The following is a 57,671-nucleotide window of genomic DNA, read 5'->3' on the forward strand; positions in this document are numbered from 1 at the left end:
AAATTTGGTGATGAAGGTTCTAATACTTTGGGCCATATTGAATCGGTGGCAGGCCAGATTCATTGTCCTAATTTAAAATCTCTTGGCTTAGGTCGCATTGCTGATATTTCTGATACTGGTGAAAGCATTAAAGGTGCCTTTGGCCGCATGGCTGAGCTCAGTACTGGTAAAGATACGACTAGTGGTCATTGGGAGATGATGGGGCATCCCGTTACCGTTCCATTCCCAACCTTTTACGAAGGTTTTCCTAAAGAATTAATGGACACTTTCACAAAGGAAACTGGCTATGGATATTTAGGTAATGAAGTTGCATCCGGTACAGAAATTATTGAACGTTTAGGGGCTGAACATATTAAAACCGGAAAGCCTATTATCTATACTTCGGCAGATTCTGTATTCCAAATTGCCGCCCATGAAGATGTGATTCCTCTAGAGGAACTATATCGAATATGTCAAGTTACCCGTGATAAGGTTTGTATTGGCGATTATTATGTGGGCCGTATCATCGCACGTCCATTCGTAGGTGAATTTGGCAGTTTTGTACGTACCTCAAATCGCCATGATTATAGTCGTATGCCAGAGAAAAAGATGGTACAACAAGAGTTACAAGATGCTGGTGTGCCAACAGTAGCAGTTGGTAAAATTGGCGATATTTATGCCCATGTAGGATGGGATGAAAGCTATCCAACAAAGACTAATTCCCATGGCATGAATATGGTTCCATATTTACTTGGTTCCTCTTTTGAGCGTGGTCTAATGATGGTTAATCTTGTTGAATTTGATAGCTTATATGGTCATCGCAGGAATGTAGATGGATACAAACGGGCTATTGAGGACTTTGATTACCAGCTAGGCGGCTTATTGCAATTACTGAATGATGACGATTTACTACTCATCACTGCAGACCATGGTAACGATCCAACTTGGAAGGGAACAGATCATACTCGTGAATTAGTACCTATTCTTGGTTATAGTCCACGTATTGATGGCCCCATAGACCTTGGTGATAGAAAAAGCTTTGCTGATATTGGGGAAACTATATTAGAAAACTTTGGTCTGAAACAATGGGACATTGGAACATCATTCTTAGAGAAACTTAGTAAATAATTTTCTAATATGTTTTTCGTACTTTTAGGTTCAGAATCTATATTACTACCTATGTATGACATTGATATAATTTCAAAATAACAAAATAATATGCTATATATGAGATACTACCAGTTAAAAATAAATAGTTTTAACTGGTAGTATCTTTAAAATAGACAGTTACATCATAATGAAGGACCAATTTATGTATATCATAAGTTGGTCTTTTTATTTGTACTAACATTTTAATCTATACATACAATCTATATTCTATTTTATGTCTAATATTTAGTACATTAACAGGAGATTTATACATTTATGTGGAAATATATTAGTAAGGAGAGATTATTCACATAAGTATGAGAGGAGGATTTTTTATGTCAGCACAAGTGCAACGTAGTACATTAGACAAGTTATTTAAAATTACTGAACGTGAATCATCTGTATCGAGAGAATTATTTGCTGGGGCTACTACATTTTTATGTGTATCCTATGTATTAGCCGTTAATCCAGCCATTTTAGGGGCTGCTGGAATGGACGTAGGTGCTGTATTTACGGCAACTGCTGTGAGCGCCATTATCATGACATTATTATTAGCGCTCTATAGTAATATGCCTTTTGCTGGTTTATCTGGGATGGGGATTAATGCATTTTTTGCGTACACCATTGTAGTTCAAATGGGGCATAGTTTTGCTTTTGCTTTGACGGCGCAGCTTGTAGCGGGATTAGTATTTCTGCTCATTGCAGTGACTCCACTAAAAGAATATTTATTTAATGCTATACCGCATACCATTAAACTAGCCGTAACAGCAGGTATTGGTCTATTTATTGCTCTTATTGGCTTAAGTAGTGCAGGTCTAGTGGTAAGTAATCCTGCAACGCTTATAAGTATAGGGGATTTACAATCACCATCTAGCTTAGTAGCTATTTTAGGAGTGATTTTAATAGCTGTATTTACAGGTCGAAATGTTAAAGGTGGTATCTTCCTCGCCGTTATTATAGCTGCTATAGTAGGCTTCTTCTGTGGTATCACTAAATTACCAGCTACAGTATTTTCCATGCCACCATCTTTAGAGCCAATTTGGTTCCACTATGATATGAGTGAAATACTATCGGTGGACATGTTGTTCGTTGTATTTACATTCTTATTTGTAAATCTATTTAATGTAGTAGGTGTATTGATTGGATTAACAAATCAAGCGGAGGTACCACAAGATCAACAAATGGCTGTTCAAAGTTCTTGTATGAAAGTGGCTGCTATAGGTACGATTGTAGGCAGTGCGGTAGGCACATCTCCACACATTGTGGCCGTAGAGTCTGCAGCAGGCATCGCAGAAGGTGGTCGTACAGGTTTAACGGCCCTAACTATTGCCGGTTTATTTATTGCATCTTTATTCTTGGCACCATTGCTTATGGTAATTCCTGTGGCGGCTACCGCTCCTGTATTGATTGTAGTGGGATTATTTATGATGTCCTCAGTGAAGGATATTAACTTTGGGGATATTTCGGAAGGACTGCCAGCATTCTTGACAATCATTATGATGCCATTTGCTTACTCTATTGGTATTGGTATTGAATGGGGACTTGTTAGTTACGTATTAATTAAAGTCCTTATTGGTAAATATCGTGATATTTCTGTTGTTATGTATTTCCTAGCACTTATTTTTATTTTGAAAGAGATCTTTATGTAGGAGGTTCCTTATATGATAACGTTTAATACAAAAGTATCTAGAGAGGCTCAAGGCCTTGAGAAAGCTCTTGTTGTGCTAAAAGGGGCCTCTGTTTTAAATGTCTTTACCGAAGAGTGGGATGTGGCCGATATTGCCATTCACGATGATACGATTATCGGTGTAGGTACCTATAGCGGTGAAACTGAATATGACTATAGTGGTAAATATATTGTGCCCGGCTTTATCGACAGCCATCTCCATTTAGAGTCTACTTTGGTGAATCCAAAAGAGTTGGTGTTTGAAGCATCTCAAGTAGGCACATTAGGCTTTGTGGTCGACCCTCATGAAGCCGGTAATGTAGCAGGTATTGCGGGCATTGAATACATGATTAATGAAACGGCTTCTGCTCAAGGTGATGTGTATGTTATGGCTCCATCCTGTGTGCCTGCTGTACCTGGTGAGGACAATGGCGCTATTTTAGATGGTGATATGTTACATAAACTGCAAAGTAATCCACACATTTTAGGCTTAGGGGAGGTTATGGACTCTTTTAGTGTTATTGATAGAGATCCATACATGGTAAAAAAATTAGATTACTTTAAAGATATGATTATGGATGGTCATATTATTGGGCTTTCACCAAAGCAATTGGCAAGCTATCGTCTAGCCGGTATTACTACAAACCACGAATGTATTTCCTACGAAGAGGCTAAAGAGCAAGTTAGAAATGGTATCTACGTATGGATTCGCGAAGGTAGTGCGGCTCATAATTTAGAGGCTATTGTACAAGGTATTGTTCATAACAAAGCTAATACAGAATACTATGGTTTCTGTACAGATGATAAACACATTGAGGATATCCGTTCTGAAGGTCATATCAGTTATAATATTCGCAGATCTATTGAACTTGGTTTAGACCCTGTGAAAGCTTATAAAATGGCTTCTACTAATACGGCGCTTTGCTACCATTTGAAAGACTTAGGTGCTATTGCCCCAAGCTATAAGGCAAATCTTGTAGTTCTCGATGATGCTAAGAACGTATCAATACATGAAGTGTTCTATAAGGGAAAACCTATTGAACGAGTTCTTGTTAGGAGAGAGAAAGAAGTTCCTAGGGAATTATTACACACTATTAATATAGGGGCTTTTACAAAAGAGAAACTGGACATTAATGTAGACGGACCTCAAGCTATTATTAATATTGTGCCAGGCCAAATCGTTACTCAAAAAACGGTTGAAGACGTTCCTGTAGAAAACGGGCTATTTAAACCAAATGCAGAGTATAATAAAATTACTTGCATTGAGCGTTATAAAGCATCAGGCAGAAATGGTGTAGGTATTCTGAAAGGTTTTAATCTTAAAAATGGTGCCATTGCAACATCCTTTGCACATGATTCCCATAACTTAATCGTTGTAGGCGATAATGATGCAGATATGATAGTGGCCATTGAACGTATTCGTGAAATTGGTGGGGGCTATGTCATTACAAGTGAAGGTAAAGTAGTAGAAGAATTAGCCCTTGAAGTAATGGGGTTAATTACAAATCGACCACATGAGGAAGTAGATGCTAAAGTAGCTAAAATGAAAGACATTGCCTACGGCATGGGTGTACCTAAGGGACTAGATCCATTTATCAATCTGAGCTTTCTTGCATTAACAGTAATTCCAGAAATTAGAATTACAACTACTGGTGTAATGGAGTTTTAGTATTTAGTGTAAAATAAATATAATAGAAAAAGAGGTTGTAACTAGAATGCGATTAAATCACATTCTGTTGCAACCTCTTTTGGCTTTATTACAGGATATTTCTAGAAAAGATATGATTATTTTATTATAGTAAACCCTTATTTGCCATCATTTCTTTTATATTTAATAAGGTGGATTTACAAACTACATCATATTCTAGTGTACTCAAGAAATCTGCAAATTTTCTATCATCTTCGTTTTTACAGTTTTCATAAGGAATTTTACCATTTTGTTGATATGGTTCTAGAATCCGATTTCGACGGTTCTTCCAAGTATTGTAATAAGGTCCTTTAAATTTTGTCATAAAGCCATTGCTATCGACTAATACAAAGCCTTCAGACTCATGATGTGAATTGAGTTCTTTATTTATGATGTTTGTCAGTTCGTCCATAGTATTAACTTGTTGAGTTGTTTTTACAATAGATATCAACTGTGTATCATATTTCTTAAGGATGGAGTCTAGTTCTGCTAACCTCTCCCTAGAGAACGATACATCAATATGCTTGCCATTTACATCTAACGTATTTTGAATCATATCAAGTACATAAAGATGATCTTGGTCATATTTTATAATATGTGTATCTTCTTGGCTGATGACTTCGAACATCATGGAACAGCTATTATGTTTTAATAACTCTTTGATTTCTTCTTGTAAGCTTGTAGGTAATTTTTTGAATAAATTTTTAAACAAATCTACGTGCATACCTTCTGTAGTAGATTTAGAAGCAAAGACTAATTCATCATTAATGACACCAAGAATAGCGAGGTATCCATTTTCTTTAGTTCGAATTTCTACAGGAAAGGAGAGAGTGTCAGCTAAATTATTTAGCTCGGTTTCAGGTCGTTCGTTGAGATTAAAGAATTTATTATAACTACGTAGTTTCACATCTCCTGTTATGCGATCCACAAATAATCCTCGAGCTTGTACTGTGCTTTCATTCCATAAACGTTTGTGGAATACACGTGAGGTAAAGTTCAAGGAATATAGGTTAGGGGAGCATTTTTTTACTTTTACTAATTTAGAATTACCTATGATATTTATATCTTCATTTTGTGTAAATATGACATGCTGCGTCATATTTTGATATTCATGACGCATATAATCTTTATCGTAGATATCATTTTTTATACCATTTTTAGTAAAAGTATCTGCAGTAATATCAATGTATTTAAGCTCTCCACCAAATTCTACTTCTCCTTCTAAGCAGAAGGAATATTTACCATCCGGAACACCGCGATGACCATGAATTTGAATAAAGTCCTGACACATTCCTTTTTCATAATTTGTATCATATATTTTAGCAATATCTGTTTCGTAAGCCCCGAATCCATTAATAAAGGTAGAGGTTGCTATAAAGGTCATGTTAGGTACATAGGAGAGACCACCATGGGAGACTAAATATTTCTTGCCATGAAAGTTAAATGGATAGCATTGACGAAGTGATTTATAGAAGAGACGTAACTCTCGCTGAAGAGAATCAATTTCTTTTTTTGTCATATCTTTTATGATAGGTGCTACTACTTCTTTCATAAAGCGTTTAGAACGATCTAAATTTGTATTGAATGCAAAGTTTGCGATATGTCGTTCGTGATTACCTTCTAACATAATCGTATTAGGCAATGTACTAAGACGCATCATTTCGTACATCATTTCTTTATTTTCAATACCGCGTTCTAAATAGTCACCACAAAAGATATAAAGTGTTTTTTCATCCCATGGAGTGATAGCTTGTTGTAATGCTGTGTAACAACCGTGAATATCACCGATGATACGTACTCGTTCATATCGATTCGTTAAATTTACAGTAAAGTAATTGTTGATTTCATCGATAGAATTTATTTTTCTACAAAACTTTGGTAATGTAGTTGTTTTAATCATCTTGTGCATGCGGTGTATAACTTGCTCCGGTACGCGTTTGTAATCCGTTCGTGTAGCATTACGAGCTAAACATTCTTCTAATGATGTATCTGGTTCGTAGTAATATACAGTATATTTATATTTGTTAAGCAATTCTTTATATGTATTAACAGCTTTAGATGTAGTGTGAGTAGCATCTAAAACGACAAAGTCGCCATTACCCATTCGTTTCTCTAAGCAATCTAGTAGGAGCTCCCAAGCCGGACCATTATCCTCTTGTGAAATATACCAGCCATTTTCACCAAGGGAAGGGCTGCGTAATAGCATACGGAAATGATCGGCTTCTAAGGTGTAAGCCTCAAGATTGTTGTCACGAATCCACTGAGACTTACCACTAGCAGGAGCACCACGCATTAATAATAGTGTTCTCATAGTAATAGTCCTCTAATCTGCCCATAGGGCATAATAAAATATAACTGTATAAAAAACGAAAAGATCATTATTGAAAAATAGGAAAAAGGGCATAAAAAAACAGTCTCAACGGATATCCGAGAGACTGTCTTACTTGCTTTTAAAATTATAAAGCGTTTACTTTAGCTGCAAGGTTGGATTTTTTGCGAGCTGCAGTGTTTTTATGAAGTACACCTTTGGAGGCTGCTTTATCAATTACGCTAGTAGCATGAACAAGTGCTTGTTTTGCTTCTTCTACTGCGCCTGCTTGAACAGCTTCTACGGTTTTACGACTTGCTGTACGGATTTGAGATTTTACAGCGGCGTTTTTCGCACGACGTTCAGCATCCGTTTTTACGCTTCTAATACTGGATTTAATGTTTGGCAATTGAGTCACCTCCTTAAAAATCGTTTCTTATACCTGAATGATTATATCATACCACATATTGATACGCAAGGACTTTTCAGCCCAATATTTTCCTTATTGGTATGAAGTATATAACATTTTTTACTATTCTTTAACTATACCATATAAGCGTATTTTATGAAATCAATATTATTAATATATTTGCTAGTGTTGTAATAAGTTAATTATTTTGATTTTAAAAGTAAGTTAGTGCCCTTATGTTATAATAAAGAATAGAATTAAGTGAGGTGTCTTATGAAAAAATTAATGATTATAGATGGTAGTAGTTTGTTATTCCGTGCATTTTTTGCATTACCACCGTTGAAGTCTGCTTTAGGAACTCCAACGAATGCGGTGTATGGTTTTTTAACAATGCTCATCAAATTGTATGAAGAAATTAATCCTGATTATATTGCAGTAGCTTTTGATAAAGGTCGTCAGACTTTCCGTACTGAAATGTACAGCGAATATAAAGGCAATCGTCCAGATGCACCAGAGGATTTACGTCCACAGTTTAGTCTTATTCAAGATGTATTAAAAGCCTTAGGTATTTGTGTTATTGAAGAAGAAGGCTTTGAAGGGGACGATATTCTAGGATCTTTAAGTAAGAAATTTGGTACACCAGAGATGGCTGTTCAAATTATTACTGGTGACCGCGATAATCTCCAACTCGTTACAGAGCATAGTCACGTGTTCTTAACTAAAAAAGGTATTTCTGATATGTTAGAGGTTACTCTTGATAACATGGAAGAACTCTATGGCTATGGTCCTGATAAGGTTATCGAAATGAAAGCCCTTATGGGGGACTCTTCCGATAATATTCCAGGTGTACCAGGTGTAGGTGAAAAAACGGCTCTTAAATTGATTACAGAATACGGTAATCTTGAGTCTGTATATGATCATATTGAAGATATTTCTGGTAAGAAATTAAAAGAGCGACTCGTTGAAAACAAAGATTTAGCTTTCTTATCTCGTGAGTTAGCTACCATCAAAACGGATATGGACTTATCTTACAAGGTAGAAGACTTTGTGCAAAATTTCCATGCCTCTGAGGTACAGCCTTTATTTGAAACTTTAGGCTTTACTAAATTAACACCTCGTATCGTTCAAGTAATGGGCGGAGAGGAAGCAGCTTTTGGTGAACCAGGCTCTCTTTTTGCACCACAAGAGGAAATTTCTTTAGATGATTTAGCAGATGCTAAGGCTCTAACCACTGACTTCTATGTAGATAAAACTGTAGCAGTACATGTTGTACTCGATGGTAAAACTCCGTTCAGAACAGTAACGAATACGTATTTATCCAATGGTGATACTATTGTAAAAACAGATGATACTAAAGCTGTATTAGCTGTTTTACAAGGGGCAAAGGCGATTGTTACGACTCAAACAAAAGAATTAATAGAAGCATTAGGTGAAGAGTCGCCAGGCGAGATTTCTTTATTTAATGAAGATAAGTCAGCGCGTATCCATGATATGTCACTTATAGCGTACTTGTTAGATCCAACGCGTACTAACTATGGTTATCTATATTTAACGGAACGTTTCTCTGTGCCAAGCATTGCTAGTGGCAGTGTAGATGTAGAATGCGTATCTATGGTAAAAGCATTACTCGCTATGAACGATGTAGCTTGTGAATCTGCTCGCCGTGAAGAGTTATGGTCTTTATATGAAATGATTGAGTTACCATTGATTCATACCTTAGTTGTAATGGAGAAAAATGGTATATACATTGATACAAATAAGCTGGCTGAAACGACAGCTCGATTTAAAGATGAATTAGCTCAAGTACAACAAGAGATTTATGATTTAGCAGGTGAAACTTTCAATATTAACTCTCCTAAACAGCTAGGTGTTATTTTATTCGAAAAGATGAACTTGCCAGTTATTAAGAAAACTAAGACTGGATACTCTACAGATGCTGAAGTACTCGATATGCTACGCAATGAGAGTCCAATCGTGGAAAAAATCTTGGCATACCGTTCTGTAGCAAAATTAGTATCTACCTATTGTGAAGGCTTGGCAGTTCTTATTAATGATAAGACTAAACGTATTCATACAACGTTTAATCAAATGGTTACGGCTACAGGACGCCTCAGTTCTTCTGACCCTAACTTACAAAATATTCCGGTTCGTACTGAAAAAGGCCGTGAAATTCGTGCCTTATTCTATCCAGGTGCAGGGTACGACACATTAGTTAGTGCCGATTACTCTCAAATTGAGTTGCGCATTTTAGCGCATCTATCTGGTGACGAAGCGTTAATTAAAGCTTTCGTTGATGGTAAGGATATTCACCGATTTACTGCGGCAGAGGTACTAGGTAAAGCCCAAGAGGACGTAACAAGCGAAGAGCGTTCTCATGCGAAGGCTATTAACTTCGGTATTATTTATGGTATTTCTGACTTTGGCTTATCTCGCGACCTTGGTATCACACGAGGTGAAGCTAAAAACTATATTGATTTATACTTTAGCCGTTATCCGAAGGTTAAAGAGTATATGGATCGCATGGTTCAAGAAGCTCATGAAACTGGTAAGGTTCGCACTATGTTCGGTCGTCAACGTGAATTGCCTGATATTAACAGTCGTAATTTTAACCGTCGCTCCTTTGCAGAACGTACGGCAATGAATACACCAATTCAAGGCACAGCTGCTGATATTATCAAGTTGGCTATGAACCAAGTCGAGCAAAAGCTAGAAGATGGAAACTTTACATCTCGTCTTTTATTACAGGTACATGACGAACTTGTATTAGAAGTGGTGAATTCTGAATTAGAAGCAGTAGAAGAATTATTACGTACTACTATGCAATCCGTTGTGGAGTTACAAGTACCTCTTATTGTAGATGTACATCATGCGGAAAATTGGGCGTTAGTTAAATAATAGTTTCTTAATATTAGTTTATTAAAAATAGAAGGCATATATGTTTAAAATAGGATTAACTGGTGGTATTGCATCTGGCAAGAGTACAGTCCTTACCTATTTTAAGGACAAAGGAATACCTTATATCGATGCAGATATTGTCGCTCGTGAGGTAGTAGAGCCTGGTACTGAAGGTTTAGAAGCAATTGTGGATGCCTTTGGTTCTAATGTATTGCATGATGACGGTACATTAAATCGTGAAGCATTGGGCGCTATTGTCTTTCACAATGAAGAAAAACGACAATTGTTAAATGGATGTCTAAAAACACATATACGCAATCGTATTTTGGAACAAACATCTCAATATGAATCGGTTAATACACCGATTTTAATCTATGATATTCCATTACTCATAGAGGGGGAGTGGTTTACCATGATGGATGAGGTGTGGCTCGTATATGTGAATGAAACGACTCAAATTGAACGTTTAATGAGTCGCAATGGATATACCAGAGAGGATGCTCTTGCTCGTGTTAATAGTCAAATGCGGCTTGATGATAAACGTGTCTATGCAGATGTAATCATTGATAACAATGGTACGCCTCAGGCTTTGACCACACAATTAGATACAATTTGGAGTGAGCGTCTAGAGCTGCTTTTACAAAAACCTCAATAATAACAATAGATGTGTCAAAATTAGTATATAAAAAATAGTATTAAATGGTATAATAAGCCCATGAAATTTAGTATTATAGTATCCTAGCATTTGGTTACAGCTAGATTATGGTAAATGTTATAGTAGTTATATGTAGAAAGGGGGATTTATGAAACGTGCAACGGCAACGGCGTTATCGTGCGTCGTACTTGGGTGGTTTTATTTTACTCATTTAGATGATCCTTTAGCGCGTCAAGTGGCGTACCCCTTTAACTATAGAGATGTAGTGATGGCTGCAGCTGAGAAGGAACAGGTTCCACCATCCTTGGTGGCTAGTGTTATCTTAGCTGAAAGTAAATATAAGAATACTGCTGAGTCTGAAACAGGTGCTCTTGGATTGATGCAACTCATGCCAGATACAGCGCGATGGGTTGCTCAACAAGTTGGACATGGTAATTATACAGATCGTCAGCTAAAAGAGCCTGAAACAAATATTGAGTTAGGCACATGGTATCTAGGCCATTTGTTAAAAGAATTTAATGGCGATGAGGTGCAGGCGTTAGCTGCGTATAATGCGGGACGCGGCCATGTTGAATCCTGGCTTAATGAGAATAAATGGAATGGCATGGTTGATACTATACCATTTCCAGAAACACGTAGCTATGTAAAAGCTGTTTTACAGTATCAACAGAAATATGAGGCATTATATGGAAACGATTATTGAAGCTTGTAAAGCATTAGATTATTCATGGTTGCCTCAGCAGATTGGGGGATTTACCTTAGTAGCCTCCAATGAATCTGATTACACTGCGCTACTTGAACGCCTTACAACAGGTGAAGAGGTATTAAAGGTACCTATTTTCCATTATCAAAATAATCTAGGGTGGCGATGGTCTGCCTTATATGATAAAGAGGTAGAGGACTATACGGTTCATATTGAAATGCCACTCTTTTCCTTTGTGGATATTTCGTTTGTACGGGCTGATTTAGAGTCGTTCTGGAAGGGGCTACAAGATCGATGTGTCAAAGGTTTAACTAATATGTTAATCGAGCCAGCGAATAACTTTACCTTTACGTATCGTCGCCGAGGAATACCTGAATGGGATTTTTCCGAGGTCATGCCTAAAGAACTGGAAGGTTTTATATGTGATGTTGATCCAGCTCACGGAATTCGGATGATTAATGGTTCTTTTATTATCGGTGAATATCGTAAGATGGATGAATGTACTGGATTATTGCTATATTATAACGAATTACGTGATGAGTATTTTGCAGAGCTTCGTTATAAAAACTATCCTGAAATAGACCATCATTTAGATGCTAAAAATTTAGTTGATTTAACCGCTGTTCTTCGTGAGCATCTAGGTCCTATATTAAAAGGGTTAAATGAGCGGGTTGACTAATAATTGTAAAGTGTGACTATGCTATTTTTTGAGTTATTTTATATTATATGAAATAATCTAAGTGGGAATGTTTGGTTAAAGCCCATAAGAAAGCGTAGAATTTGTATATACACAGTAAATGTGATATACTATATATGACTTTTATATAAATCTTTTAAAAGAGTGGGCTTATGTCCACTCTTTCATTTATGATTAGCCTAATTTTAAGGTGTTTGAAATCAAGAGATATATACAAGATGTAGTAATGAAGGAGGCGATGGCTATGAAGAGAGAAGCAGTAGAGGAATTTGTATCCTCTGTAGTTGAAGGTATTATAGCCGGCACCGAAATGGAACTAGTTGATGTAGATTACGTTCGTGAACGCGATTGGTATTTACGTGTCTATCTCGACAAGCCAGGTGGTGTAGATTTGGATGACTGTCAGTTGGTTAGCGAAAAACTAAGTGCTGTGCTCGACGAAAAAGATCCAATTACGGAAAACTATTTATTGGAAGTATCTTCTCCAGGCCTAGATCGAGTTCTTAAGAAGGATAAGGATTTGGTTCGCTATAATGGTCGTGATGTTGATATCCAACTATTTAAACCGATTAATGGCAGTAAACAATTTACTGGTGCATTAGAAGGTTTTACAGACACAACTATCGATTTTACTATCAATGGTGAAAGCATGACATTCGAACGGTCTGCCATTGCACAAATTCGATTACATCTTGATTTTTAATATATGGAGGCATACGAGTGAGTCAAGAATTAATTCAAGCGGTAATGGTGCTTACAAAGCAAAAAGGTTTTGCTCCTGAGGTTATTTTTGAATCCTTAGAGGCTGCATTGTTGCAAGCATATCGCAAAGAACCAACATCTAATCCAGATGCGTACGTTGTGATTGACCGTGAAACAGGCGTTTACAAAGTAATGGCTAAAAAACAAGTAGTAGAAACTGTGGAATTGCCAGAAACAGAAATTAGCTTGTTAGAAGCGCGCAAAATTGACAAACGTTTTGAAGTTGGCGACGTAGTAGAAGTCGATGTTACTCCAGCTAACTTTGGCCGTAGTGCTGCCCATACTGCAAAACAAATGCTTATTCAACGTTTGAAAGAGGCTGAACGCAGCGTAGTATATGAAGAATACTATAGCCGTGAAGGCGATATCATTACTGGCGTTATTACACGTGTTGAAGGTAAAAATGTATTTATCAATTTAGGTAAAACAGAAGCAATCTTGCCTCCTACTGAGCAAATTGCTACAGAAACATATCGCGAAGGAGATCGTATTAAATGCTATATCGTAGAGGTTAAGAAAACTACGAAAGGGCCTCAAATCATGATTTCCCGCACACATCCTGGTTTATTAAAACGCCTCTTTGAGTTAGAGGTACCAGAAATTTATGAAGGTGTGGTAGAGCTTAAATCCGTAGCTCGTGAGCCAGGTATGCGTTCTAAGATTGCTGTTTATAGCCGTGATGAAAATGTTGACCCAGTAGGTGCTTGCGTAGGTCCTAAAGGTCAACGTGTACAACATATCGTTGATGAGTTACATGATGAAAAGATTGATATCGTTAAATGGGATGAAGATCCAGCAATTTATATCGCAAACTCTTTGAGTCCAGCAAAGGTTGTATCTGTTGATGTAAGTGAAGAAGAAAAATCCTCTTACGTTGTAGTTCCTGATTATCAATTATCCTTAGCAATTGGTAAAGCTGGTCAAAATGCTCGATTAGCAGCCAAATTAACTAACTGGAAAATCGATATTAAGAGTGAAACTCAAGCAGCTGAAGAACCTTTTGCAGGTTTTGGCAATGCTGAGGATGGAGAATAGTCATGAAACCGAAATCCCAACCTATGCGCACCTGTGTAGGATGTGGTGAGCCAAAGGTAAAACGTGAATTGATTCGTGTAGCCTTGAGCCCAGACGGTAATATTAGTATTGATCGCACTGGTAAAGCACCAGGACGTGGAGCCTATCTATGTGAATCCATGTCGTGCTTTGAACAAGCCTATAAGGCAAAACGATTAGAACGGTCATTAAAGCATAGTGTATCGAAAGAGATATACGAAGCGTTACAACGTGATTTACAAGAGCATGAGTAATCACTGATATACATGAATGAAGATAAAATTTTGAATCTCTTAGGTTTAGCACAACGAGCAGGCAAAGTTATTTCTGGTGATTTTATCGTAGAAAAGGCTATAAAGAGAAAGGAACCAAAATTGGTACTTCTCGCTGGTGACTGTGCAACCAACAATGAAAAGAAATATACTCAATTAGCAGAGACACATCAGATTCCACTTCATAGTATTGCCAATAAAGAGGCGTTAGGAACGGCCATTGGTAAAGAAGTTAGGGTAGTAGTCGCCGTACTAGATGATGGATTTGCAAAGGCAATAGTAAAAGAGATTGATCGATAATAAGGGGGTATGTAGATGTCCAAAAAGCGCGTCCATGAAATCGCCAAAGAGTTCGGCGTAGAAAGTAAGCAGGTCATTTCTATTTTGCAACAACATAATGTAAATGTTACGAAAGCAGTTAATTCTGTAGATGATTCCGGTTATGAAATTGTAAAAAAACAATTGAGTAAGAAATCTGAAGCACCTAAAGTAGCACAAAAAACAGAACAAAAAGTAGAACAAAAATCTGCTCCAACTGCAGCTCATAAACAAGAAGCTGCACCACATAAACAACAACATCCAAATCGTTCTAACGAACAGAAAAAGGATAATCGTAAACAAGGTGGTCAAAAACAAGACGATCAATCTAAACAAAATGACTATAAAAAGGGCAATGTACGTCATGTACAAATCTCTGAACCTACACGTAAATCCGAAGGTAACCAACAATCTGGTGACCGCGCTAATAACCGCCCTAATAACAATAATAACCGCAATAATGACAACCGCAATAATAACGGTCGTCCTAATGATGCGCGTAATAATGATAATCGCAATAACGACAATCGAAACAATGATAACCGCAATTCTAATAACAATGATCGTCGTAACAAGAAAAATAAAAAAGGCGGTAATAACCGTCCTCAATCCTTGTTATCTACATCTATGCAAAAGAAAAAGAATCGCGTAAAACATCGTAATGAACAGTACTTACAACAAAAAGCTGAGGCTGAACGTAAGGCTGAAGCAGCGATTGCTACGGAAATCGAATTATCCGGTCCTTTAACAGTTAAAGAATTAGCTGAAAAAATGGGCCGCGAAGTATCTGAAATCATCAAAAAGTTGATGCTTCTAGGTGTTATGGCTAGCATTAACCAAGAGGTTGACGTTGATACTGCTACAATCGTAGCTGAAGAATTTGGTGTAACTGTAACAGAAGTAGAACCTGAAGAAGATCCTACTGATATCATCGAAATCGAAGATGCACCAGAAACATTAAAACCTCGTCCTCCAGTTGTTACTATCATGGGTCACGTTGACCATGGTAAAACATCCTTGTTGGACGTAATTCGTCAAACTAATGTAACAGCTGGCGAAGCAGGTGGTATTACTCAACATATCGGTGCTTACCAAGTTCGTTATAACGACAATAAAATTACATTCCTTGATACTCCTGGCCATGAAGCGTTTACAGCTATGCGTCTTCGCGGTGCTAAATCTACAGATATCGCAGTTCTCGTTGTAGCTGCTGATGATGGTGTAATGCCGCAAACTATTGAAGCCATAAACCATGCTAAATCTGCAGATGTACCTATTATTGTTGCTATCAACAAAATGGATAAACCAGGTGCTAACCCAGACCATGTTAAACAACAATTGTCTGAACATGGCCTTTTACCAGAAGAATGGGGCGGCGATGTAATCATGGTTCCAGTTTCTGCGAAACAAAAACAAGGTATCGACGACTTGCTCGAAAATATCTTGCTCGTAGCAGAAGTTATGGAATTAAAAGCGAACCCTAACCGTAAAGCTTACGGCGTAGTTATCGAGGCTCAACTTGATAAAGGTCGTGGTGCTGTATGTACCGTATTAGTACAAAAAGGTTCCCTTCGTGTAGGTGATACTGTACTTGCTGGTACTGCTTATGGTAAAGTACGCGCCATGACAAATGAACGCGGTGAAAAGGTAAAAGTAGCTCGTCCTTCTATGCCAGTTGAAATCTTGGGCTTCTCAGAAGTTCCACAAGCTGGTGAAATCATCAATGGTATGGATGATAACGAAGCACGTGCAATCGCAGAAAAACGTATTGCTAAACAACGCGTTCAAGAATTGCAAGCTACTCACAAAGTTACATTGGATGATATCTTCAACCAAATTCAACAAGGTGAGTTAAAAGATCTTAATATCATCATTAAAGCAGACGTTCAAGGCTCTGTAGAAGCATTACGTCAATCCTTGGAAGGCATTAAAAACCCTGAAGTACGTATCGTTATCGTTCATGCTGCAGTAGGTGCTATTAATGAATCCGATATCATGTTGGCTTCTGCATCTAATGCAATCGTTATGGGCTTCAATGTACGTCCTGATGCTAATGTACGTCGCGCTGCTGAGAATGAAAAAGTTGACCTTCGTACATATCGCGTAATCTACGATGCTATTAATGACGTTGAGTCTGCGATGCGTGGTATGTTGGCTCCTCAATTTAAAGAGGTTGTCGTTGGTCGTGCCGAGGTACGTCAAGTTATTTCTACACCTAAAGCTATCGTTGCCGGTTCTTATGTAACAGAAGGTCGTATTACTAACGATTCTGAAGTACGTTTGATCCGTGATGGTATTGTTGTATTTGAAGGTAAGGTTGACTCTTTACGTCGATTCAAAGACGAAGTAAAAGAAGTTAAAACATCCTTCGAATGTGGTATCTCCTTAGAAGGTTACCGCGACATCAAGGAAGGCGACGTAATTGAAGCGTACTTGATGGAAGAAGTTGCACCTCAAATATAGGAGGTTTATATGAGTGACGTTCGTGTCAGAAAACTACAAGAATTCATCAAACAAGAGGTAAGTCAAATGTTGATGCGTGGATTGAAAGATCCTCGCATCGGCTTTACTACTATTACCGATGTTCATGTAACCGGTGATTTACGAGAGGCTACAATTTACGTTTCCTTGTTTGGTTCCGATAAGGAAAAAGAAGATACTCTTATCGCTTTAAAGCATGCAGCAGGCCATATTCGTACTGAGCTTGGCAAAGTACTTAAGTTGCGCCATATTCCTTCTATCACATTTGATAAGGATACGTCTTTAGACTATAGCATGCATATTGAATCCCTTTTGAATGAAATCAAAAAGGACGAAGAAAAAAATTAACACAAAGGATAGAGAACATGAGTAAGATTACTATCAATCAATTACATGTGGCTCTGTGTGAAGCTAATTCTATTATGCTAACCGTCCATGTTAGACCCGATGGTGATGCTATCGGGTCCATGGTGGCCTTTTACGAAGCCCTTGTAGGGCAAGGTAAAACTGTATATATGGTAGTGGATGATGTAGTTCCTGAAAAGTACTCATTCTTACGATATACGGACCACATCCATGATGTAGCGTATTTTGAAACAAATCCTGTTGATATTGATATGCTAATGGTATTGGATGCTAGCACGTATGAGCGAATTGGCAAAGTAGGTGCACTATGGAGTGCACCTATTTTTAATATAGACCACCATATTTCTAATACGGAGTTTGCGGATCATCTATATTTAAAGCCTAATTTTGCTGCTACTGGTGAAATTATTACCTATTTATGTACAAAATGGAATTGGCCTATCACTGAGTCTATGGGCACTGCATTATATATGGCTATTGCTACAGACTGTGGCTTCTTTAAGTTCAGTAATACCACAGCCAATACTTTAGAAATGGCTGCAAAATGTGTAGCAGCTGGTGCTAGACCTAATGTTATTTCTGAAACGATTGAAGCTGTGTCTGCCAGTCGTCTTGAATTAACAAAACAAGTTATGCAAACTATCGAGTTTTACAAGAATAACACCGTGGCTACAATCGAGTTGAATCGTGAAGCCATGACAATTCTTGGGGATGATACGGATGGTTTTGTAGATATTATTAGAAACGTTGATACTGTTGATATAGCTATTTTATTAAAAGCTGAAGCTGATGATAGAACGCGGGTAAGCTTGCGTTCTAAAGGAACTGACGTGAATGCTATAGCTAGCAATTTTGGCGGTGGCGGACATATTCGAGCTTCCGGTTGTACCATTAATTTACCATTACAGGAAGCAAAGCAAGCTCTTATTGAGGTGATTAAATAATGGATGGCGTTTTACCATTTTTAAAACCTCCTGGAATAACAAGCCATGATGCTGTTGCCATTTGTCGCCGCATTTTAAAAGAGAAGCGCATAGGGCATAGTGGTACTTTAGATCCTATGGCATATGGTGTATTGCCAGTATTTCTTGGTAAGGCTACGCGACTCATTGAATATACTGATGGTTTTGATAAAACCTATGTGGCAGAATGTAAATTTGGGACTTTTACAGATACTGAAGATAGTTCAGGTCAACCAGTATTGCCTGATAATGACATGGTATTGCGAGATGGTGTTCTATTAAATGAATCGTCTCAAAGTTCAGAACTTTCTGATGCTATAGTAAAACCAACTTTTGAAGAATTAGTTAATACATTGAATACGTTCTCTGGAGTTCAAAATCAGAGACCATCAAAATATTCCGCTATTAAAGTAAATGGTATTCGTGCTTATGAATATGCCCGTAAAGGTATTTCTGTAGAATTGCCATTACGGAAAATTCATATAAAAAATATTGAGCTTGTGGCGTATGGCTTTCCATATTTTACAGTTCGTGTAACATGCTCTGGAGGCACTTATATTCGTTCATTATTACGTGATATATGTGTTTCATTAGGTATACCAGGAACGATGACATCTTTGGCGCGTACTCAAGTAGGGCCCTTTGATATTGGTTCTGCAAAAATGGCTGAGGAACTGATGATTCATGGTGAAAGCCTATTGTTACCAACGGATACAGCAGTTTCACATCTTTCAAAAGTAACGGTAAATAGTGTACAATTAAAGATGATGGTTCAAGGTAAACAATTATCTATTGATAGTGAATTTTCCAATACCAAACCAGATCATTATTATAGAGCCTATGGTCCTCATGGATTCATTGGTATTATGAAACGAACAAACCACACATTAAAGGTGGAAAAAAATATTTTTATTGAAGGATAAGTATGAAGCAATTACATTCGTTTGATGAACTACGTCAAATCAAAGATACAAAAGTATATGCCCTAGGTACCTTTGATGGCATTCATCGAGGTCATCAACGAGTTATACGGAAGGCTGTTGAAGAAGCTGCATCAGTTAATGGTGTTAGCATTATCATTACCTTTGAACATCATCCGTTGACAATTCTACATCCAGAACGTGTTCCGAAGAGGGTTATTCAAGAAGAGGTTATGGATACCGTTCTTGATGATTTGAATGTAGATTATATTTTGCGATTACCTATGAATGAAGAACTACTTCAAATGAGTGCTGATGAATTTTTAGATGCTCTTTGTACGGATATGAATGTTCAAGCCATCGTAATAGGTGAGAATTTTACATTCGGTGCAAAAGGATTAGGTAATCCTACATATATGAAACAAGCATTGGCTGATAAGCATATACAAGTCCTAGTACAGCCTTTATTGCCTTGTGATGGTCTTAGTACACCTATTTCAAGTACTGAAATCAGAAAAGCGATTCGAGAAGGGCGTTTAGAAGATGCCACGCATTGGCTTGGAAGACCATTTCAATTTAAAGGGACTGTTATAAAAGGTGATCAACGAGGACGTACATTAGGGTTTCCTACTTTAAATCTATTACTTCCTAATGAAATGGCTACACCTCCAGATGGAGTGTATGCTAATCGCGTGTGTATTGATGGTACTTGGTATGATGGGGTAGGTAATATTGGGGATAATCCTACCTTTAAAAATCAGTACCATAGATGCGAAGTACATCTGTTTAACTTTGACCAAGATATATATGGAAAAACAGTTCTTGTACAATTTATTTCCTATATTAGAGGCGAAGTTAAATTTAATAACTTACAAGATCTTATTGATCAAATGAAGGTGGATGAAGAACAGGCTTTAGCTATTTTGGCTAATGCATAATAAGGGGGTTCTCATGGATATTAAAGAAGCTCGTAAACAAATAGATAGCATTGATGCTGTATTAGTCGCTGAATTTGAAAAAAGACTATCTTTAATCAAAGAAATTGGTAAATATAAAGATGAACATCATTTACCCTTAGTAGATGAAGCGCGTGATGAAAGTATTGTTGCATTGCATACTGCAAATTGCAAAGATAAAACGTTATCACCGTATGTTGAAAATTATATAAAGACTGTTGTTTCTATGAGCAATGAGTTTTTAAAAGAGCATATGCATAAGCATATTTTTCTCATCGGTATGCCAGGAGCTGGTAAGACTACAGTTGGTAAAATGTTAGCCAAGGAATTGGGCCGAGACTTTTACGACTTAGATCAAACAATTCAAGATAAAGTAGGGAAATCTGTACAAAATATTTATATTTATGATGGTAAAGATGCTTTCAGCGAGTATGAATACAGTACAATTAAAGAACTAATTCATAATAAGCCATCTGTTATTGCTACCGGTGGTGGTACTGTTACCTATGACAAAACAGTAAAGTTAATGCGCAATAATGGTCTTGTTGTATTTGTTAACCGCGATGTAAATCATATCCTAGATGATTTGGATCTTGAAATTCGTCCACTTGTTAAAGAAAGCATTGAGTATATCTTTAATGTATATGAAGAACGATACCCTTTATATGAAGAAGTGGCACATATTAAAATCGGTAATGAAGGCAGCATTACCGATGCGGTACAAGAAATTATTGAAGCCTTACCTAATACGGAGAAATAATGGATGCTATACGAGGATTTGTATACCGAACTATATATGAAAATACACAACGTACGTATTGCGTGTTTGTCCTTAAAGATTATAATGAGGAATACATTACTTGTACTGGTAAATTTGAGTCTCCTAAAGAGGGGGAAGATATCGAAGTTCGCGGCCGTTATGTAGAACATGAAAAATATGGTCGACAATTTGATGCTACTAGTGTAGAGAAGTTAAAACCTGATAATATGGGTGCTGCAAAGACCTACTTAATGAACTTAGGGATTAAAGGTTTTGGTGAAAAGTCCGTAGAAAAGGTACTTGATTATTTTGGTGTTCGTATATTAGAAATTTTACGAGAGGAACGTCCTGAAGAAATTAAGGATGTTCCTGGTCTTCGAAAAAGTATTAAGGATGAACTATTTAATACGTTACTTGGTGAAGGTATTTTATCCGATTTAAATCACTTTTTTGAAAGTCACCATATTTCGTCTAAATGGAGTCGAACTGTATACACTTATTACGGTGTTCAGTCTGTGGCTGTTATTGAAGATAATCCTTATACTTTGTTACGTGTAGCACCAGATATGCTCTTTGGTACGGCTGATACACTGGCGGAACATTTAGGTATTACTGGCAGTGACTCTCGCCGTTTAGAGGCTAGTTTAGAATGGATTTTACGCAGTTTAGATAATCAAGGTCATACTTGTTTGCCCGTAGATCAACTTATTGGCCGTTTAGATGATCTGTTACAAACTGATGCAGATGATATTGCTAACTTTATTGAAGGTCTTTTGGAGCAAGGTGCTTTATATAGTACTTATTATGAAGATATCTTATATATTTATCCTCCAGAAATGTACGTGTCTGAAGTAGAAAGCGTTCATTATACAAAGGATTTTTTATTAGAGGCAGATCCAATTTCTCTAGATATTCCAAGTTTTATAGAGAAATTTGAAGCAGATAATCATATTACATTTGGTGATGCTCAAAAAGAGGCTATTCAGTTATCCTTCTTTGAAAAGTTTTCTCTTATTACTGGTGGCCCTGGTACGGGCAAAACAACGATTATTAAGGCTTTAGTAAAAGGGTTCCAACTTGGTGGATTAGGTCGTATTATCTTATGTGCCCCTACGGGGCGTGCTGCAAAACGACTTACAGAGGCTACCGAGTTTGAAGCAACAACGATACATCGCTTATTAGTGCCTGTTCAGGGCAGTGATTCTTATGACTTTACTAAGAATGAAGATGATCCTTTAGATATAGATGTTATTATCATTGATGAAGCATCTATGCTCAATGTACGTTTATTCTATTCGTTAATGGCAGCTATTCCAAAGGAAGCTCATGTTATTATCGTAGGTGACGTAGATCAATTACCACCTATTGGAGCAGGCTTTGTATTAAAAGATTTGCTCGATAGTGACTGTGTGCCTTATACGCGACTTAACCAGATTTATCGACAAAGTTCTGGTAATACTATTGTAGAAAGCGCCTATGCTATTAACCGTGGTGAAATGCCAAAACTTGATAGTCTAAGTGAAGAGTTTTCCTTTATACCTGTTAAGTCTTACGATATGATGATGAAAGCTATCATAGATGTATATAAGCGAGAACAGGAGCATATTGAGGATGAATTAGATATTCAAATTATTTCTCCTATGCGACGTGGTGAAGCTGGAAGTACACTCATTTCTCAGTATGTACAACAAGCAGTTAATCCTCCAGATAGTTTAAAAGGGGAAGCACGCGTTAATGGTATTACATACCGTGTAGGGGATAAAGTTATCCAAATCCTCAATGATTATGAGTTAGAAGTCTTTAATGGTGAGATTGGAATTATATATGCCATTACACGGACAGATATTTGTATCCGATTTATCCATAAAGAGGTTCGTCTACCTATCGACGAAGCACATATGATTATGCCAGCTTATGCTATTACGGTTCATAAGAGCCAAGGTAGCGAGTATGGTGTGGTTATCATTCCATTTGTTCCACGTTATGGTGGTATGTTGCAACGTAATTTGTTGTACACTGCTGTTACACGAGCTAAACGGAAGGTTATTATCGTTGGTACAACGAGCGCTATAGAACGTGCTGTACGTACTGTAAACGGTGATGAACGATATACATTGTTTAAAGAACGACTACAAGGGAGATGTGATTCGTAATGAGTCTTTGGGATTTCCTATTTCCACCTGTATGTCCTCATTGTGGGGCCTCTGTAGCAACACAAGGGGATTGGTGTAAATCTTGTTTTACTGATCTACTGCATATTCGTCATGTACCAAACAAATTTCTACATTATGTAGAGGATGTATGTGTCTTGGCTGAATACCGTGGTGGTTTAAAGTCTATAATTTACGATGTAAAATTCAACGAAAAAAAGGAGCAGTCCAAAGGGGCTGCTCCTTTTTTAGCATCGTACAACCTTTACATGAAATATGATGAGTTTCATATTGTTAATAACAAGTGCTCTGTTATTTATGATTATATTATTCCTGTTCCGTCTAGCGAAAGGAAAAAAGCTAAGAGAGGATATAACCAAGTTGATTTATTTTTTACCAAGTGGGCTAAATCTTTACAAAATATAGATAATAAACATTTTGCTTGGTTAGACTGTTTGTACAAATTTGACACTTCTAATGATATGTGGGCGTTAACGAATAAGGAACGACATCAAAATATTGAGGAGGCCTTTGTCATTGGCGCTAACTATAAAGATATTGAATTAAAGGATAAGACAATACTTATCGTAGATGATATATATACTACAGGGGCTACAATTGAAGCCGTCGCAAAGGTCATTAGAACATATAAACCTTGTAAAATTGATGCATTAACATTAGCTAGCGGTAGTTTTTAAGTATATAAAAAGCGTTCACCTTATGGTGAACGCTTAATCATGAGACTAACCAAGAACATCGATAAATGCTTTTACTACATCTGGATCGAAAAGGGAGCCAGATGCACTAAAGAGTTCTTCTTTTGCTTTAGCTTTAGTTTTTGCCCAAAATTCAGTAGAAGGATTCACTGTTGTATCGTAATAATCTGCTACAGCGATAATTCTAGCTCCTAATGGGATATTAGCACCACGTAAATGTTTAGGATAACCAGATCCATCCCATTTTTCGTGGTGATAACGAATATAAGGTAAGATTTGTTGACAACATGGGTAGTTTTCAATCATATTGGCACCACTAGCAGCATGTTGTTTATACTTGGACATTTCTTGCTTATTAAGATATGGAGATTTTTGAATTAATGCATTAGGTACCATTAAAAGCCCTACGTCATGAAGTAAAGCTGCGTGGCGAATTTGCTCAATTTCATTTAATGGTAACCCCATCTTAGCAGCAATACTAACTGCATAGTTTGAAACTTGGATAGAATGAGTGTATAAATGATAGCTCTTCATTTGTATCATTTGTAAGAGCTGAGCACTAATGGCTTCTAAACTGTCCTTCTCCAGTTCGTACAACCCTGATGGTTGCATTAATGATAACATAAACATAATAAACCCCTTTAACTAACATGTAGAACATATGGTACAACCCCTCGTACTTATGTTCATATCGTACAACTTTAGGCCGTTCTTATTTAATAGTATACAAATTATACACCATAAATAATGTTTTGTGTATGATACGTATGTTCTGTTATACATGTTGTATTCATATTTAGCATACTAAAAATAATTGACATTTTAGGAATGCACTAAATATAGTACCTTGAAATATTAATTTTATAAATATTAAAATAATATGAAGAATATTTTAGGTTTTCTATTACAATTTTCTATACATCGGAAAAAAGGGGTTGCAAAATTTGTTCTCATTTCAATGAGAAATAAACGTTAATATGTTCGATAAAGATAAAAGTTTTGTATATTTTATTAAATTATATGTCTTCGTAAATCTAGACATGAATTATGTTATTCTTTATAATACGTCTATACGGGTCTGTGGTTGAAAGTCGATGCCAGTCGCAGGCAAAACGATCCACATAAGCAACCCAAGGGGTTGTGAGCATGGTGCGGCTTAGGTGTAAGTCCTGCCGGTAAAACCGAGAGGAGTAGTAGTGGGGAGTCTCGGACTTATGAGCGAACCTTCCAGCAGGCGAGTGTGGGGGCAAAGACCAGGTCAGCCGTATACGGGCACATGAGGCTTTTCTCATGTGCTTTTTTCTTTTTATACATCTGTATATTAAAAAATCTATAGAAAACCACTACCTATGGGAAAGTTATTATACATTGATATTATAATTATACAATGAGTGCATAAAAATAAAATGTAAATATAGTAATTTATTGATATCTAAGGATTTTCTATACAAAATTGTTGACATAATTATACTAAGTGATATACTAGTGTAATAAAAATAGTTAGTTTAGTGAACGAGGATGATTTGATGTTAAATAGGAAGTTAAAAAAATTAATCATTGGTGGTTGTATGTTAGTAATGGCTGGTACTGTAATTGGCGGTTGTGGAACTTCTACACAAACAACTTCTAATAAATTAATCGTTGGTACTAATGCCACATTTGTTCCATTTGAATTTAAAGATGAAAAAACTCAAGACTATACAGGCTTTGATATTGAATTTATTCGTGCCATCGGTAAGCGTATCAATAAAGATGTAGAGCTTAAGAATATTGCCTTTGATGCTTTAATTCCAGCGTTAAATACACATGATATTGATGTAGCAGCATCTGGTATGACTATTACAAAAGCTAGAAGTGAAAAGGTGTTATTCTCTTCTCCATATTATGAAAATGCACTTGCTGTAGTATATAAAGATGGTGCCAATATTACATCCCTTGATGATCTTAAAGGTAAAAAGATTGCTGCTCAATTAGGTACAACTGGTGCTGATTTAGCTCATAAAATTGAAGGTACTACTGTAAAAGAGTTTGACCATAGTAATGAAGCTTTGTTAGAATTACAAAATGGCGGTGTTGATGCAACTGTAATTGACTTGCCGGTGGCTCAATATTATAGTACTAAACATCCAGACCAACATATTAAATTTATGGCATATCCAAATACGAAAGAATATTTGGGCTTAGCAATCAATAAAGACAACAAAGATTTGCAAGAACAAATTAATAAAGCAATCGCCGATATGAAGGCCGATGGTGAATTTAATACATTATATAAAAAATGGTTTAATGTAGATGCACCAGCTGATATGCCAGTAGTGTTAGAATTTAAATAATAGGAGAGATCATGAGTTTTAATTGGGGGTTAATTGCGGATAATTTACCGCTTTTATTACAAGGTGCACTTGTAACCGTTGAAATTACAGCCATGTCTGTAGGCTGTGGTTTCTTTATCGGTCTATTAGTTGCCATAGCAAATTTATCTAAATTTACTGTAGTTAGATTATTAGCAAAATGCTATGTAGATATCATTCGTGGTACACCACTATTGGTACAAATCTTCTTGATTTACTTTGCATTGCCAATGATTACTGGCCAACGTATTGATCCATTTATTGCTGCTGTTACTGCATGTAGTATTAACTCTGGTGCTTATGTGTCTGAAATCTTCCGTGCTGGCATTCAGTCTATTGATAAAGGTCAAATGGAAGCGGGGCGATCTCTTGGTTTGACTTGGGGACAAACTATGCGCTATATCATCATGCCGCAAGCTTTCAAAGCAATTATTCCACCATTGGGTAATGAATTTATTGCTATGTTGAAAGACTCCTCATTGGTTTCTGTAATTGGTTTTGAAGAATTGACACGCCGTGGTCAACTAATCATTGCCAAAACATATGCATCATTTGAAATTTGGGGGACAGTTGCTGTTATCTACCTTATTATGACAGTAACAATTTCACAATTGGTTGGTTACCTTGAAAGGAAATATAGCATTAAATGATTAAGTTAGAAAATGTACATAAATCCTTTGGTAAAAATGAAGTATTAAAGGGCATTGATTTACATATCGAAAAAGGTCAAGTTGTAGTTATTATTGGTCCATCAGGTTCTGGTAAAAGTACAGTATTGCGTACTATGAATTACTTAGAAGAGCCTACATCTGGTAAGGTCATTGTAGATGGTATGGATCTTTCAGATAAATCTAAACTTAATGAAGTCCGTACGGAAGTAGGCATGGTATTCCAAAACTTTAATCTTTTCCCACACATGACTGTAATGGAAAATCTGACATTAGCACAAACTAAGGTCCGCAAAACATCTAGTGATGAGGCTAAAAAAATTGGTCAAATTTTATTAGATCGAGTAGGTTTGAAAGATAAAGCAAATGCTTATCCTGACTCTTTATCTGGTGGTCAAAAGCAACGTGTTGCTATAGCTCGTGCTTTAGCAATGAAACCAAAGGTTATGCTCTTTGATGAGCCTACCTCTGCGTTGGATCCAGAAATGGTTCGCGAAGTTCTGGATGTAATGAAGTCTCTAGCCGAAGAAGGTATGACGATGGTTATTGTTACTCACGAAATGGGCTTTGCTAAAGAGGTTGCGGACCGAGTATTATTTGTAGATGGTGGATTAATTCTTGAAGATGATACTCCTGAAAAAGTATTTGATGCACCAACAAATGATCGAACAAAATTGTTCTTATCGAAAATTTTATAATAATAATTTCTAACATAAAAGGAAGTAAATTCTGTTTATAGAGTTTGCTTCCTTTTTTGACTTTTTTTAAAGTTAACTGAATTTGTACATATTAGATTTTATGATATATGAATCTATTTATATCTATTAATATATTTGATAACTTGATGTCAATTCATTCAATTAGCCCCTATACATAAGCCATTCTAGGTATTAATTAATCTATGAAATACGATTATTGCCATAAATATTTGTGATATATAAATATTTTATACATATATATCTTATGATAATAATTTTTAATTCATATAATTTTATGATTATAAAATTATGCAATAAATTAATATGCTGTTCGTAAATATTTATAACATGATAAATAAAGGGTTTTATGTGATTTTTGTAGGGTGGGATACAAATAAGATATCTTTGTATATTCATTAAAAGTGTTAATATTATTGTTTGATATTTTATACATGCTGTGTTATGATACAAGTGTAGTGCAAGACAGTAAGACAATATATATATTTTTAGGAGGATGTTACCATGTTAGGTAAAGTAAAATGGTTCAGCGCAGAAAAAGGTTATGGTTTTATAGAACGCGAAGACGGTAGCGATGTATTCGTACATTACTCTGCAATTCAGGACGAAGGTTTCAAATCTTTGACAGAAGGTCAAAATGTAGAGTTTGATATCGTTGATGGTAACCGTGGCCCTCAAGCTGCTAACGTTGTAAAAGCGTAATTACATACCAAAAAATACATAAAAGCAACATATAGTAAAACTCTGATATCGTATGATATCAGAGTTTTTTTGCTACTACTGAAAGTAATATTTATAATTCTACAAAAAATATAAAAATTTTTTGAAAAAAAGAGGAGTTTTATATGTGAATGTAGAAATACTAAATATAACACGAGAGATAAGTAAAAAAATACTACACACTCGTATCTCGTGGATGATTTTTAGAAAGGGTGTTGACTTATGAAAGTAGCAATCAGAGGTAAAAACATTGAAGTGACAGATGCTCTAAGAGCATACATCGAAAAGAGATTGAGCAAATTAACTCGTTACTTCGATGATGAGTTAGATGCACAAGCGGTTTTATCCGTTGTAAAAGATAAATCTACTGTTGAACTTACATGCTTCGTTAATAAAATTGTTCTTCGTGGTGTAGAAACAAACGATGATATGTATGCGGCTATTGATTTGGTAATAGACAAAATCGTACGTCAAATTCACAAACATAAAACTCGTTTAGCTAAACGCTTTAAAAAACAAGAGGCTTTCCATCCAGAAGCTTTAGCGGCTCCTGTAGAAGAAGAAGCTATCGAAGTTGTAAAACGCAAACGCTTTGCAGTACGTCCTATGGATGTAGAAGAAGCTATTTTACAAATGAATCTTATTGGTCATGACTTCTTTATGTTCTTCAATGCTGAAACAGAAGCAATGAATGTAGTATATCGTAGACATGATGGATTCTATGGCTTGATCGAGCCAGAATTACAATAACCTATAATGTCGGCTGACAATAATCCTAACTCCTTTCTACTTTTTTAATCAGCCGATTATTATACTAAGGTGGATGACCATTTTGAGTCATCCACCTTTTTTATAAAAACCTATAAATAATCGTGAAATGCCTTGAATTCTTTGACTATTCAAGGCATTTTCGTTATAATAAATTAGATAAAATAATGTAAGATGTCCTATAGAGGAGTGATTTGTTTGTTAAGCTTTTTACAAAGGCTATTAGGCAATAATAATGCAAAAGAAATCAAGAAAATGCGTGCTATTGCTGATCATATTAATGAAATTGAACCGAATTATGTTAAATTAAGTGATGCTAACTTAGTAGCAAAAACCGATGAGTTTAAACGTCGTTTGCAAAAAGGGGAAACGTTAGACGACATTTTACCAGAAGCATTTGCCGTAGTTCGTGAAGCGTCTAAACGCGTGTTAGGCATGCGTCATTTTGATGTACAGTTGATTGGTGGTATTTGCCTTCATAGAGGTAATATTGCAGAAATGCGTACTGGTGAAGGTAAAACATTAGTTGCTACATTACCAGTATATCTAAATGCTTTGACAGGCAATGGGGTGCATGTTGTTACAGTAAATGATTATTTGGCGACTCGCGATAGCGAACAAATGGGGCGTTTATATAACTTCTTAGGTCTTTCTACAGGTCTTATTGTAGCTAATCTCGATTTTAACCAACGTAAAGAAGCATATGCATGCGATATTACATATGGTACAAATAATGAGTTTGGCTTTGACTATTTGCGCGATAACATGGTATCTGATGTATCACAAATGGTACAACGTCCATTGAATTATGCAATTGTCGATGAAGTTGACTCCATCCTTATCGATGAAGCGAGAACTCCACTAATTATTTCTGGTCCTGGTCAACGTTCCACAGATAATTACTATAAGTTAGCTAAAATTGTTCCTCATCTAGTGAAAGATGAAGATTATACAATTGATGAAAAACAAAAAACCATTGCACCTACAGATTCTGGTATTGCTAAAGTCGAAAAAATGCTTGGTGTTGAAAACTTGTATGATTCAGAAAATATTGAGTTAAATCATCTACTTGGTGCATCTCTTCGTGCATATGCTATGATGCATCGCGATACTGACTATGTAGTTAAAGATGGTGAAGTTGTTATCGTCGATGAATTCACAGGTCGTTTGATGTTTGGTCGTCGTTATTCCGATGGTTTACACCAAGCAATCGAAGCTAAAGAAGGCTTGAAGGTTGAACGTGAAAGCCAAACATTGGCTTCTGTTACATTCCAAAACTATTTCCGTATGTATAAAAAGCTTGCTGGTATGACTGGTACAGCCAAAACAGAGGAAAAAGAGTTTATCGATATTTACGGTTTGGAAGTATTACCTATTCCTCCAAATAAACCATTGGCTCGTATAGATTTGCCTGATCAAATCTTTAAAACAAAGGCAGCTAAATATCGTGCCGTAGTACGTAATGCTGTAGAACGCCATCAAACTGGTCAACCAATTTTGATTGGTACTACATCTATTACACAATCTGAAGAACTTTCAGATATGTTATTACGTGCAGGAGTACCACATAAAGTATTGAATGCTAAACATCATGAAAAAGAAGCGGAAATTGTTGCAGATGCTGGTCAAATGGGTATGGTGACAATCGCTACAAACATGGCTGGTCGTGGTACTGATATCACACTTGGTGAAGGTGTCCCTGAATTAGGCGGTTTGGCTATCTTAGGTACTGAACGTCATGAAAGTCGCCGTATCGATAATCAGTTGCGTGGTCGTGCTGGTCGTCAAGGTGACCCAGGCTCCTCTCAATTCTTCTTATCCTTAGAAGATGATTTAATGCGTATCTTTGGTGCTGATAATATTACAGGTATCATGGATAAACTAGGCATGGAAGAGGATGAGCCTATTGAGCATTCTTTGATTACTAAATCTATTGAACGTGCTCAAAAGAAAGTAGAAGATCATAACTATAATATTCGTAAATATGTCCTTGAGTATGATGATGTTATGAATCAACAACGTGAAGTATTATACGAACAACGTCGTCGTATTTTACGTAACGAATCCTTACGTGACACAATCAATGAAATGATTGATAAACTTGTTACTGAATCTGTAGATGCTTATGCAGATGAAAAATTATATCCAGAAGAATGGGATTATGAAGGTCTTTATAAGCATTTAAGTCAATATTTCTTAACAGAAGAGATTATGTCCTCTCAAGATATGGAAGAGTATAGCCGTCAAGAATTGTTAGAACGTTTACTTGAAATTGCTCATGCTGAGTATCAAGATCGCGTTGATATGCTTGGTGATGCTATGTTTGGCCAACTTGAAAAGGCTATTATGTTGCGCGTTGTTGATAACAAATGGATGGAACATTTGGATAATATGGATATGTTGCGTGAAGGTATTGGCCTTCGTGCATATGGCCAAAAAAATCCATTGGTGGAATATAAATTTGAAGCCTTTGATATGTTCCAAAACATGATTGCTGCAATTCAAGATGAAACAATCATGGCGTTATACAAAATTCGTGCACAATTGATTCAAGAAATTGAAGAACCAGTTGACCACTTAGAAGGTGCACAACCCCATCATGAAGATGTGTTGGAGCCACAAAACATAGATTAAGATTTGTGAATGGCACGTTGCTCAATGGGATTTCCTTCTGGGCAACGGCCATTTTTCTATTTTATTAAGGTGATAATTTATCGATGTAATAAGCTAATAAGTAAAAGGTGGTGAACATAAATTGTTAGAAGATTTAAAACCGATTATTTCTAATCTTGAAGAACGTATTTATGGAATGAGGGATTCACTTTAACATCGCTCAGAAAGAGGATCGAATCTTTACACTAGATGTACAAATGAGCGACCCTACATTTTGGGACAATCCTGATAAGGCTCGTGAGATTTCTCAAGAGGCTACACAATTAAAGAATGCTGTAGAAAGCTATAAACAACTTGTTAGTGACATCGAAGATGCTAATGTAATGCTAGAGATGGCTATAGAGGAAGATGATCGTTCTCTAGAAGGAGAGATTAAGGATTATGTTCAACAAATAGAAGAAACTGTAGAAAAACAAGAGGTTCTTTTATTGCTTAGTGGTGAGTATGATGCTAATAATGCAATCTTAACATTTCATGCTGGTGCAGGTGGTACAGAAGCACAAGATTGGTGTTCTATGCTCATTCGCATGTACTTACGCTGGGCTGAAAAAGCAGGATTTTCTATTGAATTGATGGACGAACAGCCCGGTGATGAGGCGGGTACTAAATCTGCTACATTTTTAATTAAAGGTGAAAATGCTTTTGGATATTTGAAATCTGAAAAAGGCGTACACCGTCTTGTTCGTATCTCACCATTTGATGCTGCGGCACGTCGTCATACATCCTTTGCTGCTGTTGATGTAATGCCAGAAATTGATGATACAGTAGAAATTAATATAGACATGAAGGATGTACAGGTAGATACATATCGAGCTAGTGGTGCTGGTGGTCAGCATATTAATAAAACAGATTCGGCTGTACGTATGACGCATAGACCAACTGGTATTGTAGTTCAATGTCAATCACAGCGTTCCCAAATGCAAAATAGGGAACAAGCATTACGTTTATTACGAGCAAAATTATTTGAATTAGAATTAGAAAAACAAGCAGAACTTAAAGAGCAAATAGGTGGTACATACCAAGCTATTGAATGGGGCAGTCAAATTCGCTCCTACGTATTCCACCCATATAATCTCGTTAAGGATCATCGTACAGGGGTTGAAACAGGGAATGTACAATCCGTTATGGATGGTAATTTAGATCAATTTATGGAAGGCTTCTTGAAAAAAGAAGCAAATTTAACAGTTTAGGAGTTCTTATGAAAAAGTTTTTACTATTCCTACTAGTGCTGATTATTGCCTTGGCAGCAGCAACACAATTTTTATTACCTTCTTATATTAGTTCTCGTATTGAAAAACAATTAAATGATTCCCTAAAACCATCTGCTCAAACTGTAAATGTTGAGTCTCAACCAGGATTCAAATTACTTTATGGTGAAGCTGATCATGTATACGGTTCTTTAGATGATGTAAAACTTGGTAAATTAAATTTTGCAAACTTCAAATATGATGCAACACAAATTCTAGTGAATCCAATTTCATTATTGGCTAGCCAAGAAATAGATGTTGTTAGAGTAGGAAACTCAAGTATTGACGGTATAGTTACTAATGAAGATTTAGCAACATTTTTAAGCACTCAAGCAGGCAGTGAAATTCAAGATGTACAAGTAAATATTAGTAAAGATAACATTAGTTTAACTGGCAAGATGAATGTAGGTATGGTATTTAAAGGCGCTGTTAAATTAGATGGCAATTTAGAATTAAAGGATAATACTTTATTATTTGCACCTAAGAAATTCACCATTAATGGTGCTACTATCCCAGGTTTAACATCTAATGTACTAGAAGCTACTGAAATCTATAACTTCAATAACTTCCCTATTCCTGTAAAAGCAGAAAGCTTAACTATCGATAATGGTGAAATTCACATTAAAGTTAAACCAGTGCTCAACTAGAAAGGATTTGTCGTGAATCATCGGAACACCCAGAAAAGTAAGTACTCTTGGATTCTTATATTATGTATTTTTGTAGGCCTTATATCCTCTTTATACTTAGTATTTGAACGCCATCAGATAGAAAAATCTCAAAACCATATAGAAAATATCGTAGATTATGATGCTGTTTTACGGGCTAATGCTTTTGAAAAACGTAGTCAACAAGAGGCCTTTGATGCGCTTCGCAATGCAGGTGTAACAGCATTTGCTATTTATGATCGCACCTTAGAAAAAGCGAAAGATGCAGGTCAAGTTAAGGTATTATCTTCCGAAGAAATGGATTCTGTCCGTGTTAATGGGGCATCCGTGAAACATGGTGCAACTTATGTAGCTTTGATTTCTGGTAAAGAAGGCTATTATAAAGAAATTCGGGAAGACTTATATCATCGTATTGGTAAAGATAAAGTAAAAGAGCTCAATACAAGTATTGGTCCGGTTCTTGAGTTATATGGTGCTACTGCAGATAGCTATCTAAAAATGAATCTTGGTATTTCCAAGCTTCAAGCTCAAGAAGTTGCTAATCGTGGATTTAATGTTATTGTTCGACCTACAAATTACAGAAATGTAACGTCTGAAGATCTTCAATATCTATTTAAACGCCTTGAAGGAATTCCACATGTTACTGGTATGATTTTTGCTGGCAAAGAAGCTCTTGGTGCGCCTAACTTAACTGATGAAACCTTAGAATTGTTACATAAAAATCACATTCCTTTAGTTGGTATCGAAGCTGTTAACCAACTTCAATATGAGCCACAACAAGGTTTCTTAGAAATGGCTGCTAAAGAGAATTATAGCGTTGGTCGTGTATATACAATTGCTAAGGACGAATTAAAGAAAATTACTCCTGAAGAAGCCGCACAACGTTTCTATATTAGTGATATTGAACGAAATATTCGTTTCAATTTATTCCCTATGTATGAAGCTGGTGTAAATAATGAAACAGTATTACAAACTACCATTAACTATATTGGTATGACTACTGAAAAATTATCTACAAAAGGTTATGAATTTGGTCCTGCTGATATTTATCCACCATATACACCTAATCCATTGTTAGTAGTTATTACTATGATAGGTGCTATTGCACTGTTTGTTTACGTTGGTCAAATGCTAATTCCAATGCGTAAACATACACAATTGGTCGCATTCTTTGGAATATCTCTTGTATCTGTAGTATTATTCATCATTACAAGTGGCACACTGATTACTCAAATTTGGGCCTTATCTAGTGCTATTATGGCTCCTGTAGGTGCTATGATCCGTTTGATGGAAGAATGGCGTCGTTATGATGGTGCTCGTCCATTAGGTGCTATTAAATCTACCGTATTAGCAGTTCTTTATCTCGTAATTGCTGCACTCTTTGCAGCTATTGGCGGTATGTATATTGCATCTTTGCTAGGAAATACGAAATTCTTTATGGAATTTGCTATCTTTAGAGGTGTTAAGTTAACATTTGTACTTCCAGTTGTATTGGTGATTATCGCTTATTTACAACGTTTCCCATTGTGGAAAGGTCGTATGATTAACTCTAAAGAAGAAGCAAAGAAATTTGTAGTTGAATTTTTAACAATGGATGTTAAGTTCTACGTATTCTTTGTAATGGCTGCTCTTGGTGGTGTGGCATGGGTATTTGTTGGCCGAAGCGGTCATACAGCAGGTGTTCCTGTACCAGGAGTTGAACTCATGCTTCGTCGTTTTCTTGAAAATACAATGTATGCAAGACCTAGAGAAAAAGAGTTCATTATTGGTCATCCTGCATTAATGTTAGCTACATTTGCATTCCTACGCAAATGGCCTACAGTGATCCATTTCTTATTAACTATTGCTGGTGTTATTGGAATAGCGTCTATGGTTGAAACTTTCTGTCATATTAGAACTCCTGTATTCATGTCTATTATGCGTGGATATGATGGTTTGTTAATTGGTGCGCTCTTAGGTTTGCTTCTTATCATTGCTGTTCGTTTCATGATGTATGTAACACAATGGTTCCAAGCTCGGGAGGTTGACCATGAGTAATATTGTTATCTCTGGCTACTATGGTTTTGGTAATGCTGGTGATGAAGCAATGCTTTGTGCTATTATCGATGCCATTCGTAAAGAGGAAGCAGATGCGCATATTACGGTTATTTCTGGTAATCCTACAGAGACGAGCAAAAAGCACAATATTCATGCGGTGGGAACCTTTTCTGCATTCGGTATTCTAAAGGCTATTTCAAATTCTGATTTAGTTATCAGTGGTGGAGGCAGCCTGTTACAAGATGCTACTAGTATTCGCAATACATATTACTACTTAAGTATTATGGCTTTAGCAAAAATGATGGGTAAAAAGGTGATGCTATACTCACAAGGTATTGGACCTTTAAATCGCCCTTCTACAAGGAAAGCTGTTAGCTTTGTTTTGCGTTTTGTTGATACTATAACGGTTCGTGATTCTATTTCTAAATCTGAATTAGATTCCTTAGGAATTGAAGATGTTGAGGTTACGGCTGATGCTGTATTAGCCATGCAACCAGCTGATTTGAATATTGGAAAACGCATTCTAGACGGCTATACATCAAAGCTACCTATATCCACAGAATCTCCAAAAAGAATCGGAGTAGCTGTTCGTAGTTGGAAAGATGATACAGAATACCGTGAATCACTAGCCAATGTCTTAAGTCGACTGCAAGAACAGGATAATGTAGAGATTATATTTATACCTATGTCTCATCCAGAGGATACAAAAGAAGCTAAAATTATTGCTAGTTATATGCCAAAAGGAGCTATTGTTCTTGAAGGACCATTCTCTACAGAGGAACAAGTATCCTTGTCAGGTAATGTAGACCTTATGATTGGCATACGTCTTCATGCATTAGTATTTAGTTCTCTAATGAAGAAACCTGTAATTGGCATTTCCTACGATCCTAAAATCACTAGTTTCTTACATATGATTGGTCAAGAACCAATCGGTACAATGACCCATCTTCGAGAAGAGGCTTTATATCAGAGATGTCATAAGCTCTTAAATTCAAGAGAAGAGTACCAAGCATCTTATGATCGTATTGAAGCGTTGCGTGTTAACTCTCAACGCAATGCAGAAATCGCAATTTCATTACTTAAAAATTATTAATATATTGGATCTAATCCAGAAAGTGAGGTCTCTATGGCTACATTAACACAAGATGTTAAACAACTAGTTCAAGAGAAGGCAAAAGCTATTCGCGTGAGTATTGTTCAGTCTGTAACGGCAGCGAAATCTGGTCACCCAGGTGGTTCTCTATCCATCGCCGATGTGATGGCCTTGTTGTACTATGTAGAAATGAATGTAGATCCAGCAAATCCAAAAGCTCCTAATAGAGATCGCTTTGTCCTTTCTAAAGGTCATGCAGCGCCTGCATTATATGCTACATTGGCTGAAAAAGGTTACTTTTCTAAAGATGAACTTTTGAATTTACGTAAAATTGACCATATGTTACAAGGTCACCCTGATATGAAACATATTCCAGGTGTTGATATGTCCACTGGTTCCTTGGGTCAAGGTATCTCTGCAGCATGCGGCATGGCATTGGCTGGTAAAATCGACAATGCAGATTACCGTGTTTATTCCATTCTTGGTGATGGTGAACTTGAAGAAGGTCAAGTGTGGGAAGCCGCTATGTTTGCTGGCCATTACAAACTCAATAACTTAACTGCTTTTGTTGACTTTAATGGTCTTCAAATTGATGGGGATATTACTAAAGTTCTTTCTCCATTGCCTATTCCTGAGAAATTTAAAGCTTTTAACTGGAATGTTATTGAAGTAAATGGTCATGATCTTGATGAACTTCATAATGCTATTGAAGCAGCTAAAGCTTTCACAGAAGGCCCAACTTGCATTGTAATGCATACTGTAAAAGGTAAGGGCGTTGAAGAAATGGAAGGCCAAGCAGGATGGCATGGCAAAGCACCAAGCGCTGAGCAAGGTATAGCCTTTGTTAATGAAATTATGGGGGTACAATAATGGGTAAAGCAACACGTGAAGCATATGGTAATGCGTTAGCTCGCATCGGTAAAGAAAATACAAATATTATCGTATTAGATGCAGATTTATCAAAATCTACTAAAACTGATACATTTAAAAATGTTTGCCCTGAACGTTTCTTTAATGTAGGTATTGCAGAACAAAATTTGATTTCTGTTGGTGCAGGTCTTGCAGCAGCTGGTAAAACCCCATTTGTTTCTTCCTTTGCAATGTTTGCAACAGGTCGTGCATTTGAACAAATTCGCAATGCTGTATGCTATCCAAAATTGAATGTAAAAGTTTGTGCTACACATGCGGGTATTACAGTAGGTGAAGATGGTGCTACACATCAAAGCTTGGAAGATATTTCTTGTATGCGTACACTACCTAATATGACAGTAGTAGTACCTGCGGATGAACGTGAAACAGAAGCTGTAGTTGAATGGGCTGCATCTTATGAGGGTCCTGTATACGTTCGTTTGGGCCGTGCTGGTGTAGATGATGTAACAGCTGAAGGTTATACTTTTGTACCTGGTAAATCTACTACTTTAGTTGAAGGTTCTGATGTAACAATTATCGCTTGTGGTGCTTTGGTTGGTCCTGCTGTTGAGGCGGCAAAAACCTTAGCTGAATCTAATGTATCTGCTCGCGTTATTAATATGGCATCTATCAAACCAATTGATGCAGATGCAATCGTAAAGGCAGCTACTGAAACAGGTGCTATTGTTACAGCTGAAGAACATAATATCATTGGTGGCCTAGGCTCTGCTGTGTCTGAAGTTGTTGTTGCTAATAAGCCAGTACCTATGGAATTCGTTGGTGTTCGAGATACATTTGGGGAGAGTGGTACACCAAAAGAATTAATGGCTAAATATGGCTTAACAGCAAAAGACATTGTAGAAGCAGTAAAACGTGTAATCACTCGTAAATAATCAAAGGGGATCCCATGATTGAATTTAAGAATGTTAGTAAAGTCTATGATAATGGTTCTGTTGCATTAGACGATGTGTGTTTAACTATAAATGACGGAGAATTTGTCCTCATTTGTGGTCACAGCGGTGCAGGGAAATCAACTCTATTTAAATTATTAACTCATGAAGTAGTACCTGATGCTGGTACTGTTATAGTTGATGATTTTGATGTTACGCGTATGAAGCGTAGTAAAATTCCAAAATTACGTAGAAAACTTGGTGTTGTATTCCAAGATTTCCGGTTATTACCGAATAAAACGGTATCAGAGAATATTGCTTTTGCACTTGAAGTAATTGAAGAGAAACCAAAGGTAATTAAAGAAAAGGTAAGTCATGTACTAGAGCTTGTTGGGTTAACTGACAAGGCAAATGATTTACCAGAGGATCTATCTGGTGGTGAACAACAACGTGTTGCTATTGCCCGCGCCATTGTAAATCGACCTTCTGTGCTCATTGCTGATGAACCGACTGGTAATCTAGATCCTGATACAAGTAAAGGTATTGTAGATTTGTTTAAGCATATCAATAATTTTGGTACAACTGTTATTATGGTTACCCATAATATGGATCTTGTTTCGTATTTAAATAAACGTGTTATTCGTCTTAAAGATGGTCGCGTTCAAAGTGATAATATGAGAGGTGCTGAAATTAATGAAGCCTAGAACATTGAAATACTTTTTTAAAGAAGCCCTCAAATCTATGAAGCGTAACGGTCTTATGACGTTAGCATCTATTTCTACAGTGGCTTTATCTCTATTTATGCTTGGTGTATTCCTTTGCGGTGTTATCAATTTGAATAACATGGCATCTAGCTTAGAAAACCAAGTTCAATTGAGCATTTACTTAAAAGATGGTTTAACAACTGATCAAATTATGGCGGTAGGTAAGCAAATTAAAGCTATACCAAATCTTAAGCATTTGGAGTTTGTTAATAAAGAGCAAGCTATGAAGGAATTTAAAGCTCGCCTTGGTGATCAACAACAATTAGTAAATGCCCTAGGTGATGTAAATCCATTGCCAAATTCTTATGTATTAACTTTTGATAATCCTAGTGATGTTAAGGCTACAGCTAAATTAGCTACCACATTCCAAGGTGTTGAAAGTACACATTATGGTCAAGATATTGTGGAAGAACTCTTCCGTATAACTCAAGTTATCAGAATTGGTGGTATCGTATTAATTGCATTCTTAGCAGCAGCTACATTATTCATCATTTCTAATACAATTCGTTTGACTGTGTTCGCTCGTCGTAAAGAAATTGCCATCATGAAATATGTAGGTGCAACAAATGGCTTTATCCGTTGGCCATTCTTGATCGAAGGCATGTTATTAGGTCTAGTTGGAGCTATTATTGCCGTTCTTTGTGTAGGTGAATTCTACCATTTTATTACTATGGAAGTTTCCGAGTCTTTAGCATTCTTCCCATTAGTACCAATGTTCCCATTCTTCTATGATGTGGCTATCTATATTTTAGTTGGCGGTATTATAGTCGGTGCTATTGGTAGTACAATTTCTTTAAAACAATACATGAAGGTGTAATGTTTATGAAATACAACACAATCAAATCCCGTCTGGTGGCAACAATTTTAACAGGTATAGTAGTACTGGGAACACCACTATACATTGTTGCGGAAGATGAGGATTTAACGAATCAATTAGATTCAATTCAACAACAAGTTAATCAACAAAACTCTATTAAAGCTGATGCTGAAACTGTCATTGTTAGTGTATCTGAACAGTTGCGTCAAATTGAAGAGCAATTGCGTCAAGCTCAACAACAGTTAGAGTCTATTCAACAACAACGTGTAGCCGTTGAAAATGATATTACTGTTAATGAAAAGTTACTAGCAGAAGCACAAAAACGTTTAGAAGGACGTGAGTCCGTATTTTATAAGCGTGTACGTGATATTTATATCAATGGTCGTCTAAGTTATTTAGATGTTGTTATTGGTTCTAAAGACTTTAGTGATTTTGCAAATCGACTAGAGATTTTAAAACGCATTATTGATGCTGACATTAAATTAATCGATGAAATCAAAAAAGAACGTGCTGAAATTGCTGCACGTAAGCAAGCTCTTGAGCAATCTCGAGCTAAATTAGTGGAGCTTGAAAAGGCGGCAGTAGCTAAACAAGCTGAAATTGAACAAAAGAAGAAAGAACGGGAAGTCGTTCTTCAAAAAGCACAAAATGATCGTGCCACTGCAATGCAAGCTGTAGAAGAACTCAATGCTTCTTCCGCTCAAATTACTGCACTATTAAAAGCACGTCAAGCGGAACGTGCAGCGGCTCGTGCTGCTGCAGAAGCGGCGGCCGCAGCAGCAGCTCAACAGTCTGCACCAAGTTACTCTTGGGTGCAAGGTTCTGGTCAACTGGGTTGGCCTGTAAGTGGTGAAATTACTTCACCATATGGTTATCGTACACATCCAATTTGGGGAACAACAATTTACCATTCTGGTATAGATATTGGTGTTGATGAAGGTACACCTGTTCATGCTGCTGATGGTGGTACTGTTGTTTGGTCTGGTTGGATGGGCGGCTATGGTTATGCCGTAGTTATCGACCATGGTAATGGCATGTCTACCCTTTATGGCCATAATTCTGAGCTTGCTGTCTCTGAAGGACAAGATGTATCTAAAGGTCAAGTTATAGCCTATGCTGGTAGCACTGGTAATAGTACTGGGCCACACGTACATTTTGAAGTTCGTATAAGTGGGGATCCTGTGGATCCTATGGGATATTTATAATATGAAATTTGATACACGTACGGTGTTATGGAGCCTATTGAAATATATAGGCTCTGGCATCGTTATTATGTGGCTCATGTTTTGGTATCTATCTGGTTCATTCTGGGGGTTACCAAGACTATTTGTAGCCTACTATGCTGCGAGTCAAGTCTTTATGACACCTATGTCTAAAGCTACCCTTTATGATGGTATGTTAAAAGGTTTGATTGGCTCTTTGGGAGAGCCTCATAGTGTTTATTTAGATGCTGATGAATTTAAGTCCATGAAAATGCAAACATCTGGTACTTATGCTGGTGTAGGCATGGTTCTTGGGCATGATGATAAAGGTTTATATGCAGTTAGTATTATGGAAGATCAACCAGCTTTCAAAGCGGGCATTAAACCTGGAGACCATATTATTGCTATCAATGGTCAATCCACAAGTGATATAACTGTAGAAGATGCATCCTCTCGAATTCGCGGTGAGGCAGGTACTGTTGTAGCCCTTGATATAGAGCGCAATGGTGAAACATTGCACTTTGATATCACTCGTGAATCCATTGTGTTACCAACTGTTAAAAGTAAAATGCTTACAAGTACAGTGGGGTACATTCGTATCAGTCAATTCGCTGAAAATACAGCTGATGATTTTGAAACACAGTTTAAAGAATTGCAATCTCAAGGTATGAAGGAACTAGTATTAGATCTCCGAGATAATCCTGGTGGTTTGTTATCTACAACAGAAAAGATTTCCAACTATATTATGCCTCCAGGTACACTAGTAACGGTACAAAATCGAGCTGGTAAAAAAGATGTTTATAAGTCGAATGGCCCAGAAGTAGCTATGCCATTAGTAGTTCTTGTTAATAAAGGGTCTGCTAGTGCATCTGAAATTATAGCTGGTGCTATTCAAGACCGTAAACTAGGTACCATTTTAGGTACTAATACATATGGTAAAGGTACAGTTCAAACTATTTACCCTAGCCTTGATAATGAAGGCGTTAAGGTAACTATTGCTAAGTACCATACACCAAATGATCGTGTTATTGACGGCATTGGTATTAAACCAGATGTAGAGCTTGATTTACCAAAAGGTGTAAATCCATCTAGTACATTAGATGATATTCAAATTAAAAAGGCATTAGAGTTATTACAGCAATAATGCATAGGAGTTAAAATATGTTTATAGATAGAGCGCGTGTCTTTGTTAAGGCCGGTGACGGTGGGGATGGCATGTCTAGCTTCCGCCGTGAGAAATACGTGCCAAATGGCGGCCCTAGTGGCGGCGATGGTGGTAAAGGGGCAGACGTTATTTTTAAAGCGGACAAGAATATTAATACTCTTGTAGACTTTAGATATAAACGCCAGTTTAAGGCGCCTGCTGGTGGTAATGGTGAAAGCTCCAATAAGCATGGTCGCGGTTCTGAGCCACTTATTATCCCAGTTCCGTTGGGCACCGTAATTAAAGAAGAAGAAACAGGAAAAATTTTCTGTGATCTCGTTAACGATGGCGATATATTTGTTATTGCTAAAGGTGGTCGTGGGGGCCGTGGTAATGCACGTTTCCAAACAAGTGCTAACCGTGCACCGACATTTGCAGAAAAGGGTGAACCTGGTGAAGAGTTCTGGTTACAACTAGAACTAAAAGTATTAGCTGACGTTGGTTTATTAGGGTACCCATCTGTAGGTAAATCTAGTATTTTACGTAAGGTTTCTAAAGCTCAACCAGAGGTTGCGGCTTATCACTTTACTACATTGACACCTGTACTTGGGGTAGTAACAATCTCTGGGGACCGTAGTTTTGTACTCGCTGATATTCCTGGCCTTATTGAAGGTGCTAGCGAAGGTGTTGGTCTAGGACATAACTTCTTGCGTCACGTAGAACGTACTAATATTTTAATTCACGTCCTTGATGTATCTGGTATGGAAGGACGCGATCCAAAGATTGATTTTGATGCTATTAACGAAGAGCTTCGTAAATATTCTGAAAAATTAGCCAATAAAAAACAGATTGTTGCGCTCAATAAGATTGATATGGTCTTTGATGATACAACAATTCCTGATACAAAAAAATATTTTGAAGATAAAGGCTACGAAGTATTCCTTATCAATGCATTAAGTGGCGAAGGTTTACCAGAACTTATGGAACGAGCGTACTACTATGTAGAAAACTACGAGCCAGAACCGGAAGCAACTGATGATACAGTAGTATACGAAGCAAAACCAGATGTAGAATTCGTTATCACTCGTGGTGACGATGCTGCATTCTATATTACAGGTAAACGTATTGAACGTTTAGTAGCAATGACAAATTTAAGTGATGATCAATCTCTTCGTAGATTCCAACGCATTTGGCGCTTTATGGAGCTAGATGCTAAATTAAAAGAAAAAGGTTGTAAAGACGGTGATGAAGTTGTAATTGGCGATCAACGCTTTACATTCCAAGAGTAGGAGTAATAATGACAGGAAAACAAAAACGGTATTTACGTTCTTTGGCAGCAACAATGCCACCAGTAGTTCAAATTGGTAAAAATGGTTTAGAAAACAGTGTTATTGATAGTGCTCGCGCAGCCTTAATGGCTCGCGAATTAATCAAGGTGAAATTACACAACAATAGCCCTGAAGATAAGACGATTTTCCAAGAGTTAGCCGATATGTTAGGTGCTGAATTAGTCCAAGTTATTGGTTTTAATGGTGTTTTATATAAAGCTAAAAAAGAACCTAAAATTATTTTACCTAAGTAAATCGTCATATTACTAAATTTTATTATAGTGGGAACGTCATAACCTGTTGGCCTAGGAGGTTAATCTATGCGCAGTGCTATCATCGACGCAAAAAGAATAGTAGTTAAAGTAGGCAGTAGTACGCTATGTTATGTTAATGGACATTTAAACTTAGAGCGCATAGAAAGATTAGTACGCCAATTATCAGATTTAGCTAATCAAGGTAAAGAGGTTATCCTTGTTTCTTCTGGTGCAACGGGAGCTGGCCTTGCTCCTCTAGGATTTAAAGAAAAACCTAGAGACCTTGTTTTGAAACAAGCTGCTGCAGCGGTAGGACAAGGTATCCTTATCCATATGTATGAGCGTATGTTTCGTGAATATGGTCGTACAGTAGGTCAAATTCTATTAACAAAAGAAGATAGTACAGGCCGCCATAGTTATCTAAACTTACGCAATACACTACATACGTTATTGCAACTCAATGTTATTCCTATTATCAATGAAAATGACGTAGTTGCTATTGAGGAATTTAAAATTGGTGATAATGATACTTTATCTGCTACTGTGGCAGGCATTGTAGATGCTGATTTGCTTATCATCTTATCCGATATTGAAGGATTATATACAGCTAATCCAGCAACTCATCCTGATGCAACATTGATAGAAGTCGTTTCTGAAATTACTGATGAAACCTATGCTATTGCAGGTGGAGCTGGATCTAATATGGGTACAGGTGGCATGTATACCAAGATAAAGGCAGCCCATATGGCTACAAACTCTGGTGTACCTATGGTAATTACATCCGGTGAAGTAGAGGATTCTGTGCGACGCGTATGTAAGGGTGAAAATATTGGTACCCTCTTTGAAGCACATGATGCTGGCTTATCAGGAAAACATCACTGGCTTGCCTTTGGTAAACGATTAAAAGGGTCAATCACTATTGATGATGGTTGCGCTTGTGCTGTATTAGATAAAGGTGCTAGTATTTTACCAGCTGGTATTATTGATGTAGATGGGGCATTTGGGCCTGGTGATACAATCTCTATTTACCATGATGGTAAAGAAATCGGTCGAGGTCTTATTAACTATGGCATCGAAGATATGAAGGCCATTAAAGGTCATAATACAAATGATATAGCTCAAATTTTAGGAATTAATACAACCTATGATGAAGCAATACATCGTAATAATCTAGTTTTATTACATTGAGGATATCCTATGAACCAGTATGAAGAAATTTGTAAAGATATGGGTCAAAGAGCTAAAGTGGCATCTTTTGAATTAGCTCAAATTGATCAAGGTACATTAGATTCTGCATTATTGGCAATCGCTGATGCTGTAGAAGCACAAACCGATGAAATTATGGCCGCTAATCAATTAGATCTAGATAAATCTGGGGATTATAATGTACCTCAAACTATGATAGATCGATTAACATTGACACCTAGCCGTATTTCTCAAATGGCTGAAGGTGTTCGTCAAGTGGCCTCTATTGAAAGTCCAGTTGGTTCAGTTATAGAAACAATTACACGTCCTAATGGTTTAGTTATTGAAAAAAGAGCAGTGCCTTTTGGTGTTATTGGCATTATATTTGAAGCTCGTCCAAATGTGACTATCGATGCAGGGGTCCTCTGTTTAAAAACTGCAAATGCTACGATATTACGCGGTGGTAAAGAGGCATTCCATACTAACCAAATTATTGTGTCTATTATGCGCAATACCTTAGAAACACTAGGCATTACGCCAGATGCGATTCAACTCGTGGAGGTTCTAGATCGAGAGATGGTTGGCGTATTACTACAACAACGTGAATATATTGATGTTGTTATTCCACGTGGTGGAGCAGGACTCATTCGCCGTGTTGTTAATGAAAGTAGTATTCCTGTAATTGAAACGGGGAGTGGTGTATGTCATACCTTTGTCGATGAATATGCCAATCTAGATATGGCGTTAGAAATTGCTATTAATGCAAAGGTACAGCGTCCATCTGTATGTAACTCTATGGAGACTCTATTAGTACATCAAGCTGTAGCTGCTGAGTTTTTACCTCGTCTTGATGTGGCGTTACAAGAATATGGGGTACGAATTCACGGCGATAATGCTGTAGCTCAATATATGGGTAATACTATTCCTTTAACAGATGATTCTTTCAATACAGAATATAATGATATGGACTTAAATGTACGTATTGTTGATACTCTTGAGGAAGCAATCGATCATGTGAATTTATATTCTACACATCATTCAGAAGCTATAGTAACAGATGAACCAATGCGTGCAAAAGTATTTATGAACTTAGTAGATTGTTCTACAGTTTATCACAATGCATCAACTCGTTTTACTGATGGTTTTGAATTTGGTTTTGGTGCGGAAATTGGTATTAGTACCCAAAAGCTTCATGCTCGCGGACCAATGGGATTACAAGCACTAACATCATATAAATACTTTGTATTTGGAGAAGGCCAAGTTCGAAAGTGAAGACCGTATATTACTTAATAAGGGCATACTACAGATATATTCAGACTCCAAAAGGTCGATACGAATGGATATCCTATGGAAAGGCATTGCTCTTGTTTATCGTTATCTGTGTCATTGTCATTAAGGGTGTGGCATTATTATGGTAGAGAAACGTCGTATAGGAATCATAGGTGGAACATTTAATCCTATCCATTTAGGGCATCTAATGATTGCTGAGGTTGCTTGTGAAAGCTTTAACCTAGAAAAGGTAATTTTTGTACCTGCCAAGGTTCCGCCTCACAAACAACATGATGTAATAGATAGTCGTCATCGATATGCTATGACGGCAGCAGCCGTATCAGATAATCCTAATTTTGAGATTTCTGATGTAGAGATGCGTCGAGAAGGCCCTTCGTATACAGTTGATACTATTCAACATTTTAAGGTCCTTTATGGACCAAATATTGAATTTTACTTTATCGCTGGTACTGATACAATTCGTGCATTACCAACGTGGAAGTTTATTGAGGAATTATTAGATGAGGTCCACTTTATTGGCGCTACAAGACCTGATGGATCAAGTGCAATTGACGAAACATTAGCGATTTTAGGCCCTAAAGCACGTGAAAAAATACATCTTATGGAGGTTCCTGAGATGAAATTATCTGCTACGTATTTACGAGAACGTCTACGTTCTGGTAAAACAGTTCGATATATGTTGCCAAAATGTGTGGTGGAATATATTGAGGAACACCATATTTATGGGAAGGAATAAAGGATGTTATCATTTGATGAAATACAACTTAGCGTGAGTCAATGGCTGAGCAAGAAACGATTTAAGCATACTCTTGGCGTTGTGGAATCGGCTACTCATTTAGCTAAGCTTTATGGCGTTGATGTGGAAAAGGCTAGATTAGCCGCATTACTACATGATTGCGCTAAAGAATTGCCTTTACAGGATATGCAAAATCTTGTGAAAAGTGAATCTTATGATGCTGATCAACAATTATTAAGTAATGGCAATCTTTTACATGGTTTAGCTGGTATGATTCGAGCAAAAAAAGAATTTTCTATATCTGATGATGAGGTTTTAGAAGCCATTCGAGTTCATACGACTGGAAAGGTACATATGTCTACGCTAGATAAGGTGATATTTTTAGCAGATTATATTGAGCCTAATCGAGATTTTCCCGGTGTGGATGAGTTGCGTAACGTTTCAGAACTAGATTTAGATAAGGCTGTATTGCTTGGTTTTGATAATACTATTATTCATCTTATTGAGCAAAATTTATCGATTTATCCGTTGACCATTCTTGGTCGTAATGATGTGTTACAATCTTGTAAATAATGGAGTTTATATATGGAAGAACGTGAACGAGCAAGAGCTCGCCGTCGTAGAAGAAGACGTCAACAAAAGTCATCTGTTAAATGGCCTAGATTTATAGTAGCTGTTATTGTAGTACTTGCCCTACTTGGGGGTATAGGCTATGGTTTGTATACTGGGGTATCTTATGTGTATAGAGCTGTTACAGGTACTACTGAGACAACTGATACAGCTGTAGATAATGGAAATAAACAAGATGGTAATACTGTATCTGTAGAACAAAAAGGGTTAGATAAACCATTATACATTCTTGTTGTCGGTACTGATGATAATAATCCTAGTCAAAGTGATAGTCTATTCTTGTTATCCATTAATTTAGATCAAAAAACAATGGATGTTATTGGCATTCCTAGTAATAGTAAAATTGATAATAGAGATCAGACCGATGCAAGTATGCTCAATAGCATCTATGAAAAAGGTGGTATTGATCTAACAAAGGCTGTCATTGAAGATATGTTCCATATTTCTATACCATATTATGTTGTAGTTAATCAAAATGCTTTCAAAAAGACTAACGATGTATTAGGAAATCAACAAATCTATGTAGAACAGACTATGGAACACGTAGATGCAGAGGGAAATAAAGATATTGATTTGCAACGAGGATATCAAACATTAGATAGTGATAAGGCTTTATCCTATTTACGATATTCTGATCCAAAACACGATACATTTACACGTGTACAACGACAAGAAAGATTTTTGAAACTATGGGTAGAAGAAGAGCATAATTCATTCTTCTTAACAAATGCATGGCATATTTGGAGAATTTGGGATCATTATGATAGTAATATTTCTACATTAGATGCTATTAAGCTTGTGTATAATGCTAGCAAAATTAATAAGGAAGAGATTCATTTCTATATTCTTCCTGGTGAAAAAGAGTTAGTTGGCGATATGACATATTGGAAGGTAAATCCAACAGAAGCACAACGATTAGTAGGCATTACGATGGGAAATCTACCAGCCAATGAAATGACACAATTTGTTACAGCTCCAACTAATAGTACAGCCAAGGTTGCACCTGAATCAGAACATAATGGTGGTACTATCACAAAGCCATCAGAACCGGGTGATGAGAGTACTAATAAACGTTAAAAGGGGAATAGTATGAAAAATAAAGAAGAAGTTAAACAAATCGTATTACAATTAGCACAAGCTGCTTTTGATAAAAAAGGCAGAGATATCGAAATTCTCGATTTAGAAGGTGTATCTATGTTAGGGGATTACTTCCTAATTGCTAGTGCAAATAATATTAAGCAATCTCAGAGTATTGCTGATGAAATGGAAGATAAAGCAGCAGAATTGGGCATGACAGTAAATCATAGAGAAGGTTATCGCGAAGGTGAATGGATTTTACTTGATTTTGGCGATATTATTTGTCATGTCTTTGGTGGTGATGAGTTGCGAGAATTCTACGGTTTAGAAGAATTATGGAATGATGCAGTTCGAGTTCCATTTGAAGGAGTATAGTATGGCTACAGAATTGTTGGAAAATACAATTGCCACATTAAAAGTATTGCGTACTAGTGATCAAGGGGCTTTTCTAGATGGTCAAACTGGCAATACAAATGATGATATTTTGCTTCATAAGGATCAACAAACATCTCCTGTTGCCATTGGTGATGAAGTAGAGGTATTTTTATATCGCGATCCAAAGGGGCGTTTGACTGCTTCTATGCGTTTACCAGCGATGAAGGTAGGCCAAATTGGGTATGTTGAGGTAATCAATACTACAAACTTTGGCTGTTTCGTAGAGGTTGGTACTGAGCGTGGTATCTTCATGCCTCACGCAGAGATGCGTGGTCGTCCTCAAGTGGGCGAAAAAGTTTGGGTTCGACTCTATACAGATAAATCTGGTCGTTTTGCAGTATCTATGGATGTTGATGACGAAATGCGTCGCGCATCTAAGGCTGCTACAGATGCTAAAGTAGGACAACTTGTTAAAGGCGCTATCTACAACTTGACTAGTGATGGGGCATTCTTCATCACTCCTGAACGATGGATTGCCTTTTTACATCGTTCTGAGATGACTAGAAAATTAAAAGTAGGAGAAATGGTTGAAGGTCGTGTTACCTTTAAACGTGATGATGGTCGTATCAACGTATCTATGCGTCCTACTAAGGAAAAGGCACTCATTTCTGATGGAGACATTATAATGGAGTACCTTCTTAATCGTGGAGGCAAGATGCCATATAGCGATGAATCTTCTGCGATGTTGATTAAAGATAAATTTAATATCAGTAAAGCTGCCTTTAAGCGTGCTTTAGGGCATTTGATGAAAGAGAAAAAAATTGTTCAAGATGATGGTTGGACATTGTTAACTGAAACAGGACGTCAATGGACACCTCCTGTTGGTAATGAATCACAAGAAGAGGAATAAAGGCGATGAAAATTGTCATTGTAGGTGCTGGTAAGGTTGGCTATTCCTTGGCACAACGCTTGATACAAGATAATCATGATGTATATGTAATTGATCGTTCTCCAGAACGTATACAAAATCTTGAAAATACACTAGATGTTAGCCTTGTTCAAGGAAATGGCAGTGATATACAATTGCTCAACGAAATCGGTATGGATGATGTAGGAATGTTTATTGCTGTTACCGATTCTGATGAAGTAAATATGTTATCTTGTTCTGTAGCTAAAATTACAGGTGTTCCTACAACGATTGCTCGTGTGCGAGATAATACTGTAGCAGAACATATGGATGATGAGATGCGTGCTAAATTAGGGGTCGATTTATTTATCAATCCTGAAATGGTTACGGCTCAAGAGCTTTTACAAATTCTAGAGACTCCATCAGCTATTGATGTAGAAGAATTTGGCCAAGGTTCTGTACGCCTTATGGAATTTAAGATTACAGATGATATTCCATTAATAGGTCAACCTTTAAAAGATATTAAATTCCCTGAAGGTGTTTTACTAGTAGGGGTTTTACGGTATGGTGAAATGATTATTCCCCATGGTGAAAGTATTCTACAAGTTGATGACAGTGTATTCTTCTTAGGCTTAAAAGAGTCTGTTGAAGAAGTAGAAAATCTTTGGTTCCATAATCACAGTACATTTTATAAACGGGCTGTTATCATTGGGGCTGGTCTATTAGGTAGAAATCTAACAGTTCTTTTAGAACAAGCGGGATTCTCTGTTAAGGTCATTGAAAAAGATTTTAACCGCTGTGAAAAACTTGCTAATCTTGTAGATAAGTCTATGGTTATCAATGGAGATGCTACAGACTTTGACCTTTTAGAAGCAGAAGAAATTGCAGATAGTGATGTTATAATTGCTGTTACAGATGATGATAAGCTCAACTTGCTTGTTGCTCTTGTCGGCAAGCATATGGGCATACCAAAGACAGTTGTGCGCGTAGGTCGACCTGAATACATTATGCTTATGGAACAAGTGGGTATTGATGTTGTATTCTCGCCACGTTTATTTACAGCGAGTCAAATTTTACGTTTCGTGCGTAGTGGAGAAGGTGTTTTATCTATTTCGACCTTTGAAGGTGGAAAAGCGGAATCTATAGAGGTTGCCATTACAAGTGAATCACCTGTGGCTGGTAAACAACTAAAAGACATTCGTTTACCAGGGAAGGCGTTAGTTGGTGTAATTTTACGTGGTGATGAAGCCATCGTACCACGTGGTAATACTGAAATCTTAGATGGAGATCACATTGTTCTATTTGCGTTACCTGAATCTGTAAGTAAATTACTTAAATATCTTACCTAGTATGGAGGGACTATGCGCATTCAAATTGTCATGTCCTTAGTGGGGCGATTATTATATATATTTGGGATTTTTACATTAATTCCTTTTATATATGGTATCGTATTTGAAACTGCATATTGGTCGTTTTTGGTTACTACTGGTATTTCATTTGGCTTAGGTGGACTTTTATCCTATTATGGTCATGAAAGTCAAAGCTTTAGTCTTCGTGATGGGTTTTTAGTTGTATCAGCTACATGGATATTAACTATTATCTTAGGTTCCTTACCATTTATTCTTAGTGGTATATTAACCAATGTATTTGATGCTCTATTTGAAGCTACATCAGGGATTACAGCAACTGGTGCTACAATTATTAATAGCGTAGACGATTTACCTAAGACATATGTTTTATGGCGTGGACTAATGCACTGGATTGGTGGGATGGGGATTATTGTCCTTATCTTATCGTTCTTAAAGAACTTAGGTGCAGATGCAGCTCATATGTTTAATGCAGAAGCATCGGTACCAAAACCTGGTGTTGTTATGCCTCGTATTCAATCAATGGCCTCTAAACTTTGGCGTTTATATGTTGCTTTTACCGCCATTTGTTTCGTTATGCTATGGGCTGGTGGTATAGAGCCTTTTGATGCATTAAATTATGCATTTTCCATTATTGCTACAGGTGGTTTTGCACCTACATCTGCAGGTACATTTATTTATGAACAAAGCAACTATATCTGTTTTGTATTTATATTTTTCATGATACTTGCTGGTGGTAATTTTGCAGTATATTATAATGCACTGCAAAGAGGCATTCGCGTTTTGATTGATGATTTTGAAACACGTATGTATTGGCTAGTTATTTTTATTGGAATTGCTATAATATCAATTTCGATGGCAGTACAATCAAATATTAATGATCCAATTCAAATCTTTAGAGATGTTTCCTTTAATTATGTATCGATTCAAACTGGTAGTGGATTTGCTGTAAGCGATTATGATTTGTGGCCAGCCGCTGCACAGATGATGTTATTTATTTCATCATTTTTTGGTGGTTGTAGTGGTTCTACAACAGGGGGCGTAAAAATTATTCGCCTCATTATTCTAATTAAGAGCAGCATTATTTATTTAAGAAAATCAATTCATCCTGAGATGGTACAAGTCGTGCGCATTAATGGTAAACCGATGCCTACTAAATGGATACAGATGGCACAGCAATTTTTATTTTTATATTTAATGATTTACGTTATATCTGTTTTCCTTATGACTTGTACTGGAATGTCTACTTATGATGCGATGCAAATTATAACAGCTTTTCTTAGTAATGTTGGCATTGGATTTGGTGGTTTTGGGCCTACAGATGCCTTTGGTAGTATGTCTGATGGTGCTAAATGTGTAGCCATGGTAGACATGTTATTAGGTCGTTTGGAATTATTTACAATTCTTGTTATGCTTCATCCTCAATTCTGGGAAGGGTATTTTATAAAAAAACAATCTGCTAAACGGTATCGTATCCTATAGGAGGGCGAATAATATGAATATTATAAAACGCCCTCTAGGGCTTTATAAAGCAAATTGTTATGTATTAATTAAAGATGGAAAATCTCTTATTATTGATCCCGGGTTTCATAGTAAGCATATAATTGAAATGGTAGGAGATTCTGAGCCTTTAGCAGTATTATTAACACATGGTCATTGTGATCATGTATCGGCTCTTGATGAGGTTTGTGAGTATTATAATATTCCTGCTTATTTACATCCTTTGGATCAAGAGTTATTACAACTAATCCGACGTAGACCTAGTGTATATAAAAAGAAGATGTACACGAATTGTAAAGATTTAGTGGCCGGTAAATTAGAAGTAGGGCCTTTTATAATAATGGTACATCATACACCAGGCCATAGTGCTGGCTCAGTTTGTTTGGAGATTGGTGGACATCTTTTTTCTGGAGATACTTTATTCAAACAAAATGTAGGAAATACCGATAACTACAAGAGTAATCCCCGTGATTTAATCATTAGTTTGAAGCATATATTAACATTATCAAAGGATTTAATTGTCGAACCAGGACATAAAGAATCTACAACATTAAAAGATGAAGAAGAATTCATCAAAAATATTGTAGGATAGTGTTGACAAAAGTCCTGATAACCGATATACTAAGCAAGTACTTTGGATACGGCCCCGTGGTGTAGCGGTTAACATGTCGCCCTGTCACGGCGAAGATCGTCAGTTCAAATCTGATCGGGGTCGCCATTCATGCCTCGGTAGCTCAGTTGGTAGAGCAACGGACTGAAAATCCGTGTGTCGACAGTTCGATTCTGTCCTGAGGCACCATGTACATGCGGGAATAGCTCAGCGGTAGAGCACCGCCTTGCCAAGGCGGGGGTCGCGAGTTCGAATCTCGTTTCCCGCTCCAACTTTATATGGCGGCATAGCCAAGCGGTAAGGCAGAGGTCTGCAAAACCTTTATTCCCCAGTTCGATTCTGGGTGCCGCCTCCACAATCGTTACCCATGCCGGGGTGGCGGAACAGGCAGACGCAACGGACTTAAAATCCGTCGGTTGGAAACAACCGTACCGGTTCGATTCCGGTCCTCGGCACCAATTAAGACTAACTTCGGTTAGTCTTTTTTTCTTATTTAAATCTAGATTTTAAATGTGTATAATTTAAAAATATGAAAGTGCGTTTGTTATTAGAATGGCATAGTTTAAATACGATTATCTATGTTTAATAAAGTTATGAATAATAAAGCAAAATTATTAATTAGTGAATGTTTATGTGGCGTATCCTGTCGTTATGATGGAAAAGATAATCTTATAGAACAGTTACCACTGTTAAAGGATACTTTTGATCTAGTAACCGTATGTCCAGAAGTATTAGGTGGGCTTAGCACACCTCGTGATCCTGCGGAACGACAAGGTAAACGTGTATGTACGGCTAATGGAACTGATGTAACCACAGAATTTCATAAAGGAGCTCAAATTGCATTGCATATAGCAATGCAACAGGGATGTAAGCAGGCTCTAATGAAAGCAAAAAGTCCTAGTTGCGGTTATAAGCGTATTTATGATGGTACCTTTAGTAAAACCCTGCGAGAGGGGAACGGATGTACTGTAGAGGCCTTATTAATGAATAATATAGAGGTTTATACGGAAGAAGAAATTGACTTATTAATGGAACAAAAAAAGAGATGAGTTTTTAACTCATCTCTTTTTTCGTGTTAGTGAAACCTAAACTACATTATACTAACATAATAAAATGCATTTATATTACTGAAAATGTTAAGGTTTATTTTCCTGCGTTTACAGGATCATTAGTTAATGGTTGTTCCCCTAGTAAGGTAGTTAGGTTATGTAAATTGAATCGATACTTACCATTACTAAAGTCTCTTGTTACATCATACCGTTGATTAGGTGCGTGCATAAGACCAATCAATGTGTCATATAGTAAATCATTTGTAAAGTATTGATGTTCGTGTTTAGAGAGTTCTTTTGCTGTTTGAGGATACTCAGCACGATATTGAGGTGATAAATATATCCAGAATGGAATATGAGTCATAACAAAGTCAAATGTATCTGGATTATGAGATTTATCCAAGCTTTCACCATGGTCAGAGAAATACACCATGGCTTGTAAGTTTAATTTTTCCTTACCATAAGTATAAATCTGTTGTAATAACCAGTCTGTATATAATTGGCTGTTTGCATATGCTTCTTGGCCATCTGGATATGGACCTTGTTTCCATTTACTAAATTCATGTGGATAACGGTCATTGTAGTAAATATGACTACCCATGATATGAATGACGATGAAGTTATTTTTACTTGGATCAACAGACTGTAATAATGGTAAGAGTGATTCATCATAGCGATCAGAGAAAGCATAGGATTCATGTGACCATTTAGTGGTATCTGCTGTTTTAGCCATTAATGAAATAGCTGTATCATATTCGCCAAATACACCTTGGTTACTAAACCAAGAAGTAGTATATCCTGCTTTTTTAGCAACATCTAAAATATTCGCAGAATCGAGGAATGGTTTATCATCATATTGATTACGTTCAGATAGAGCACGTTCGAGGGTAGGTACTGTTTGTACGTATGATGAATATGCGTTATCAAAGAAAACAAAATCTTTATTATCTGCACGCATAGTACCTTGCCATGGCGTATCATCATAAGGGAAGTTTGGATTATATACCTTCATATAATCACGAGAACTAGATTCACCGATAACTAATATGATAGTACCTGGTGTTTTACTAGCAGAAGTTTCCTTTGTATCCAAATTGAAGGAATCGAATACTAAATGATGGTTATCATTATATTGTTGCATTTGTTTTACATAGTCGCCAGCTGCAATCCAGTTTGCTACAATACATGTTTTCGGGAATAAGAAGAATGGTACGTATACTAAGAATGCTACTATGGATGCAATGAGCAATGTGGAGCGCATAGGTCGTGTAGTATTCAAGTTTACTACCGCTTTCATTCCTAGATTAGACCAATAGAGTAGATAGGTCCATATTACAAGGCCAATACCAACAGCGATAAGACCAGGAATACCAGCAGCATTTTTTAAGAAACCAAATGCTTCTTCAGGATTTGTCATGTATACTGCTAGTAAACTAGCTGGCGTTAAACAATGCCATGTAGTTAGATAGTATCCTATTTGTAAGAATGGGATAAGGCTCAATATCATGGTAATAATTGCCATGATTAATGATGTAGTTTTATGGAGACGATTCGTTTGGTTCAGTAAAAATTGAATCCCCGATAAACCCATAAAGATTAATAAGCCAAATAAAAAATCATTAGCAAATTCATAAAAATATAAAGGTTTTACATAGGACCAGTGGAACAAAAGTGGGAATGTAAGGGCCCAAAGAATACCGACTAAGCCATATCCCAAAAATGGTCTATGAAAAACGGTACATCCCATAAAATATTGAAATAAAAAAGTACCTACAATTGTTGGTACTGCTAAAATCGTTATATCTTCAACATCTAGACCTAGTGTAATAGGTTCATAGATGAAAAATAGAGCTATATATAAAGCAATACCAATGATACCAAAGCGAAAGATGGGGTTTCTCCCAATTTGCTTTAAATTAGATGACATAATAAATCCCCTCTTGAAGGAATACACAATAATTTATTTCTATAATATATAATAATTACTATAATAAAGATAGCAGATGACTGTAAAAAAAACAATTATTTGAAAGTACTACTATAAATGCTTTATAATTATATAGTTAAAGTATATTTTCTAAGGATTGGGGTTTATGGGAGATTATAATTACAAGTTGGATGTCTTTGAAGGTCCTTTGGACTTGCTTTTGCATCTTATTGAAAAACATAAAATAGAAATCACCGATATTCCTATCGTTGAAATTACGAGTCAATACTTGGAATATTTAGATAATTGGAATCACTTTGATATTCATTATAGTAGTGAGTTTCTTGTAATGGCTTCTACTTTGTTACAAATTAAATCGCGTATGCTATTACCTAAAGCTGAACCTGAGCCGGAGGATGCTGAAGATCCACGTGATGAATTGGTAGCTAAATTAGTAGAGTTTAAAAAAATCAAAGATTTTACAGCTATATTGATGGAACGTACAGCTGTATCCGCCAACATATTTAGTAGACCTGAAGAAACAAGCGTACTTGGGATAGACAATGTATATAGTTTAGAACTTTCCCGATTATATGAGATTTTTTATCAGACTATAAAACGCGCTAAGGAATTACCTGAAGAGGAGCCTATTCGCGAGGTCAAAGTTGAAAAAGACAGTTATAGTTTAGAGGATATGATTTTGTCTTTATCTAGTCGAGTACGACGTGGTGAAAGTTTATATTTTAGAGAGTTATTAATAGCAATTGAAACAAAAAGTGGTATGGTAACAATCTTTATGGCTGTTTTAGAATTGTTGAAGCAACAAGTTATGGAAATGCGCTATGAAGAGGATGATATTATATTCACTGCAGCCTTAGAAGGTACCGTATAGAAAGGGGGCTATATGA

At 36.7% G+C, this 57,671-nt stretch carries 54 protein-coding genes and 5 tRNA genes (2 of these 59 running past the window's edge); 55 read left to right on the forward strand and 4 right to left on the reverse strand.

Features of this window, described 5'->3' with window-relative positions:
* The 3 genes from O3607_RS00800 to ade all read left to right on the forward strand — a co-directional run.
* Positions 1-1,107, forward strand: partial view of a phosphopentomutase gene (locus tag O3607_RS00800; protein WP_024066379.1) — the 3' portion only. It extends 66 nt beyond the left edge of the window; only the last 1,107 of its 1,173 coding nucleotides appear in the window; the start codon falls outside the window, past its left edge; its stop codon occupies positions 1,105-1,107.
* 356 nt (positions 1,108-1,463) lie between these two features.
* Complete coding sequence (locus tag O3607_RS00805) at positions 1,464-2,777, forward strand: NCS2 family permease (protein ID WP_349224313.1); 1,314 nt, start codon at positions 1,464-1,466, stop codon at positions 2,775-2,777.
* Between the two features lie 12 nt (positions 2,778-2,789).
* The gene (gene ade, locus O3607_RS00810; protein ID WP_371443191.1) at positions 2,790-4,463 is read left to right on the forward strand and encodes an adenine deaminase; all 1,674 of its coding nucleotides are present in this window, start codon (positions 2,790-2,792) and stop codon (positions 4,461-4,463) included.
* Between the two features lie 124 nt (positions 4,464-4,587).
* On the opposite strand, the gene O3607_RS00815 is transcribed toward ade, so the two are convergent.
* Together O3607_RS00815 and rpsT are read right to left on the reverse strand one after the other, a co-directional pair.
* Positions 4,588-6,792 (reverse strand): RNA ligase, encoded by a 2,205-nt coding sequence (locus O3607_RS00815; RefSeq protein ID WP_371443192.1) that lies wholly within the window; start codon positions 6,790-6,792, stop codon positions 4,588-4,590.
* 145 nt (positions 6,793-6,937) lie between these two features.
* Positions 6,938-7,198: a 30S ribosomal protein S20 gene (gene rpsT, locus O3607_RS00820; protein WP_009351773.1), complete on the reverse strand. Its 261-nt coding sequence runs from the start codon at positions 7,196-7,198 to the stop codon at positions 6,938-6,940.
* 273 nt (positions 7,199-7,471) lie between these two features.
* Here rpsT and polA point away from each other — a divergent pair, with 273 nt between their 5' ends.
* The 16 genes from polA (at position 7,472) to O3607_RS00900 (ending at position 23,846) form a co-directional block, all read left to right on the forward strand.
* Positions 7,472-10,093: a DNA polymerase I gene (gene polA, locus O3607_RS00825; protein ID WP_349224316.1), complete on the forward strand. Its 2,622-nt coding sequence runs from the start codon at positions 7,472-7,474 to the stop codon at positions 10,091-10,093.
* A gap of 40 nt (positions 10,094-10,133) precedes the next feature.
* Positions 10,134-10,748 (forward strand): dephospho-CoA kinase, encoded by a 615-nt coding sequence (gene coaE, locus O3607_RS00830; protein ID WP_349224317.1) that lies wholly within the window; start codon positions 10,134-10,136, stop codon positions 10,746-10,748.
* A gap of 148 nt (positions 10,749-10,896) precedes the next feature.
* Complete coding sequence (locus O3607_RS00835; RefSeq protein WP_105094289.1) at positions 10,897-11,451, forward strand: lytic transglycosylase domain-containing protein; 555 nt, start codon at positions 10,897-10,899, stop codon at positions 11,449-11,451.
* Positions 11,435-12,130 (forward strand): hypothetical protein, encoded by a 696-nt coding sequence (locus O3607_RS00840; RefSeq protein ID WP_349224318.1) that lies wholly within the window; start codon positions 11,435-11,437, stop codon positions 12,128-12,130. Before O3607_RS00835 ends, O3607_RS00840 begins: the two co-directional genes overlap by 17 nt.
* Positions 12,131-12,392: 262 nt before the next feature.
* Positions 12,393-12,851 carry a ribosome maturation factor RimP gene (rimP, locus tag O3607_RS00845; protein WP_105085508.1) on the forward strand — a complete coding sequence of 153 codons (459 nt, stop codon included), beginning with the start codon at positions 12,393-12,395 and terminating at the stop codon, positions 12,849-12,851.
* A gap of 17 nt (positions 12,852-12,868) precedes the next feature.
* Entirely contained in the window at positions 12,869-13,945 is a 1,077-nt protein-coding gene (gene nusA, locus O3607_RS00850; RefSeq protein WP_178885094.1) for a transcription termination factor NusA, read from the forward strand.
* A gap of 2 nt (positions 13,946-13,947) precedes the next feature.
* Positions 13,948-14,217 (forward strand): RNase P modulator RnpM, encoded by a 270-nt coding sequence (gene rnpM / locus O3607_RS00855; RefSeq protein WP_105085510.1) that lies wholly within the window; start codon positions 13,948-13,950, stop codon positions 14,215-14,217.
* A gap of 12 nt (positions 14,218-14,229) precedes the next feature.
* Positions 14,230-14,535, forward strand: a complete 306-nt coding sequence (locus O3607_RS00860; RefSeq protein ID WP_213467774.1) for a ribosomal L7Ae/L30e/S12e/Gadd45 family protein — start codon at positions 14,230-14,232, stop codon at positions 14,533-14,535.
* Positions 14,536-14,550: 15 nt separating this feature from the next.
* Entirely contained in the window at positions 14,551-17,016 is a 2,466-nt protein-coding gene (infB, locus tag O3607_RS00865; protein WP_349224319.1) for a translation initiation factor IF-2, read from the forward strand.
* A gap of 9 nt (positions 17,017-17,025) precedes the next feature.
* Positions 17,026-17,382 carry a 30S ribosome-binding factor RbfA gene (gene rbfA, locus O3607_RS00870; protein WP_005386857.1) on the forward strand — a complete coding sequence of 119 codons (357 nt, stop codon included), beginning with the start codon at positions 17,026-17,028 and terminating at the stop codon, positions 17,380-17,382.
* 17 nt (positions 17,383-17,399) lie between these two features.
* Positions 17,400-18,344: a bifunctional oligoribonuclease/PAP phosphatase NrnA gene (locus tag O3607_RS00875; RefSeq protein WP_005386856.1), complete on the forward strand. Its 945-nt coding sequence runs from the start codon at positions 17,400-17,402 to the stop codon at positions 18,342-18,344.
* The gene (locus O3607_RS00880) at positions 18,344-19,285 is read left to right on the forward strand and encodes a tRNA pseudouridine(55) synthase TruB (RefSeq protein ID WP_295219801.1); all 942 of its coding nucleotides are present in this window, start codon (positions 18,344-18,346) and stop codon (positions 19,283-19,285) included. The genes O3607_RS00875 and O3607_RS00880 overlap by 1 nt, the downstream gene beginning before the upstream one ends.
* 2 nt (positions 19,286-19,287) lie before the next feature.
* Complete coding sequence (ribF, locus tag O3607_RS00885) at positions 19,288-20,220, forward strand: riboflavin biosynthesis protein RibF (protein ID WP_349224320.1); 933 nt, start codon at positions 19,288-19,290, stop codon at positions 20,218-20,220.
* Positions 20,221-20,233: 13 nt separating this feature from the next.
* The gene (locus tag O3607_RS00890) at positions 20,234-20,998 is read left to right on the forward strand and encodes a shikimate kinase (RefSeq protein ID WP_105085516.1); all 765 of its coding nucleotides are present in this window, start codon (positions 20,234-20,236) and stop codon (positions 20,996-20,998) included.
* Positions 20,998-23,151, forward strand: a complete 2,154-nt coding sequence (locus O3607_RS00895; RefSeq protein WP_024066673.1) for an ATP-dependent RecD-like DNA helicase — start codon at positions 20,998-21,000, stop codon at positions 23,149-23,151. The genes O3607_RS00890 and O3607_RS00895 overlap by 1 nt, the downstream gene beginning before the upstream one ends.
* The gene (locus tag O3607_RS00900) at positions 23,151-23,846 is read left to right on the forward strand and encodes a ComF family protein (RefSeq protein WP_024066674.1); all 696 of its coding nucleotides are present in this window, start codon (positions 23,151-23,153) and stop codon (positions 23,844-23,846) included. The genes O3607_RS00895 and O3607_RS00900 overlap by 1 nt, the downstream gene beginning before the upstream one ends.
* Before the next feature lie 45 nt (positions 23,847-23,891).
* Here the strand turns inward: O3607_RS00900 and O3607_RS00905 are convergent, their stop codons facing one another.
* On the reverse strand, positions 23,892-24,494 hold the full coding sequence (locus tag O3607_RS00905) for an HD-GYP domain-containing protein (protein WP_004693025.1): 603 nt from the start codon (positions 24,492-24,494) through the stop codon (positions 23,892-23,894).
* 896 nt (positions 24,495-25,390) lie between these two features.
* On the opposite strand from O3607_RS00905, the gene O3607_RS00910 reads away from it, so the two are divergent.
* The 34 genes from O3607_RS00910 to O3607_RS01075 all read left to right on the forward strand — a co-directional run bounded on the left by O3607_RS00910 (position 25,391) and on the right by O3607_RS01075 (position 54,836).
* Positions 25,391-26,197 (forward strand): basic amino acid ABC transporter substrate-binding protein, encoded by an 807-nt coding sequence (locus O3607_RS00910; RefSeq protein ID WP_024066675.1) that lies wholly within the window; start codon positions 25,391-25,393, stop codon positions 26,195-26,197.
* An 11-nt stretch (positions 26,198-26,208) separates the two neighbouring features.
* Positions 26,209-26,865 (forward strand): amino acid ABC transporter permease, encoded by a 657-nt coding sequence (locus O3607_RS00915; protein ID WP_024066676.1) that lies wholly within the window; start codon positions 26,209-26,211, stop codon positions 26,863-26,865.
* The gene (locus O3607_RS00920) at positions 26,862-27,581 is read left to right on the forward strand and encodes an amino acid ABC transporter ATP-binding protein (RefSeq protein WP_024066677.1); all 720 of its coding nucleotides are present in this window, start codon (positions 26,862-26,864) and stop codon (positions 27,579-27,581) included. The genes O3607_RS00915 and O3607_RS00920 overlap by 4 nt, the downstream gene beginning before the upstream one ends.
* Positions 27,582-28,103: 522 nt before the next feature.
* Positions 28,104-28,301 carry a cold shock domain-containing protein gene (locus O3607_RS00925; RefSeq protein ID WP_005386847.1) on the forward strand — a complete coding sequence of 66 codons (198 nt, stop codon included), beginning with the start codon at positions 28,104-28,106 and terminating at the stop codon, positions 28,299-28,301.
* Positions 28,302-28,541: 240 nt separating this feature from the next.
* Positions 28,542-29,069 (forward strand): ribosome hibernation-promoting factor, HPF/YfiA family, encoded by a 528-nt coding sequence (hpf, locus tag O3607_RS00930; RefSeq protein ID WP_024066679.1) that lies wholly within the window; start codon positions 28,542-28,544, stop codon positions 29,067-29,069.
* 216 nt (positions 29,070-29,285) lie between these two features.
* Positions 29,286-31,721 (forward strand): preprotein translocase subunit SecA, encoded by a 2,436-nt coding sequence (secA, locus tag O3607_RS00935; RefSeq protein ID WP_119208227.1) that lies wholly within the window; start codon positions 29,286-29,288, stop codon positions 31,719-31,721.
* Positions 31,722-31,842: 121 nt separating this feature from the next.
* Positions 31,843-32,950, forward strand: a protein-coding gene (prfB, locus tag O3607_RS00940) for a peptide chain release factor 2 (protein WP_285364211.1) whose coding sequence is annotated in 2 segments (ribosomal slippage) — positions 31,843-31,899 and positions 31,901-32,950 — 1,107 coding nt in all. Because the reading frame shifts where the segments join, the coding sequence is not laid out codon by codon here.
* Between the two features lie 8 nt (positions 32,951-32,958).
* Positions 32,959-33,654: an LmeA family phospholipid-binding protein gene (locus tag O3607_RS00945; RefSeq protein WP_024066682.1), complete on the forward strand. Its 696-nt coding sequence runs from the start codon at positions 32,959-32,961 to the stop codon at positions 33,652-33,654.
* Positions 33,655-33,666: 12 nt separating this feature from the next.
* A complete protein-coding gene (locus tag O3607_RS00950; RefSeq protein WP_024066683.1) occupies positions 33,667-35,709 on the forward strand; it encodes a DUF5693 family protein in 2,043 nt (680 codons plus the stop codon).
* Positions 35,702-36,802 carry a polysaccharide pyruvyl transferase CsaB gene (gene csaB, locus O3607_RS00955; RefSeq protein WP_285364207.1) on the forward strand — a complete coding sequence of 367 codons (1,101 nt, stop codon included), beginning with the start codon at positions 35,702-35,704 and terminating at the stop codon, positions 36,800-36,802. Before O3607_RS00950 ends, csaB begins: the two co-directional genes overlap by 8 nt.
* Before the next feature lie 33 nt (positions 36,803-36,835).
* On the forward strand, positions 36,836-37,672 hold the full coding sequence (locus O3607_RS00960; RefSeq protein ID WP_060924672.1) for a transketolase: 837 nt from the start codon (positions 36,836-36,838) through the stop codon (positions 37,670-37,672).
* The gene (locus O3607_RS00965) at positions 37,672-38,604 is read left to right on the forward strand and encodes a transketolase family protein (protein WP_024066927.1); all 933 of its coding nucleotides are present in this window, start codon (positions 37,672-37,674) and stop codon (positions 38,602-38,604) included. Before O3607_RS00960 ends, O3607_RS00965 begins: the two co-directional genes overlap by 1 nt.
* A 14-nt stretch (positions 38,605-38,618) precedes the next feature.
* A complete protein-coding gene (gene ftsE, locus O3607_RS00970) occupies positions 38,619-39,305 on the forward strand; it encodes a cell division ATP-binding protein FtsE (RefSeq protein ID WP_024066928.1) in 687 nt (228 codons plus the stop codon).
* Positions 39,295-40,182, forward strand: coding sequence for a permease-like cell division protein FtsX (gene ftsX, locus O3607_RS00975; protein ID WP_024066929.1), 888 nt, complete (start codon positions 39,295-39,297; stop codon positions 40,180-40,182). Before ftsE ends, ftsX begins: the two co-directional genes overlap by 11 nt.
* Positions 40,182-41,387 carry a murein hydrolase activator EnvC gene (locus O3607_RS00980; protein ID WP_105094305.1) on the forward strand — a complete coding sequence of 402 codons (1,206 nt, stop codon included), beginning with the start codon at positions 40,182-40,184 and terminating at the stop codon, positions 41,385-41,387. The genes ftsX and O3607_RS00980 overlap by 1 nt, the downstream gene beginning before the upstream one ends.
* A gap of 1 nt (position 41,388) precedes the next feature.
* Positions 41,389-42,528, forward strand: coding sequence for a S41 family peptidase (locus O3607_RS00985; protein WP_105094306.1), 1,140 nt, complete (start codon positions 41,389-41,391; stop codon positions 42,526-42,528).
* Positions 42,529-42,545: 17 nt separating this feature from the next.
* Positions 42,546-43,817 (forward strand): GTPase ObgE, encoded by a 1,272-nt coding sequence (gene obgE, locus O3607_RS00990; RefSeq protein ID WP_129822968.1) that lies wholly within the window; start codon positions 42,546-42,548, stop codon positions 43,815-43,817.
* 8 nt (positions 43,818-43,825) lie between these two features.
* Positions 43,826-44,110, forward strand: coding sequence for a ribosome assembly RNA-binding protein YhbY (gene yhbY / locus O3607_RS00995; RefSeq protein ID WP_024066152.1), 285 nt, complete (start codon positions 43,826-43,828; stop codon positions 44,108-44,110).
* Between the two features lie 66 nt (positions 44,111-44,176).
* A complete protein-coding gene (gene proB, locus O3607_RS01000; protein ID WP_129822969.1) occupies positions 44,177-45,298 on the forward strand; it encodes a glutamate 5-kinase in 1,122 nt (373 codons plus the stop codon).
* A 9-nt stretch (positions 45,299-45,307) separates the two neighbouring features.
* Entirely contained in the window at positions 45,308-46,567 is a 1,260-nt protein-coding gene (locus O3607_RS01005) for a glutamate-5-semialdehyde dehydrogenase (protein ID WP_060924667.1), read from the forward strand.
* A 139-nt stretch (positions 46,568-46,706) separates the two neighbouring features.
* Positions 46,707-47,321 (forward strand): nicotinate-nucleotide adenylyltransferase, encoded by a 615-nt coding sequence (gene nadD, locus O3607_RS01010; RefSeq protein WP_024066149.1) that lies wholly within the window; start codon positions 46,707-46,709, stop codon positions 47,319-47,321.
* Between the two features lie 3 nt (positions 47,322-47,324).
* Positions 47,325-47,894: a bis(5'-nucleosyl)-tetraphosphatase (symmetrical) YqeK gene (yqeK, locus tag O3607_RS01015; protein WP_129822970.1), complete on the forward strand. Its 570-nt coding sequence runs from the start codon at positions 47,325-47,327 to the stop codon at positions 47,892-47,894.
* 12 nt (positions 47,895-47,906) lie between these two features.
* The gene (locus O3607_RS01020) at positions 47,907-49,028 is read left to right on the forward strand and encodes an LCP family protein (RefSeq protein ID WP_119208207.1); all 1,122 of its coding nucleotides are present in this window, start codon (positions 47,907-47,909) and stop codon (positions 49,026-49,028) included.
* 12 nt (positions 49,029-49,040) lie between these two features.
* Positions 49,041-49,403: a ribosome silencing factor gene (gene rsfS, locus O3607_RS01025; protein WP_024066146.1), complete on the forward strand. Its 363-nt coding sequence runs from the start codon at positions 49,041-49,043 to the stop codon at positions 49,401-49,403.
* Position 49,404: 1 nt separating this feature from the next.
* Positions 49,405-50,313 carry a S1 RNA-binding domain-containing protein gene (locus O3607_RS01030; protein ID WP_129822971.1) on the forward strand — a complete coding sequence of 303 codons (909 nt, stop codon included), beginning with the start codon at positions 49,405-49,407 and terminating at the stop codon, positions 50,311-50,313.
* A 5-nt stretch (positions 50,314-50,318) separates the two neighbouring features.
* The gene (trkA, locus tag O3607_RS01035; RefSeq protein ID WP_129822972.1) at positions 50,319-51,659 is read left to right on the forward strand and encodes a Trk system potassium transporter TrkA; all 1,341 of its coding nucleotides are present in this window, start codon (positions 50,319-50,321) and stop codon (positions 51,657-51,659) included.
* Positions 51,660-51,671: 12 nt separating this feature from the next.
* Complete coding sequence (locus O3607_RS01040) at positions 51,672-53,159, forward strand: TrkH family potassium uptake protein (protein WP_129822973.1); 1,488 nt, start codon at positions 51,672-51,674, stop codon at positions 53,157-53,159.
* A 13-nt stretch (positions 53,160-53,172) separates the two neighbouring features.
* A complete protein-coding gene (locus tag O3607_RS01045; RefSeq protein WP_129822974.1) occupies positions 53,173-53,769 on the forward strand; it encodes an MBL fold metallo-hydrolase in 597 nt (198 codons plus the stop codon).
* Positions 53,770-53,819: 50 nt separating this feature from the next.
* A tRNA-Asp gene (locus tag O3607_RS01050) sits at positions 53,820-53,895 on the forward strand.
* 5 nt (positions 53,896-53,900) lie between these two features.
* Positions 53,901-53,976: transfer RNA gene (locus O3607_RS01055), tRNA-Phe, on the forward strand.
* A gap of 7 nt (positions 53,977-53,983) precedes the next feature.
* Positions 53,984-54,058: transfer RNA gene (locus O3607_RS01060), tRNA-Gly, on the forward strand.
* Positions 54,059-54,067: 9 nt separating this feature from the next.
* Positions 54,068-54,142 (forward strand) — tRNA-Cys (locus tag O3607_RS01065).
* Between the two features lie 14 nt (positions 54,143-54,156).
* Positions 54,157-54,245, forward strand: a tRNA-Leu gene (locus O3607_RS01070).
* Positions 54,246-54,380: 135 nt separating this feature from the next.
* Positions 54,381-54,836, forward strand: a complete 456-nt coding sequence (locus O3607_RS01075; RefSeq protein WP_129823248.1) for a DUF523 domain-containing protein — start codon at positions 54,381-54,383, stop codon at positions 54,834-54,836.
* Positions 54,837-54,930: 94 nt separating this feature from the next.
* On the opposite strand, the gene O3607_RS01080 is transcribed toward O3607_RS01075, so the two are convergent.
* The gene (locus tag O3607_RS01080) at positions 54,931-56,763 is read right to left on the reverse strand and encodes a phosphoethanolamine transferase (RefSeq protein WP_129822975.1); all 1,833 of its coding nucleotides are present in this window, start codon (positions 56,761-56,763) and stop codon (positions 54,931-54,933) included.
* Between the two features lie 166 nt (positions 56,764-56,929).
* Between O3607_RS01080 and O3607_RS01085 the strand changes: the two genes are divergently transcribed.
* Entirely contained in the window at positions 56,930-57,655 is a 726-nt protein-coding gene (locus tag O3607_RS01085) for a ScpA family protein (protein WP_024065984.1), read from the forward strand.
* Positions 57,656-57,667: 12 nt separating this feature from the next.
* A protein-coding gene (scpB, locus tag O3607_RS01090) for an SMC-Scp complex subunit ScpB (RefSeq protein ID WP_024065983.1) crosses the window boundary here: on the forward strand, positions 57,668-57,671 show its start. It continues 506 nt past the right edge of the window; 4 of the gene's 510 nt are visible here — the first part of the coding sequence; the start codon lies at positions 57,668-57,670; its stop codon lies beyond the right edge, outside the window.

It is taken from the genome of Veillonella sp. 20925_1_51 (assembly GCF_041431445.1).
GTDB lineage: Bacteria > Bacillota > Negativicutes > Veillonellales > Veillonellaceae > Veillonella > Veillonella nakazawae.

Bases quoted from the DNA above. Each gene is read 5' to 3' on its own strand.
- O3607_RS00805 (WP_349224313.1), top strand. From the start codon at position 1,464: ATGTCAGCACAAGTGCAACGTAGTACATTAGACAAGTTATTTAAAATT.
- ade (WP_371443191.1), top strand. From the start codon at position 2,790: ATGATAACGTTTAATACAAAAGTATCTAGAGAGGCTCAAGGCCTTGAG.
- O3607_RS00815 (WP_371443192.1), bottom strand. From the start codon at position 6,792: ATGAGAACACTATTATTAATGCGTGGTGCTCCTGCTAGTGGTAAGTCT.
- polA (WP_349224316.1), top strand. From the start codon at position 7,472: ATGAAAAAATTAATGATTATAGATGGTAGTAGTTTGTTATTCCGTGCA.
- coaE (WP_349224317.1), top strand. From the start codon at position 10,134: ATGTTTAAAATAGGATTAACTGGTGGTATTGCATCTGGCAAGAGTACA.
- O3607_RS00835 (WP_105094289.1), top strand. From the start codon at position 10,897: ATGAAACGTGCAACGGCAACGGCGTTATCGTGCGTCGTACTTGGGTGG.
- O3607_RS00840 (WP_349224318.1), top strand. From the start codon at position 11,435: ATGGAAACGATTATTGAAGCTTGTAAAGCATTAGATTATTCATGGTTG.
- rimP (WP_105085508.1), top strand. From the start codon at position 12,393: ATGAAGAGAGAAGCAGTAGAGGAATTTGTATCCTCTGTAGTTGAAGGT.
- rnpM (WP_105085510.1), top strand. From the start codon at position 13,948: ATGAAACCGAAATCCCAACCTATGCGCACCTGTGTAGGATGTGGTGAG.
- O3607_RS00860 (WP_213467774.1), top strand. From the start codon at position 14,230: ATGAATGAAGATAAAATTTTGAATCTCTTAGGTTTAGCACAACGAGCA.
- infB (WP_349224319.1), top strand. From the start codon at position 14,551: ATGTCCAAAAAGCGCGTCCATGAAATCGCCAAAGAGTTCGGCGTAGAA.
- rbfA (WP_005386857.1), top strand. From the start codon at position 17,026: ATGAGTGACGTTCGTGTCAGAAAACTACAAGAATTCATCAAACAAGAG.
- O3607_RS00875 (WP_005386856.1), top strand. From the start codon at position 17,400: ATGAGTAAGATTACTATCAATCAATTACATGTGGCTCTGTGTGAAGCT.
- O3607_RS00880 (WP_295219801.1), top strand. From the start codon at position 18,344: ATGGATGGCGTTTTACCATTTTTAAAACCTCCTGGAATAACAAGCCAT.
- ribF (WP_349224320.1), top strand. From the start codon at position 19,288: ATGAAGCAATTACATTCGTTTGATGAACTACGTCAAATCAAAGATACA.
- O3607_RS00890 (WP_105085516.1), top strand. From the start codon at position 20,234: ATGGATATTAAAGAAGCTCGTAAACAAATAGATAGCATTGATGCTGTA.
- O3607_RS00895 (WP_024066673.1), top strand. From the start codon at position 20,998: ATGGATGCTATACGAGGATTTGTATACCGAACTATATATGAAAATACA.
- O3607_RS00900 (WP_024066674.1), top strand. From the start codon at position 23,151: ATGAGTCTTTGGGATTTCCTATTTCCACCTGTATGTCCTCATTGTGGG.
- O3607_RS00905 (WP_004693025.1), bottom strand. From the start codon at position 24,494: ATGTTTATGTTATCATTAATGCAACCATCAGGGTTGTACGAACTGGAG.
- O3607_RS00910 (WP_024066675.1), top strand. From the start codon at position 25,391: ATGTTAAATAGGAAGTTAAAAAAATTAATCATTGGTGGTTGTATGTTA.
- O3607_RS00915 (WP_024066676.1), top strand. From the start codon at position 26,209: ATGAGTTTTAATTGGGGGTTAATTGCGGATAATTTACCGCTTTTATTA.
- O3607_RS00920 (WP_024066677.1), top strand. From the start codon at position 26,862: ATGATTAAGTTAGAAAATGTACATAAATCCTTTGGTAAAAATGAAGTA.
- O3607_RS00925 (WP_005386847.1), top strand. From the start codon at position 28,104: ATGTTAGGTAAAGTAAAATGGTTCAGCGCAGAAAAAGGTTATGGTTTT.
- hpf (WP_024066679.1), top strand. From the start codon at position 28,542: ATGAAAGTAGCAATCAGAGGTAAAAACATTGAAGTGACAGATGCTCTA.
- O3607_RS00945 (WP_024066682.1), top strand. From the start codon at position 32,959: ATGAAAAAGTTTTTACTATTCCTACTAGTGCTGATTATTGCCTTGGCA.
- csaB (WP_285364207.1), top strand. From the start codon at position 35,702: ATGAGTAATATTGTTATCTCTGGCTACTATGGTTTTGGTAATGCTGGT.
- O3607_RS00960 (WP_060924672.1), top strand. From the start codon at position 36,836: ATGGCTACATTAACACAAGATGTTAAACAACTAGTTCAAGAGAAGGCA.
- O3607_RS00965 (WP_024066927.1), top strand. From the start codon at position 37,672: ATGGGTAAAGCAACACGTGAAGCATATGGTAATGCGTTAGCTCGCATC.
- ftsE (WP_024066928.1), top strand. From the start codon at position 38,619: ATGATTGAATTTAAGAATGTTAGTAAAGTCTATGATAATGGTTCTGTT.
- ftsX (WP_024066929.1), top strand. From the start codon at position 39,295: ATGAAGCCTAGAACATTGAAATACTTTTTTAAAGAAGCCCTCAAATCT.
- O3607_RS00980 (WP_105094305.1), top strand. From the start codon at position 40,182: ATGTTTATGAAATACAACACAATCAAATCCCGTCTGGTGGCAACAATT.
- O3607_RS00985 (WP_105094306.1), top strand. From the start codon at position 41,389: ATGAAATTTGATACACGTACGGTGTTATGGAGCCTATTGAAATATATA.
- obgE (WP_129822968.1), top strand. From the start codon at position 42,546: ATGTTTATAGATAGAGCGCGTGTCTTTGTTAAGGCCGGTGACGGTGGG.
- yhbY (WP_024066152.1), top strand. From the start codon at position 43,826: ATGACAGGAAAACAAAAACGGTATTTACGTTCTTTGGCAGCAACAATG.
- proB (WP_129822969.1), top strand. From the start codon at position 44,177: ATGCGCAGTGCTATCATCGACGCAAAAAGAATAGTAGTTAAAGTAGGC.
- O3607_RS01005 (WP_060924667.1), top strand. From the start codon at position 45,308: ATGAACCAGTATGAAGAAATTTGTAAAGATATGGGTCAAAGAGCTAAA.
- nadD (WP_024066149.1), top strand. From the start codon at position 46,707: ATGGTAGAGAAACGTCGTATAGGAATCATAGGTGGAACATTTAATCCT.
- yqeK (WP_129822970.1), top strand. From the start codon at position 47,325: ATGTTATCATTTGATGAAATACAACTTAGCGTGAGTCAATGGCTGAGC.
- O3607_RS01020 (WP_119208207.1), top strand. From the start codon at position 47,907: ATGGAAGAACGTGAACGAGCAAGAGCTCGCCGTCGTAGAAGAAGACGT.
- rsfS (WP_024066146.1), top strand. From the start codon at position 49,041: ATGAAAAATAAAGAAGAAGTTAAACAAATCGTATTACAATTAGCACAA.
- O3607_RS01030 (WP_129822971.1), top strand. From the start codon at position 49,405: ATGGCTACAGAATTGTTGGAAAATACAATTGCCACATTAAAAGTATTG.
- trkA (WP_129822972.1), top strand. From the start codon at position 50,319: ATGAAAATTGTCATTGTAGGTGCTGGTAAGGTTGGCTATTCCTTGGCA.
- O3607_RS01040 (WP_129822973.1), top strand. From the start codon at position 51,672: ATGCGCATTCAAATTGTCATGTCCTTAGTGGGGCGATTATTATATATA.
- O3607_RS01045 (WP_129822974.1), top strand. From the start codon at position 53,173: ATGAATATTATAAAACGCCCTCTAGGGCTTTATAAAGCAAATTGTTAT.
- O3607_RS01075 (WP_129823248.1), top strand. From the start codon at position 54,381: ATGAATAATAAAGCAAAATTATTAATTAGTGAATGTTTATGTGGCGTA.
- O3607_RS01080 (WP_129822975.1), bottom strand. From the start codon at position 56,763: ATGTCATCTAATTTAAAGCAAATTGGGAGAAACCCCATCTTTCGCTTT.
- O3607_RS01085 (WP_024065984.1), top strand. From the start codon at position 56,930: ATGGGAGATTATAATTACAAGTTGGATGTCTTTGAAGGTCCTTTGGAC.